This is a genomic window from Microbacterium sp. ET2 (genome assembly GCF_030347395.1).
In the GTDB taxonomy this organism is placed as follows: domain Bacteria; phylum Actinomycetota; class Actinomycetes; order Actinomycetales; family Microbacteriaceae; genus Microbacterium; species Microbacterium albipurpureum.
In genome coordinates, this window is record NZ_CP128170.1 from 3,229,365 (window position 1) to 3,285,243 (window position 55,879).

At 70.0% G+C, this 55,879-nt stretch carries 55 protein-coding genes, 1 tRNA gene and 3 pseudogenes (1 of these 59 running past the window's edge); 43 read left to right on the plus strand and 16 right to left on the minus strand.

Annotation, left to right across the window (positions count from 1 at the left end; all coding sequences use genetic code 11):
• The 3 genes from cmk to QSU92_RS15620 all read left to right on the plus strand — a co-directional run.
• On the plus strand, positions 1-126 hold the 3' portion of the coding sequence (gene cmk / locus QSU92_RS15610; protein WP_289263279.1) for a (d)CMP kinase. Its footprint begins 564 nt before the window's first position; 126 of the gene's 690 nt are visible here — the last part of the coding sequence; the start codon falls outside the window, past its left edge; it ends in the stop codon at positions 124-126.
• Positions 116-1,669, plus strand: a complete 1,554-nt coding sequence (gene der, locus QSU92_RS15615) for a ribosome biogenesis GTPase Der (RefSeq protein WP_289263280.1) — start codon at positions 116-118, stop codon at positions 1,667-1,669. Before cmk ends, der begins: the two co-directional genes overlap by 11 nt.
• Positions 1,670-1,734: 65 nt before the next feature.
• The gene (locus QSU92_RS15620) at positions 1,735-2,649 is read left to right on the plus strand and encodes an NUDIX domain-containing protein (RefSeq protein ID WP_289263281.1); all 915 of its coding nucleotides are present in this window, start codon (positions 1,735-1,737) and stop codon (positions 2,647-2,649) included.
• Here QSU92_RS15620 and QSU92_RS15625 read toward each other — a convergent pair whose 3' ends face one another.
• The 3 genes from QSU92_RS15625 to QSU92_RS15635 are packed head-to-tail and all read right to left on the minus strand — an operon-like array spanning position 2,650 to position 4,345.
• Positions 2,650-3,237, minus strand: a complete 588-nt coding sequence (locus tag QSU92_RS15625; RefSeq protein ID WP_289263283.1) for a GNAT family N-acetyltransferase — start codon at positions 3,235-3,237, stop codon at positions 2,650-2,652.
• A 41-nt stretch (positions 3,238-3,278) separates the two neighbouring features.
• Positions 3,279-3,647 (minus strand): RNA-binding S4 domain-containing protein, encoded by a 369-nt coding sequence (locus QSU92_RS15630; protein ID WP_289263286.1) that lies wholly within the window; start codon positions 3,645-3,647, stop codon positions 3,279-3,281.
• Positions 3,644-4,345: a lysoplasmalogenase family protein gene (locus tag QSU92_RS15635; RefSeq protein ID WP_289263288.1), complete on the minus strand. Its 702-nt coding sequence runs from the start codon at positions 4,343-4,345 to the stop codon at positions 3,644-3,646. The genes QSU92_RS15630 and QSU92_RS15635 overlap by 4 nt, the downstream gene beginning before the upstream one ends.
• 97 nt (positions 4,346-4,442) lie before the next feature.
• Between QSU92_RS15635 and QSU92_RS15640 the strand changes: the two genes are divergently transcribed.
• Positions 4,443-4,516: transfer RNA gene (locus QSU92_RS15640), tRNA-Pro, on the plus strand.
• A gap of 193 nt (positions 4,517-4,709) precedes the next feature.
• Here the strand turns inward: QSU92_RS15640 and QSU92_RS15645 are convergent.
• Positions 4,710-5,798 (minus strand): oxidoreductase, encoded by a 1,089-nt coding sequence (locus QSU92_RS15645; protein WP_289263290.1) that lies wholly within the window; start codon positions 5,796-5,798, stop codon positions 4,710-4,712.
• 151 nt (positions 5,799-5,949) lie between these two features.
• Between QSU92_RS15645 and QSU92_RS15650 the strand changes: the two genes are divergently transcribed.
• Positions 5,950-6,159 carry a multidrug transporter gene (locus QSU92_RS15650; RefSeq protein WP_289263292.1) on the plus strand — a complete coding sequence of 70 codons (210 nt, stop codon included), beginning with the start codon at positions 5,950-5,952 and terminating at the stop codon, positions 6,157-6,159.
• 13 nt (positions 6,160-6,172) lie between these two features.
• Here QSU92_RS15650 and QSU92_RS15655 read toward each other — a convergent pair whose 3' ends face one another.
• Entirely contained in the window at positions 6,173-7,000 is an 828-nt protein-coding gene (locus QSU92_RS15655; RefSeq protein WP_289263293.1) for a MerR family transcriptional regulator, read from the minus strand.
• 95 nt (positions 7,001-7,095) lie between these two features.
• Between QSU92_RS15655 and QSU92_RS15660 the strand changes: the two genes are divergently transcribed.
• From QSU92_RS15660 to QSU92_RS15670, 3 genes are read left to right on the plus strand one after another with little or no spacing between them, the layout of a single operon-like run.
• Positions 7,096-7,362: an ArsR/SmtB family transcription factor gene (locus QSU92_RS15660; RefSeq protein WP_289263295.1), complete on the plus strand. Its 267-nt coding sequence runs from the start codon at positions 7,096-7,098 to the stop codon at positions 7,360-7,362.
• A 12-nt stretch (positions 7,363-7,374) separates the two neighbouring features.
• Positions 7,375-7,770: a VOC family protein gene (locus tag QSU92_RS15665; RefSeq protein WP_289263297.1), complete on the plus strand. Its 396-nt coding sequence runs from the start codon at positions 7,375-7,377 to the stop codon at positions 7,768-7,770.
• The gene (locus tag QSU92_RS15670) at positions 7,767-8,180 is read left to right on the plus strand and encodes a toxin-antitoxin system YwqK family antitoxin (protein WP_289263298.1); all 414 of its coding nucleotides are present in this window, start codon (positions 7,767-7,769) and stop codon (positions 8,178-8,180) included. The genes QSU92_RS15665 and QSU92_RS15670 overlap by 4 nt, the downstream gene beginning before the upstream one ends.
• A gap of 1 nt (position 8,181) precedes the next feature.
• Here the strand turns inward: QSU92_RS15670 and QSU92_RS15675 are convergent, their stop codons facing one another.
• Positions 8,182-8,610 (minus strand): DUF2231 domain-containing protein, encoded by a 429-nt coding sequence (locus QSU92_RS15675; protein ID WP_289263300.1) that lies wholly within the window; start codon positions 8,608-8,610, stop codon positions 8,182-8,184.
• A 242-nt stretch (positions 8,611-8,852) separates the two neighbouring features.
• Between QSU92_RS15675 and QSU92_RS15680 the strand changes: the two genes are divergently transcribed.
• The 7 genes from QSU92_RS15680 (at position 8,853) to QSU92_RS15710 (ending at position 14,280) form a co-directional block, all read left to right on the plus strand.
• The gene (locus QSU92_RS15680; protein ID WP_289263301.1) at positions 8,853-9,173 is read left to right on the plus strand and encodes a YchJ family protein; all 321 of its coding nucleotides are present in this window, start codon (positions 8,853-8,855) and stop codon (positions 9,171-9,173) included.
• A 40-nt stretch (positions 9,174-9,213) separates the two neighbouring features.
• Entirely contained in the window at positions 9,214-9,783 is a 570-nt protein-coding gene (locus QSU92_RS15685) for a mismatch-specific DNA-glycosylase (protein ID WP_289263303.1), read from the plus strand.
• A gap of 41 nt (positions 9,784-9,824) precedes the next feature.
• Entirely contained in the window at positions 9,825-10,748 is a 924-nt protein-coding gene (locus tag QSU92_RS15690; RefSeq protein ID WP_289263304.1) for a L,D-transpeptidase, read from the plus strand.
• A 74-nt stretch (positions 10,749-10,822) separates the two neighbouring features.
• Positions 10,823-11,815, plus strand: coding sequence for an aldo/keto reductase (locus QSU92_RS15695; RefSeq protein ID WP_289263305.1), 993 nt, complete (start codon positions 10,823-10,825; stop codon positions 11,813-11,815).
• Between the two features lie 84 nt (positions 11,816-11,899).
• A complete protein-coding gene (locus QSU92_RS15700) occupies positions 11,900-12,397 on the plus strand; it encodes a prepilin peptidase (protein WP_289263307.1) in 498 nt (165 codons plus the stop codon).
• A gap of 109 nt (positions 12,398-12,506) precedes the next feature.
• Positions 12,507-13,586 (plus strand): YihY/virulence factor BrkB family protein, encoded by a 1,080-nt coding sequence (locus QSU92_RS15705; RefSeq protein ID WP_289263309.1) that lies wholly within the window; start codon positions 12,507-12,509, stop codon positions 13,584-13,586.
• Positions 13,576-14,280, plus strand: a complete 705-nt coding sequence (locus QSU92_RS15710; protein WP_289265933.1) for an NAD(P)H-hydrate epimerase — start codon at positions 13,576-13,578, stop codon at positions 14,278-14,280. Before QSU92_RS15705 ends, QSU92_RS15710 begins: the two co-directional genes overlap by 11 nt.
• Before the next feature lie 11 nt (positions 14,281-14,291).
• On the opposite strand, the gene QSU92_RS15715 is transcribed toward QSU92_RS15710, so the two are convergent.
• Positions 14,292-15,032, minus strand: a complete 741-nt coding sequence (locus QSU92_RS15715; protein ID WP_289263311.1) for a glutamine amidotransferase — start codon at positions 15,030-15,032, stop codon at positions 14,292-14,294.
• Entirely contained in the window at positions 15,029-17,590 is a 2,562-nt protein-coding gene (glgP, locus tag QSU92_RS15720) for an alpha-glucan family phosphorylase (protein WP_289263313.1), read from the minus strand. Before glgP ends, QSU92_RS15715 begins: the two co-directional genes overlap by 4 nt.
• Positions 17,591-17,663: 73 nt before the next feature.
• On the opposite strand from glgP, the gene QSU92_RS15725 reads away from it, so the two are divergent.
• A complete protein-coding gene (locus tag QSU92_RS15725) occupies positions 17,664-17,882 on the plus strand; it encodes a response regulator (protein WP_124292989.1) in 219 nt (72 codons plus the stop codon).
• Positions 17,854-18,492, plus strand: a complete 639-nt coding sequence (locus tag QSU92_RS15730) for a CYTH domain-containing protein (protein ID WP_289263316.1) — start codon at positions 17,854-17,856, stop codon at positions 18,490-18,492. The genes QSU92_RS15725 and QSU92_RS15730 overlap by 29 nt, the downstream gene beginning before the upstream one ends.
• A 13-nt stretch (positions 18,493-18,505) precedes the next feature.
• On the opposite strand, the gene lpdA is transcribed toward QSU92_RS15730, so the two are convergent.
• Both lpdA and QSU92_RS15740 read right to left on the minus strand, forming a co-directional pair.
• On the minus strand, positions 18,506-19,903 hold the full coding sequence (gene lpdA / locus QSU92_RS15735) for a dihydrolipoyl dehydrogenase (RefSeq protein WP_289263317.1): 1,398 nt from the start codon (positions 19,901-19,903) through the stop codon (positions 18,506-18,508).
• 9 nt (positions 19,904-19,912) lie between these two features.
• Positions 19,913-20,572 carry a copper resistance CopC family protein gene (locus QSU92_RS15740; RefSeq protein WP_289263319.1) on the minus strand — a complete coding sequence of 220 codons (660 nt, stop codon included), beginning with the start codon at positions 20,570-20,572 and terminating at the stop codon, positions 19,913-19,915.
• A 104-nt stretch (positions 20,573-20,676) separates the two neighbouring features.
• Between QSU92_RS15740 and QSU92_RS15745 the strand changes: the two genes are divergently transcribed.
• The gene (locus QSU92_RS15745) at positions 20,677-21,075 is read left to right on the plus strand and encodes a four-helix bundle copper-binding protein (RefSeq protein WP_289263321.1); all 399 of its coding nucleotides are present in this window, start codon (positions 20,677-20,679) and stop codon (positions 21,073-21,075) included.
• 11 nt (positions 21,076-21,086) lie between these two features.
• Here the strand turns inward: QSU92_RS15745 and QSU92_RS15750 are convergent, their stop codons facing one another.
• Positions 21,087-21,704 (minus strand): hypothetical protein, encoded by a 618-nt coding sequence (locus QSU92_RS15750; protein WP_289265978.1) that lies wholly within the window; start codon positions 21,702-21,704, stop codon positions 21,087-21,089.
• Between QSU92_RS15750 and QSU92_RS15755 the strand changes: the two genes are divergently transcribed.
• The 3 genes from QSU92_RS15755 to QSU92_RS15765 all read left to right on the plus strand — a co-directional run bounded on the left by QSU92_RS15755 (position 21,639) and on the right by QSU92_RS15765 (position 23,453).
• Entirely contained in the window at positions 21,639-22,097 is a 459-nt protein-coding gene (locus QSU92_RS15755; RefSeq protein ID WP_422880446.1) for an FHA domain-containing protein, read from the plus strand. The two genes, QSU92_RS15750 and QSU92_RS15755, sit on opposite strands and share 66 nt — an antisense overlap.
• Positions 22,097-22,792, plus strand: a complete 696-nt coding sequence (gene ftsR, locus QSU92_RS15760) for a transcriptional regulator FtsR (protein ID WP_289263325.1) — start codon at positions 22,097-22,099, stop codon at positions 22,790-22,792. Before QSU92_RS15755 ends, ftsR begins: the two co-directional genes overlap by 1 nt.
• Before the next feature lie 115 nt (positions 22,793-22,907).
• A complete protein-coding gene (locus tag QSU92_RS15765) occupies positions 22,908-23,453 on the plus strand; it encodes a MerR family transcriptional regulator (protein ID WP_289263327.1) in 546 nt (181 codons plus the stop codon).
• A 47-nt stretch (positions 23,454-23,500) separates the two neighbouring features.
• Here QSU92_RS15765 and QSU92_RS15770 read toward each other — a convergent pair whose 3' ends face one another.
• Entirely contained in the window at positions 23,501-24,310 is an 810-nt protein-coding gene (locus tag QSU92_RS15770; RefSeq protein ID WP_289263328.1) for a ParA family protein, read from the minus strand.
• Between the two features lie 74 nt (positions 24,311-24,384).
• Between QSU92_RS15770 and QSU92_RS15775 the strand changes: the two are divergent.
• From QSU92_RS15775 to QSU92_RS15785, 3 genes and pseudogenes are all read left to right on the plus strand, one after another.
• Positions 24,385-27,791, plus strand: a pseudogene (locus tag QSU92_RS15775) (pyruvate carboxylase).
• Between the two features lie 58 nt (positions 27,792-27,849).
• Positions 27,850-29,439: a MinD/ParA family ATP-binding protein gene (locus tag QSU92_RS15780; protein ID WP_289263330.1), complete on the plus strand. Its 1,590-nt coding sequence runs from the start codon at positions 27,850-27,852 to the stop codon at positions 29,437-29,439.
• 10 nt (positions 29,440-29,449) lie between these two features.
• A complete protein-coding gene (locus QSU92_RS15785; protein WP_289263332.1) occupies positions 29,450-29,941 on the plus strand; it encodes a peptide deformylase in 492 nt (163 codons plus the stop codon).
• Positions 29,942-30,004: 63 nt separating this feature from the next.
• Here the strand turns inward: QSU92_RS15785 and QSU92_RS15790 are convergent.
• A pseudogene (locus QSU92_RS15790) lies at positions 30,005-31,832 on the minus strand (AMP-dependent synthetase/ligase).
• A gap of 134 nt (positions 31,833-31,966) precedes the next feature.
• Here QSU92_RS15790 and QSU92_RS15795 point away from each other — a divergent pair.
• From QSU92_RS15795 to QSU92_RS15805, 3 genes are read left to right on the plus strand one after another with little or no spacing between them, the layout of a single operon-like run.
• Positions 31,967-32,902, plus strand: coding sequence for an ROK family glucokinase (locus QSU92_RS15795; RefSeq protein ID WP_289265934.1), 936 nt, complete (start codon positions 31,967-31,969; stop codon positions 32,900-32,902).
• 6 nt (positions 32,903-32,908) lie between these two features.
• Positions 32,909-33,604 carry a lysophospholipid acyltransferase family protein gene (locus QSU92_RS15800; RefSeq protein WP_289263334.1) on the plus strand — a complete coding sequence of 232 codons (696 nt, stop codon included), beginning with the start codon at positions 32,909-32,911 and terminating at the stop codon, positions 33,602-33,604.
• Between the two features lie 51 nt (positions 33,605-33,655).
• The gene (locus QSU92_RS15805; protein WP_289263336.1) at positions 33,656-34,993 is read left to right on the plus strand and encodes a class II 3-deoxy-7-phosphoheptulonate synthase; all 1,338 of its coding nucleotides are present in this window, start codon (positions 33,656-33,658) and stop codon (positions 34,991-34,993) included.
• 60 nt (positions 34,994-35,053) lie between these two features.
• Here the strand turns inward: QSU92_RS15805 and pknB are convergent, their stop codons facing one another.
• Both pknB and QSU92_RS15815 read right to left on the minus strand, forming a co-directional pair.
• Positions 35,054-36,994 (minus strand): Stk1 family PASTA domain-containing Ser/Thr kinase, encoded by a 1,941-nt coding sequence (gene pknB / locus QSU92_RS15810; protein WP_289263337.1) that lies wholly within the window; start codon positions 36,992-36,994, stop codon positions 35,054-35,056.
• Positions 36,995-37,058: 64 nt separating this feature from the next.
• On the minus strand, positions 37,059-38,093 hold the full coding sequence (locus QSU92_RS15815) for a lytic transglycosylase (protein WP_289263339.1): 1,035 nt from the start codon (positions 38,091-38,093) through the stop codon (positions 37,059-37,061).
• Positions 38,094-38,219: 126 nt separating this feature from the next.
• Here QSU92_RS15815 and QSU92_RS15820 point away from each other — a divergent pair, with 126 nt between their 5' ends.
• Positions 38,220-38,567, plus strand: a complete 348-nt coding sequence (locus QSU92_RS15820) for an Rv2175c family DNA-binding protein (RefSeq protein ID WP_289263341.1) — start codon at positions 38,220-38,222, stop codon at positions 38,565-38,567.
• Between the two features lie 12 nt (positions 38,568-38,579).
• On the opposite strand, the gene QSU92_RS15825 is transcribed toward QSU92_RS15820, so the two are convergent.
• Positions 38,580-39,683 carry a polyprenyl synthetase family protein gene (locus tag QSU92_RS15825; RefSeq protein WP_289263343.1) on the minus strand — a complete coding sequence of 368 codons (1,104 nt, stop codon included), beginning with the start codon at positions 39,681-39,683 and terminating at the stop codon, positions 38,580-38,582.
• A 62-nt stretch (positions 39,684-39,745) separates the two neighbouring features.
• Here QSU92_RS15825 and QSU92_RS15830 point away from each other — a divergent pair, with 62 nt between their 5' ends.
• The 15 genes and pseudogenes from QSU92_RS15830 (at position 39,746) to QSU92_RS15900 (ending at position 55,870) form a co-directional block, all read left to right on the plus strand.
• Positions 39,746-40,114 carry a DUF3040 domain-containing protein gene (locus QSU92_RS15830; protein WP_289263345.1) on the plus strand — a complete coding sequence of 123 codons (369 nt, stop codon included), beginning with the start codon at positions 39,746-39,748 and terminating at the stop codon, positions 40,112-40,114.
• A 355-nt stretch (positions 40,115-40,469) separates the two neighbouring features.
• Positions 40,470-40,901 carry a division/cell wall cluster transcriptional repressor MraZ gene (gene mraZ, locus QSU92_RS15835; protein ID WP_179559591.1) on the plus strand — a complete coding sequence of 144 codons (432 nt, stop codon included), beginning with the start codon at positions 40,470-40,472 and terminating at the stop codon, positions 40,899-40,901.
• A gap of 102 nt (positions 40,902-41,003) precedes the next feature.
• Positions 41,004-41,960 carry a 16S rRNA (cytosine(1402)-N(4))-methyltransferase RsmH gene (rsmH, locus tag QSU92_RS15840; RefSeq protein ID WP_289265935.1) on the plus strand — a complete coding sequence of 319 codons (957 nt, stop codon included), beginning with the start codon at positions 41,004-41,006 and terminating at the stop codon, positions 41,958-41,960.
• Positions 41,957-42,565 carry a cell division protein FtsL gene (gene ftsL, locus QSU92_RS15845; protein ID WP_289263346.1) on the plus strand — a complete coding sequence of 203 codons (609 nt, stop codon included), beginning with the start codon at positions 41,957-41,959 and terminating at the stop codon, positions 42,563-42,565. The genes rsmH and ftsL overlap by 4 nt, the downstream gene beginning before the upstream one ends.
• Before the next feature lie 5 nt (positions 42,566-42,570).
• Entirely contained in the window at positions 42,571-44,358 is a 1,788-nt protein-coding gene (locus QSU92_RS15850) for a peptidoglycan D,D-transpeptidase FtsI family protein (RefSeq protein ID WP_289263348.1), read from the plus strand.
• Between the two features lie 17 nt (positions 44,359-44,375).
• The gene (locus tag QSU92_RS15855; protein WP_289263350.1) at positions 44,376-45,788 is read left to right on the plus strand and encodes a UDP-N-acetylmuramoyl-tripeptide--D-alanyl-D-alanine ligase; all 1,413 of its coding nucleotides are present in this window, start codon (positions 44,376-44,378) and stop codon (positions 45,786-45,788) included.
• Positions 45,785-46,897, plus strand: coding sequence for a phospho-N-acetylmuramoyl-pentapeptide-transferase (gene mraY, locus QSU92_RS15860; RefSeq protein WP_289263354.1), 1,113 nt, complete (start codon positions 45,785-45,787; stop codon positions 46,895-46,897). The genes QSU92_RS15855 and mraY overlap by 4 nt, the downstream gene beginning before the upstream one ends.
• Positions 46,879-48,441, plus strand: a complete 1,563-nt coding sequence (gene murD, locus QSU92_RS15865) for a UDP-N-acetylmuramoyl-L-alanine--D-glutamate ligase (protein WP_289263356.1) — start codon at positions 46,879-46,881, stop codon at positions 48,439-48,441. The genes mraY and murD overlap by 19 nt, the downstream gene beginning before the upstream one ends.
• The gene (gene ftsW, locus QSU92_RS15870; RefSeq protein ID WP_422880388.1) at positions 48,386-49,615 is read left to right on the plus strand and encodes a putative lipid II flippase FtsW; all 1,230 of its coding nucleotides are present in this window, start codon (positions 48,386-48,388) and stop codon (positions 49,613-49,615) included. The genes murD and ftsW overlap by 56 nt, the downstream gene beginning before the upstream one ends.
• A complete protein-coding gene (locus tag QSU92_RS15875; protein ID WP_289263358.1) occupies positions 49,612-50,703 on the plus strand; it encodes a UDP-N-acetylglucosamine--N-acetylmuramyl-(pentapeptide) pyrophosphoryl-undecaprenol N-acetylglucosamine transferase in 1,092 nt (363 codons plus the stop codon). The genes ftsW and QSU92_RS15875 overlap by 4 nt, the downstream gene beginning before the upstream one ends.
• 53 nt (positions 50,704-50,756) lie before the next feature.
• Positions 50,757-52,187: pseudogene (gene murC / locus QSU92_RS15880) on the plus strand (UDP-N-acetylmuramate--L-alanine ligase); the annotation flags it as partial.
• Between the two features lie 157 nt (positions 52,188-52,344).
• Entirely contained in the window at positions 52,345-53,331 is a 987-nt protein-coding gene (locus QSU92_RS15885) for a cell division protein FtsQ/DivIB (RefSeq protein WP_289263359.1), read from the plus strand.
• 150 nt (positions 53,332-53,481) lie between these two features.
• Positions 53,482-54,642, plus strand: a complete 1,161-nt coding sequence (gene ftsZ, locus QSU92_RS15890) for a cell division protein FtsZ (protein ID WP_289263361.1) — start codon at positions 53,482-53,484, stop codon at positions 54,640-54,642.
• Positions 54,643-54,658: 16 nt separating this feature from the next.
• A complete protein-coding gene (locus QSU92_RS15895) occupies positions 54,659-55,381 on the plus strand; it encodes a YggS family pyridoxal phosphate-dependent enzyme (RefSeq protein WP_289263363.1) in 723 nt (240 codons plus the stop codon).
• 33 nt (positions 55,382-55,414) lie between these two features.
• Positions 55,415-55,870 carry a cell division protein SepF gene (locus QSU92_RS15900; protein WP_179559412.1) on the plus strand — a complete coding sequence of 152 codons (456 nt, stop codon included), beginning with the start codon at positions 55,415-55,417 and terminating at the stop codon, positions 55,868-55,870.
• Positions 55,871-55,879 lie beyond the last annotated feature (9 nt).

Below are 55,879 nucleotides of genomic sequence, written 5' to 3' on the forward strand. Positions count from 1 at the left end.
TTCCTGACCGCCGCTCCCGGAGTGACGGTGGTCGATTCGACCGACCTCGATTTCGCAGAGACCGTCGACGCCGTCCTCGGCGTCGTGCACTCGCTCGTGGAGACGGGAGTTTCCGATGTCCGATGACCCGCGTCCCTCCGACGCCCTTTCCGACGACGGGGAGTTCGCCGGGGGAGAAGACCACCTCGCCGAAACCCTCGCCGACATCGACGACGACCTCGCCGAGCAGCGCGCGGCGACGCTCCGAGCGAGCCTGTCGGACTACGACCTCGAGGAGGAGGATGCGGCGCTGCTGGCCGGTCTTCTCGACGAGGGCGATGGGGTGGAATTCCTCCCCGCCCTGCCTGTCGTGGCGATCGTCGGGCGACCGAACGTCGGCAAGTCGGCGCTCGTGAACCGGATCCTCGGACGCCGCGAGGCCGTCGTCGAGGACACGCCGGGGGTGACCCGCGACCGGGTGACCTACAAGGCGGAATGGATGGACCGACGGTTCTCGATCGTCGACACGGGCGGATGGGAGCCCGATGCCCGCGGCATCGATGCCTCTGTCGCCGCTCAGGCGGAGATCGCCATCGAGCTGTGCGACGTCGTGATGTTCGTCGTCGACGCGATGGTGGGGGCGACCTCGACGGACGAGCACGTCGTGAAGCTGCTGCGCAAGAGCGGGAAGCCCGTCTTCCTCGTGGCCAACAAGATCGACGATGCCCGGCAGGAGCCCGAGGCGGCAGCCCTGTGGAACCTCGGTCTCGGCGAGCCGCACCCCGTCTCGGCCATTCACGGCCGCGGCGTCGCCGACCTCCTCGACGAGATGATGAAGGTGCTGCCCGAGGTCTCGGCGGTCGCGAAGCAGGAGATCGGCGGCCCGCGCCGCGTGGCGATCCTCGGCCGGCCGAATGTCGGCAAGTCGTCGCTGCTGAACAAGGCCGCCGGCGAGGAGCGGGTCGTCGTCAACGAGCTCGCAGGCACGACCCGCGACCCCGTCGACGAGGTCGTCGAGCTCGGCGGCAAGCTCTGGCGGTTCGTCGACACGGCTGGCATCCGCCGCCGCGTCCACCTCCAGCAGGGGGCGGACTTCTACGCGTCGCTGCGGACGTCGGCGGCGCTGGAGAAGGCGGAGGTCGCCGTCGTGGTGCTCGACGTCTCGGAGTCCCTCAGCGAGCAGGACGTGCGCATCATCGACCTGGTGCTGGAGTCGGGACGGGCGCTCGTGCTCGCGTTCAACAAGTGGGACCGCCTGAACGACGCCGACCTCGACAACGCCGATCGCCGTCGTTATCTCGAGCGCGAGATCGAGCAGGACCTCGCCCACGTCGCCTGGGCACCGCGGGTGAACATCTCCGCGCGCACCGGACGGCACCTGGACAAGCTCGTCCCGGCGCTGGAGACGGCGCTGGCGTCGTGGGATCAGCGCATCTCCACCGGCAAGTTCAACGCCTTCCTCTCCGAGCTCGTCGCCGAGCACCCGCACCCGGTCCGCGGGGGCAAGCAGCCCCGCATCCTGTTCGGCACGCAGGCGTCGACGCGTCCGCCGACGTTCGTGCTCTTCACCACCGGTTTCCTCGACCCGGGGTACCGGCGGTTCATCCAGCGCCGACTCCGGGAGCTGTACGGCTTCGAGGGCACGCCGATCGTCCTGAACATGCGGGTGCGCGAGCGTCGCCAGCGCTGAGGCGCTGTGACATCCGATGACGCGGCCCGAGGCCCGGGGTCGCGACGCTGTGACAGGCTGAGTGGGTGACCATCGAACCCCCGGCTCCCGGCGAGCCCCGTCGTCCGAGCGGGCCGCGCGACCCGGGTGACGCGTGGGTCATCGCGCCGAGTGGCGAGCGGTACTGGGGCCGTTTCGGTGCGGCCGGGCTGCTCGCGGTCGACCCGAGGCGCGGCGTGCTCCTGCAGCATCGTGTCGGATGGAGTCACTTCGGCGGCACGTGGGGACTGCCGGGCGGAGCGCGTCACCAGGGTGAGGGAGCCACGGATGCGGCGCTGCGCGAAGCGCGAGAGGAGGCCGGCGTGCCGGCCGCGGCGGTCCGCCCCCGCTTCGTGAGCGTGCTCGACGTGGAGATCTGGACCTACACGACCGTCGTCGCCGAGGTGGTGGTGCCCTTCGAGCCGGTGATCGCCGACCCCGAGAGCCTGGAGCTGGCATGGGTCGGGATCGATGAGGTCGAAGACTACCCGCTGCATCCCGGCTTCGGTGCGGCCTGGCCGTTGCTGCGCGAGAGCCTTCGGACACGACCGACGTTGATCATCGACGTGGCCAATGTCGTGGGTGCCGTCCCCGACGGCTGGTGGCGTGATCGCGCCGGGGCAGCGGATCGGATGCTGCGCCGCCTGCGGCATCTCGTCGACGCGGGCGTCGACGGGGAGGCGCTCGGACTGCGGGGCGACCTGTGGTTTCCGCGCATCATCGGTGTCGTGGAGGGCGAGGCGCGGCGCGCGGAGGTGCCGGACGGACTCGAGGTCGTCCTCGCCTCCGAGGCGGGGGACGACGAGATCGTCGCGACGGCGGCGGCAGCAGCGGCCCGCGGCGAAGCCGTGACGGTGGTCACGAGCGATCGCGAGCTCGCGGCGCGCGTGGGCGCGGTGGGTGCGGCGACCCACGGGGCCCGGTGGCTGCTCGACCGCCTGCCGGAGGACGTGAGCGCGTAGTCAGCCGATCGTGTCGCGAACGGTGAGCGCGACGATCGCGCTGTCGGGTCGAGGGCGGGCGACCACCTCGAACCCAGCACCCTCGAAGACCGAGACGGTGCCGTGATACAGGTCATTGGCGCCGCGCTTCTTCACCTTCGGATCGAGCGGATAGCCCTCGATGACCCGCGCCCCCTGTGCCCGGGCGTGGGAGACGGCGGCGTCGAGGAGATCCCGCATGAGGCCCTCGCCGCGGTGCTCCCGTCGGATCGCGAAGCAGGTGATCGCCCAGACGGAGGAGTCATCGAGGGGCTCACGGGAGTGGGCGACGATCGCCCGGGTGCGCGCGATACGCGTCTGGGCGGGGCGGGGGCCGACCCTGACCCAGCCGGCCGCCTCGCCGTCGCGATAGGCGATGAGTCCCGGCGCCACCGTGGCCGACAGGTCGTCGCGCAGCATCCGCTCTTTGTCTTGCTGGGTCAACGCGGCGAAATCCGAGGGACGGACCATCCACCACTGACACAGGCAGCTCGGGCCGTCGCCGTGCGCGATGGCGTGCACGGCGTCGTCGTGGCGGTCGGATGTGGCGGGCAGGATCTCGACGCTCATGGGGTGACGGTAGCGGCAGCCGTCGACATCCGCATGAGTGGTCAGCGGCCGCGCAGTCGATCGAGGTCGCGTCGTTCGCGCTTCGTCGGCCGCCCGGCGCCGCGATCGCGCACCGGGACGGATCCGGCGAGTTCCCGCGGAGGCGGAGGCGGTGTGCGATCTTCGAAGGCGGATGCGGCGACCGCCGCGCCGACGCGCTTGGAGATCGTCTGGCGCACCACGAGGATCCGATCGAACCCCTGGATGCGCACACGCAGCTCGTCGCCGGGTTTGACCTGCACGGCGGCCTTGGCCCGTTCCCCGTTGACGCGGACATGGCCCGCACGGCACGCCGTCGTCGCAGCGGAACGCGTCTTGTAGACGCGGATCGCCCACAGCCAGGCATCGACGCGGGTGGTGCCCCCGATCATCGTCGGCCTTTCCCGGCGCCGGAGGAGAGGGCTCGCACCGCGCCGAGCGCGATGAGTCCCTGCCCGATGGTGTACGTGAGCATCACCAGGGGGCCGGTGACAGCCGTCGGCGCCTCGGGCCAGAACAGGTCGAAGGCGAGGATCGAGTCTGAGGTGAGGAAGAACGCCCCGCCCACGGCGATCATCACCCCAGCGCGGGAGGCGGCGATCGCCGTGCCGCCGAGAACCAGACCGTAGATGGCCACGGGGAGCAGAAGCGCTCCGAGGTGCGGCCACAGCACCGCGAGGAGCGCCCCCCACCAGACGGCGTACGCGACGGCCCACGGCGGCACCGGACCACGCGAGAGGAAGCCCCAGAACAGCGCGATGTACGCCAGGTGCGCCAGGCCGAAGCAGAGCAGCATCATCGGGACGGTGGGGGCGAAGGGGAAGAACGTGCCCGCGCTGTCTCCGAGCCACGACAGGCCGAGCGCGATGAGCAGCAGGATGCCGGGGGTGCGCGCGATCGCACCGCGGAGGGTCCAGGCGACGCCGACCGCCAGAAGCGGCATGAGGAGAAGCTTGGTCGGCGCCGCGACGGCGGACGCGCCCGCTGCCAGGGAGATGACGTGGACGGCGGCGACCAGTCCGTACGGAAGGAACGGGACAAGGAGGTGGCCGAGGGTCGTCGGGGGCGGGGGAGTCCGCGTCGAGGCCATGGAGGGAGAGTACCTGCCGCACGGTGCTCACGCGCGTTCGCGCGTGCTCCGACGAGCCGGTAGGATGGGGGAGTTGTCCGCGTTTCGGCGGGGACATCGGGATGTGGCGCAGCTTGGTAGCGCACTTGACTGGGGGTCAAGGGGTCGCAGGTTCAAATCCTGTCATCCCGACCGGAATGCGAAAGGGTCGGCCGAAGGGCCGGCCCTTTCGCATTCCTCGGCTCGGTGCCCGGCGGGGTGCCTTCCACCGGTCACGACCCGTCCATTTTTGAGGTCCGAATGCGTGGGGAGCCGCACTTTCCGACGGGTCGGCGCGCAAGGGAGGGGCTTCCACCCCTCCCGGCCCCCTCGCCTTCGAGGGCCGCTACGCGGCGCGACCGGCCGCCAGCGTCGGGTAGTCGGTGTAGCCGCGCTCGTCAGGGCCGTAGACGGTGGCCTGGTCGACGGGGTTCTCCTCGGCTCCCTGTTCCCATCGCTCCGCGAGGTCGGGGTTCGCAATCGCCGGACGGCCGACGGCGACGAGATCGGCGAGGTCCTCTCCGACGGTGCGGATGGCCTCGTCGCGGGTGGTGACGCGACCGAAACCGGTGTTGGCGATGAAGGTGCCGCCGAACACCCGACGAAGCTCCTGCGGGAGATCGTCGGCCGGGTTCTCGTGAAGAATGCTCAGGTAGGCGAGCCCCAGGGGCGCGAGGCCCTCGACCAGAGCGAGGTAGGTGGACCGGGTCTCCTCGGCGTCACGCTCCCAGACGTCCTGGATGTTGTGCGCGGGAGAGATGCGGATGCCGACGCGCTCGCGGCCCACTTCGGCCGCGACAGCCCGGGCCACCTCGACCACGAAGCGCGCGCGTGCCTCAGGTGGACCGCCGTATCCGTCCCGGCGCCGGTTCGACGCGGGAGAGAGGAATTCATGGAGCAGATACCCGTTGGCGGCGTGCAGTTCGACCCCGTCGATGCCGGCGTCGACGGCGCGGCGCGCCGCCGCGACGAACTCGTCTCGCACCGTCGCGAGCTCGCTGGACTCGAGGGCGTGCGGCACCGGGAAGTCCACCTTCGATCCGTCGGCCAGTCGGGTCTGACCCTCGATGGCGACTGCCGACGGCGCGACGACGCGTGCCGTGCCGGTGATCCGGGTGTGCGAGACACGCCCTCCGTGCATCACCTGCATGAAGACCGTGCCGCCCGCCGCATGCACCGCCGCGGCCACGTTTGCCCGCCCGCCGGCCTGGGCATCGGTGGCGATTCCCGGCTGCCCCGGGTAGGACTTGGACTCCGCACTCGGGAACACTCCCTCCGTGACCAGGAGACCGATGCCGGCGCGCTGGGCGTAGTACTCGGCGACCAGATCGCCGGGCACGCCGGCCTCGTCCGCGCGCAGTCGGGTCATCGGCGCCAGCGACAGTCGGTTCTGCACGGTGAAAGAGCCGACGGTGGTGGGGGAGAAGAGGGGCACGGGGGGATCGTCCTTTCGTCAACGGTGTTCCGGATGGACACCGTTCCGGCCGACGACAACTGCATTGGCCCGCACGCTATTCCTAAACGACGATCCTCAACCGGGATGTCAAGCCCGCGGCATCCGTCCTCCGGCCCCCTACGGTGGGGTCATGGCGACTCCGACCGAGGATGATGCGCAGCGCGCGAAGGACCGGCACGACCAGCTCACCCGAGCGCCCGAGGCGACGGAGGCGGATGCCGCTGCCCGCATCCGTGTCAGCGATCACGACGGCGTCCGCCGCGTCGACATCGACCCCGAGGCCCCCGTACGGCCGGGGATGGGCCCGACCGGCCGCGAAGACGACGTGGCCCCGGACTGATCCGGCGCGCCGCTCAGACCCGCCCCGTCACGCGGGTGACCGGCGCCTGCAGCTCGGTCACCCAGTCCGGGCCCGGCTCGTGACCGTCGGCCACCAGATACACCTCGCGCGTCGGCCCGTCGATCCGGTAGCCGTCGGCGAGGACCTGTTCCATCAGGCTCGCCCAGCTCTCCCCGATCGAGGTCGTATCGCCGAGATGGATGAGAGTCGCGGCTTCGGCCACGCCCGGGAGTTCGACGATCTCGTAGCCCTCGCCGACGGCAGGTTCGGGCTCGGCGATGTACGACGTGTACACGGTGAGGTGATCATCGCCGGGCTCGTACCAGAAGATCCCCGGTTCGATGAGGGGGCGTCCGGCGGCGAGGAGGGCATCATCGAGCCGGTCGATGAGCGGACCGATGACCGGCCCGACGTTCTCGGGCCCGCCGCCGGGAGCCCGGCCATGTACGGCGTAGACGGTGACGGGCTCGATGGACCGGTACGCGATACGGGGCATGATCTCTCCATTCAGTCGTCGCAGTCGTCGCTCTATCCGCTCGAGGCGTGCCCGGTCCTCGGCGACAGAGGCCTCCAACTCGGCACGACGCTCGCGGAGCACCTCCCGTAGCGCCTCGTCCGGCTCGTCGGCCCGGGCCAGATCCGCGATGCGCCCCAGTCCGACGCCCAGGTCTCGCAGTTCGACGATGCGCAGCAGCAGCGGGAGCTGCTCGATCGCATACCGGCGATATCCGCTGCGGGCGACGATGCTCGCGGGCACGAGGAGGCCGATGGCGTCGTAGTGACGCAGCATCCTCACGCTTACCCGTCCCAGGGCGGCGAATTCTCCGATCGAGTAGTTCATGACGAGCCCACACTCGACCATGACACAGTGCGAGGGTCAACCCGTGTCATCCGGGATCTTGACATGCAAGTATCTGCTTGCATATTGTGATCCGCGTGGCCGACGTGTACCGGGCGATCGCCGATCCGACCCGCCGTCAGATCCTCGACCTGCTCGCCGGGGGCGCGGAGATGACGCTCTTCGAGATCTGCACCCGGCTATTGGCTTCGGGCACGACGTCCTCGCGGCAGGCGGTCTCGCAGCATCTCGCGGTGCTGGAGGAGAGCGACCTGGTGCGGACGGCCCGCGTGGGCAGGACGAAGATCCACCGGATGCACCGCGAGCCGCTGCGCGAGATCGCCGCGCGGTGGCCCCTCGAATGACAGGAGACAGTGATGGTGAAGGCACGGCTGCACGTGATGAGCGTGTTCGTCGATGATCAGGAGAAGGCGCTGCGGTTCTACACCGACAGGCTCGGATTCCTCGTCAAGAACGACATCCCGCTCGGGGAGTACCGCTGGCTGACCGTCGTGGGCAGCGATGCGCCCGACGGGGTCGAGCTGCTCCTGGAGCCCGACGAGAATCCCGCGGCGCAGGAGTACACGCGCGCTCTGGCCGAACAGGGTATCCCGGCGGCGTCGTTCACCGTGGACGATGTCGATGCCGCGTACGACGAGCTCACGGCCGCCGGCGTGAGGTTCCTGCAGGCGCCGACGACGGGAGGACCCGTGCGGACGGCGGTGCTGGACGACACCTGCGGCAATCTCGTGCAGCTGGTGAGCCCGGTGTGACCGGCGGCGGTGGCGGCATCCCGTCGACTCCGAACGCCACCGATGACGCCGGACGCAAGACCGGCCCATGGACCGATCCAGACCCGCACGGCGGGGTGATGATCGGCAGCTACGTGGACGGCGCGCGGGACGGTGTGTGGCGACACCTCTCCAGTGACGGCCGACTGCGCGCTTCGGGGGGCTTCTCGGGGGGTGAGCTGGATGGCGAGTGGCGCTGGTACCGGTCCGACGGCGCGCCCATGCAACGGGGCGCGTTCCATCGCGGGAGGAAGACGGGGACCTGGGAGCGGTGGGACGCCGCGGGCCGCGCGATCGACCGCGGCGACTACCGCGATGACCGCAAGGTCGGCGAGTGGCTCCGCTTCGGCCCCGACGGCGAGGTATCCAAGACGACGCGTCACACGGCGTGACTCACGGCGACGGACGGAAGCCCTCCGTCTGCTTCTGCTCGTCGGCGACACGAACGCCGTACGTATAGGCGAGCTTTCCGCCGAGCCACCCCGACAGCGACAGCGCCAGGAGGGCGACGATCGTGAGGATCAGACCCGCCACGCTGACGTCGTCGTCATCGCCCGCGAACCGCACGATCAGGTTCACCGCGAACAGCGCCATGGCTGCGAGATTCAGGAGCATGTGCACGAGGCCGGTCCTCTGCGCCGGGGTACCGCGCTCGAGTTGGAGATAATCGAGGAATCCCCACACCGCGGCCAGGACCGCACCGACGAGTCCGACGACGATGAGGACGCGGGCGCCGACGACGTACGGCGTCGGATCATCGACGAAGATCCCGATCAGGTCGAACACGAGGCTCGCCGTCCACGCGCCGATGGGGATTGTCACGAGAATCGGATGGAACGGGTGCCCGTAGGGACCGGCGAGCGCGGTTCTGGGCTTCTTCGCGCGGTCCCGCGCGGACGACGTCATCATGGTCGGAAGGCCTTTCGTTCGAAGTGATCGCGGGGCGACCCGAGCGCCCTGTCTATCCGCCGCGCGCGCCGACGTCCGAGGGGCTTGACATCCGGCGTGGGCGAACGACGACTCCGGCGCCACGGCGACGGGCACCCCCATGCCACACTCGTTCGGTGCCGAACGAACCTCAGACCGCAGAGGAGCTCATGCGGTCGCGATTCCTGGCGTTCCGCGACCGTGACGCGGCGTGGCTGCTGCGCACCTGGCACCCCTTGACGCGGCCGGCGACGTTGGATCTCCGTGACAGCCCGCGCTGGCGTGGCCTGCAGATCGTCGACACCGTCGGGGGCCGCATCGATGACATCGACGGGATCGTCGAATTCCGCGCCACGTACCGCACCGACGACGGTGTGGCAGTCCTCCACGAGCGGTCGCGGTTCGTCCGCGAAGACGGCCGGTGGTTCTACGTCGACGGCGACATCCGCGACAGCTGACCGCGGCCCTCATTCCGGCGTGAGCGTCCACACTGGACCCATGGGATTCCGCGCCTCAGACCTCGAGCGGTTCCGCGATGAGACGGTGCCCGACCTCCTTCCCGCACGGCTGAGGCTTCTGTTCGTCGGGATCAATCCGGGGTTGTGGACGGCTGCGACGGGAGCGCACTTCGCCCGCCCCGGCAACAGGTTCTATCCCGCGCTCGTCGCGGCGGGCATCCTGCCGCGCGCGCCGAAGATCACCGTGGACGGGATGGCGGCTGCCGACCGCGATCTGCTCGTGGCGCGGGGCATCGGGATCACCAATCTGGTGCGGCGCGCCACCGCGCGTGCCGACGAGCTGTCTCGCGAGGAGCTCCGGGCCGGTGCGCGGGATCTGACAGCACTGGTCGCGGATCGATGCCCGCCGGTCGTCGCCGTCGTCGGGCTCACCGCCTATCGGCGGGGCTTCGACCGTCCACGGGCCGTCAGCGGAGAGCAGGCTGAAGCGCTCGCCGGCGCCCGGCTGTGGGTGGTGCCCAATCCGAGCGGACTGAACGCCCACGACACCGTCGATTCGCTCGCCGAGGCCTACGCCCAGCCGGCCCGCGCTGCCGGAGTGATCGCGTGAGCGCGGTTGCACCACCGCCGCCGCCGACGGAACATGGGGGGGTGCGCGCATCCCAGGAATCCGGAACCGCCCCCCGGCGCGCATGGATCGCGGTGACCGTCGGCATCGTGGTCCTCGCCGCGGGATTCACCGGAGCCTGGCTGCTGCGCCCTGACGCCGCACCCGAGCCCGCTGCCGTCCCCACCCCCACGGTGGTGACACCCTCGGTGACGCCGACGCCCGAAGCGACCCCGCCACCCGCGCCGGCGGGCTTCGCCGCCAATACCGCCGCTTACGAACTCGCCGCTCTCCCGCAGGTCGACGTGTTCGCCGTCCTCCCGCAGCTGCCCGTCGACACCGATCCGGCGACCGTGCTCACGGGGGAGGTCGTGACGGCAGCGGGGGCCGGTGCCCCGGTCTTCGCCGATCCCGCCGGCGACCCGGTCGCCGTCCTGCCGGCCGAATACGTCTACGGCGGCACCACCGTGCCCGTGGTCGAGCGTCAGGAGCACTGGGTCCGGGTGCTGCTCACCGGTCGCCAGGCGACGCCTTCCACGGGGAACCCGGGGCAGCTCTCCGGGTGGCTCCGCGCGCAGGACGTCACCTTCTCCACGGTGGATGCCCGCGTCGAGGTGTCGCTGTCCGCGCGCACCATCGACATCGTGCGCCCCGGCGGCAGCGAACGCATCGCCACCGACTTCGGATCGGGCGTGGAGGGGACTCCCACCCCGACCGGGCGCTCCTTCATCATGACGACCCGCGTCGAGCCCTCCTTCGGGTACACCCGCGGCTATCCGCTGGTCTACCTCTCGGTGCAGTCACCCACCCTCGACGGGTTCGGCGGGGCGGATGTCGCGATCACCGCGTTCCATTACCACGACAGCCGCTCGGGAGCCATCTCCAACGGGTGCATCAGACTCGACCCCGCGGCGATCGAGAAGCTCGCAGAGCTGCCGATGGGAACGCCCGTTCTCATCCTCCCCTGAACCCGGACCGTCCCACCCCGACCGCCTGCCGCTACGCTGGCCGTTGCCCCGCTCTCCCGAAAGGTCGTCCCCCCATGCAGCATCGTCCCCTCGGCCGCACCGGCCGTCACGTCTCGGCCATCGGTCTGGGCACCTGGCAGCTCGGCGCCGACTGGGGCGATGTCTCGGAGGACGACGCGCTCGCCGTCCTGGAAGCGTCCGTCGACCAGGGAGTGACCCTCTTCGACACCGCCGACGTCTACGGCGACGGGCGGAGCGAATCGCTCATCGGTCGTTTCCTCGCCGCTCGCCCCGGCCACGCGATCACCGTCGCGACGAAGATGGGGCGTCGTGCGGAGCAGAGGGCCGAGAACTACACGCCGGAGGCCTTCCGCGCCTGGAACGACCGCTCCCGCGCCAACCTGGGCGTCGAGACCCTCGACCTCGTGCAGCTGCACTGCCCGCCGACCGAGGTGATCGAGTCCGACGCGGTCTACGACGCCCTCGACGAGCTCGTCGCCGACGGCAGGATCGCCGCCTACGGAGTCTCCGTCGAGACCGCCGCGCAGGCGCTCGCCGCCATCGCACGGCCGCACGTCACCAACGTCCAGATCATCTTCAACCCGTTCCGGCTGAAGCCCCTCGACGAGGTGCTCCCGGCCGCGGCGGCCGCACAGGTCGCCGTGTTCGCGCGGGTGCCTCTCGCATCCGGCCTGCTGTCGGGCAAGTACACCTCCGAGACCGCTTTCGCCGAGAATGACCATCGCAGCTACAACCGTCACGGTGAGGCTTTCGACAGGGGTGAGACCTTCTCGGGCGTGGACTACGACACCGGGCTCGCTGCGGCATCCGAACTGGCGCGAGCCGTTCCCGACGGAGTGAGCCTTCCCGCCGCGACGCTCGCGTGGATCGCCTCGCAGCCCGGTGTCACGACCGTCATCCCGGGTGCGCGCAACGTCGCACAGGCGACGTCCAACGCCGAGGCCGGAGCACTGCTCGACGGCGGCGCCGACCTCAGCGGCTTCGACGCCGCCGTGCACGAGATCTACGACCGCCACCTGCGCGCGGCCATCCACCCGCTCTGGTGACACGCAGCGTGCGACCCGGCGAGTTCTCCACAGCCACCGACCCGTGGCCGGGACGGGCGCGACGGTTCTGTTAGCTTCGCTCGCGTGTCGACGATCCTCGAGATCACTGCGTTCGCCTACCTGGGCGTGATCAGCGTCGTGCTCGCCGTCATCGATGTGCGCCACCACCGCCTGCCGAACCGGATCGTGCTGCCCAGCTACGGCGTCGGTGGGGCGTTCCTCCTCGGTGCGGTGCTGTTCGGGGCACCGGTGATCGCGCTCGGGCGCGCCCTGATCGGCATGATCGTCCTGTTCTGCTTCTACCTGCTGCTTCGCGGACTCTCCCGCCGAGGCCTCGGCGGCGGCGACGTCAAGCTCGCCGGAGTCCTCGGTCTCTACCTCGGGTGGCTGGGCTGGGAGGCCCTCGCGATCGGCGCCCTCGCCGGTTTCGTCGTCGGCGGGGCGACAGGCGTCCTGCTGATCCTCGCCCGTCGCGCCGACCGCCGCACACCGATTGCCTTCGGGCCGGCGATGCTCATCGGCGCGTGGCTCGTGATCGGTGCGAGCGTCGTGGGCTCCGGAGCCGGGTCCATGCTCGCGTGAGCTCTACCCTGCGCCCGATCATTTCTCAACGGCCCCGACGTCCGAGGCCGCACCCCCTAGGTTGGCGGTGGGAGACCAGTCATCGACCGCCGACGGGGAGAGTTCGCCCATGCCGAATCTGATCGAGCGTGTCATCGCACGCGCCCTCACGCTGAAGCCCGTGCGCGCCCTCCTGCTCTACACCGAACGGCAGGGTCCGATGCTCGCCGACAGCGTGACCTACCGCACGCTGTTCAGCCTGTTCGCCGCGGTGCTGCTCGGCTTCTCCCTCGCCGCGCTGTGGCTTGCGGGAAATCCGGTGGCCTGGCAGGCCCTGATCGACGCCGTCGACTCGGCGATCCCCGGCCTCGTCGGAGAGGGCGGTCTGATCGACCTCGATGCCGTCCAGGCGCCCGCGGGGCTCACTGTGGCGGGGGTGATCGCCTCCCTGGGTCTCATCGGCGCCGCCATCGGCGCCATCGGGTCGCTGCGCACCGCCATCCGGCGGCTCGCGAACGAACTCACCGACGACTCCTTCTGGCTGTGGGTGCTGCTTCGCAACCTGCTCCTCGCGATCGGGATCGGCGCGGCGCTCGGCGCCTCGGCCGTGGCGACCGTCATCGGCAGCGCGGGGATCTCCCTCGTCGGCGGATGGCTCGGGCTTGCCGAAGACGACCTGCTCCTGCAGATCGCCACGCGCGCCACGACCATCGTCGTGGTCTTCCTCCTCGACGCCGCCGTCATCGCCGTGGCGTTCCGCATCCTGTCGGGAACCAAACCGTCGCCGCGCTCGCTCATCAGCGGCTCCCTCATCGGCGCCGCGGGGCTCACCGTTCTCCAGCAGCTGTCGAGCCTCTTCGTCGGCGGCGCCGGATCGAACCCGCTGCTGGCGACCTTCGCCTCGCTCATCGCTCTGCTTCTCTGGCTGAACCTCTCGGCGCAGGTGATCCTCATCGCCTCGGCCTACATCATCACCGGCATCGAAGAGGAGCGCGACCGGGTCCGTGCCCGCTTCGGCGCGACGACATTCCTCCAGCGCCGCGTGAAGCGTGCCGAGCTGTCGGTGCAGGCCGCGGCCGACGAGTTGAACGCGGCCCGGGCCGCCGAGGAGGAGGAACGGCGGACGAAGGCCGACGCGGCGGCGAAGGCTCAGAAGCAGACGCCGGCGACGCCCTCAGCGGATGCCGGGACGCGGCGTGATGATCTCTGACGCCGCGCCGGCTGCTCACCCGCGGGTTCCGACCTACCGGGCCGCGGATATCCGTGCTGCCGAGGCCCCGCTCCTCGCGGCCGGGGCCCCCCTCATGGCCCGTGCCGCGCACGCGCTGGCGAAGATCTGCGTGGCGCGGCTCGCGGCGGCATCCCTTCCTCGAGTGCTCGTCCTCGCCGGGCGGGGCGACAACGGTGGGGACGCCCTTTTCGCGGGTGCTGAGCTCGCCGCTGCCGGAGCACGTGTGGACGTGCTGCTCACCGGCGGCGAGGCCCACGGTGCGGGCCTCGCCGCCGCCGTTGCCGCCGGGGCCCGGATCGTCGACCTGTCAGCGCTCGACCCCCGTGACGAGGGGATCGTCCTCGATGGGATGATCGGGCTGGGCGGCCGTGGGTCGCTGCGCGGGGGCGCCCGCGACGCGGCGATCGCTCTGGTGTCGGAAGCTGCCCCGGGTCGCCGGGTCCTCGCCGTCGACCTGCCGAGCGGTCTGGATCCGGACACCGGGGAGGGCGACCAGCTCGTGCTCGCCGCTCACGAGACCATCACCTTCGGTGCCGCGAAAGCGGGTCTCGCACTCCGGCGCGGACCCGCGCTGTCGGGGCGCATCACGCTCGTGGACATCGGCCTGGGACCGGGGCTCGCCGACGCCGTACCGGTCGGCGAGACCGAGATCGCGGAGATGGTCCGGGGCTGAGCCGGGCAGGCTCAGCGGGCGTGCCGTTCCACGAACGTCCGCAGCAGGCGCGGCGGGTGGGTCACCGGCGTCCGTCGCACGGCGGCGAGCGTGAGGTCCAGCTCGTCGGCGCCGAAGTAGCCGTAGCCGGCGTAGGCGTGCACGCGGGTCTGCATGCCGTCGAGATCGAGCTCGGGGTGGAACTGCGTGGCGTAGACGTTGCGGCCGACCCGGAACATCTGTACCGGGCAGGTCGGCGACGACGCCAGCAGCACCGCCGAGGCGGGAAGGAGCGACACCGCCTCCTTGTGGCCGACGAACGCGTCGAAGGTGCGCGGGAAGCCGGCGAGCAGGGGTTCGTCGGCGCCGGCGTCGGTGAGGCTCACCGGGACCACGCTGATCGGCTCGGAGTACGTGCGGTCGATCACGGCGCGCTGGTGGCTGCCGAGCGTCCCGATTCCGTAGCAGGCGCCCAGGAACGGGAAGTCGCGCGCGACGACCTCGTCGAGCAGCCGGGTGAACTCCGCTTCGACCCGCCGCTGCACCGGCGACTTCTTCTCCACCGGGTCCGAGGCGTTGAACGGACCACCCCCGACGAAGATGCCCGACAGTGCGTCGAGGTCGAGGTCGGGAAGGGGGCCCGCTTCCATGCGAATGCGGATGAGGTCGCGCTCCTCGAGGCCGGTGAATCGCAGGAAGAGGGCGTACTCCTCGTCGGCGGGGACGTCCTCCGCTCGGGTGGCGAGGAGGACGAAGGGTTTGGGCCTTGTCATCCGGCGTACGTCACAAGGCCCAGCTCCACGGGAGACACCAGGAACGGATGCCGCGGCACGACCCGCACCGTGTAGCCGAAGGTCCCCGTGATCTGCAGCGGCAGCGAGCCTCCATAGGGGGTGACCCCGTCCGCGGGCGGTCCCTGCGCCGTCAGCGGCACGGCGGTGTGGTCGGCGCCGATGACGTCGTCCTCGTCGGTGCGCCCGTAGACCAGCTCCACCGCGACGTCGTCGGGGGAGAGGCCGTCCAGGCGTACCGAGGCCTCGATCTCCAGGGTTTCGCCGGTGGACGCGCGGGTGGTGGCATCCGATCCCTCGACATGCGCGATCGCGACCGAGTCCCAGGCTCTGCGCACCCGGCTGACGAACGCGGCGAGCGAGCGTGCCTGGGCGAAATCGTCGGCGCGAAGGGCACGCTCGTTCACTGTCGAGGGCACGTACAGCCGCGTGACGTAGTCACGCACCATCCGATCGCTGGTGACCTTCTTTCCGAGGTCGGTCATGGTGTGGCGCACCATGTCGAGCCACGCGGTCGGCACGCCGCCGGTGCGCTCGTAGAACCGCGGCACGAGCTGGTGCTCGATCAGGTCGTAGAGCGCGGCCGCCTCGGCGTCGTCCCGCTCCTGGTCGGTCGCCGCCGTGTCGGCGGTCGGGATGGCCCAGCCGTTCCGGCCGTCGTACCACTCGTCCCACCAGCCATCGAGGATCGAGAGGTTCAGGACCCCGTTCAACGCGGCCTTCATGCCCGACGTGCCGCACGCCTCGAGAGGCCGCAGCGGATTGTTCAGCCACACGTCGCAGCCGGGGTAGAGGGTCTTGGCCAGCGTGATGTCGTAGTCGGGGAGGAACACGATGCGGCCGCGCACCCGCGGATCGCGGCTGAACCGCACGAGCTGCTGGATGAGGATCTTCCCGGAATCGTCAGCCGGGTGGGATTTGCCGCCGATGACCAGCTGAACCGGTCGCTCGGGATCGGTGAGGATCCGGGTGAGGCGCTCGGGATCGCGGAGCATCAGCGTCAGACGCTTGTAGGTCGGTACGCGGCGGGCGAAGCCGATCGTCAGGACCCCCGGGTCGAGGATGTCGTCGATCCATGCCGGCACCGCGGCGTTCCCGGCCGACCGGGCGGCGGCGGTCAGACGTCGCCGGGCTTCGGCGACGAGCTCCTGCTTCATCTGGGTGCGCACCCCCCACAGCTCCTGATCGCTGACCACCTCGCGGGAGCGCCAGTCATGGCCATCGGTGTGCGCGTCGCCGAAGACGCGCTCGCTCAGGCCCGTGAGGGCGGGGTGGACCCAGGTCGGGGCGTGGACGCCGTTCGTGATGGAGGTGATCGGCACCTCGTCGGTGTCGACGCCCGGCCAGAGGGACCCGAACATCCGACGGCTCACCGAGCCGTGGAGGAGCGACACCCCGTTCGCGTGCTGCCCGAGGTGGAGGCCGAGAACGGCCATGTTGAACACGTGGGGATCGCCCCCGGGGTAGGACTCCAGGCCCAGGTCGAGCGCCTGCTCGGCGGGGAGCGAGGTGAACAGCGGACTCTGCAGGTACGACGTGACCAGGTCGCGGGGGAAGCGGTCGATGCCGGCGGGTACCGGCGTGTGAGTGGTGAAGACGGTCGACGCGCGCACCTGCGCCAGCGCCTGGTCGAAGCTCAGGCCCTCCTCGACGATGAGTTCCGACATCCGCTCCAAGCCCTGGAAGCCTGCGTGGCCCTCATTGGTGTGGTACACCTCGGGGCTGGGCGTGCCGGTCAGCGTGCACCACGCCCGCACCGCGCGGACGCCCCCCACGCCGAGGAGCAGCTCCTGCAGGAGTCGGTGCTCCCCGCCGCCGCCGTAGAGGCGGTCGGTCACCTGGCGGAGGTCATCGGGGTTGCTGGGGGTGTCGGCGTCGAGCAGCAGGAGGGGGACCCGGCCGATCTGGGCCACCCAGATGCGGGCGGCCAGGTGCCGGCCGGCCGGGAGGTCGAGTCCGACTTCGACCGGGGCTCCCTCGGCGTCGCGGAGCAGGGTCAGACCGAGACCGTAGGGGTCGAGCAGCGGGTAGCTCTCCCGCTGCCAGCCGTCGTCGCCGATCGACTGACGGAAGTAGCCCGCGCGGTAGAACAGCCCGACGCCGGTGAGGGGAACGCCGAGGTCCGACGCGCTCTTCAGGTGGTCGCCGGCGAGGATGCCGAGGCCGCCCGAGTACTGCGGCAGGGTGCCGTCGACGCCGAACTCGGGGGAGAAGTAGGCGATGTGGACCGGCTTGTCGCCTTCGAGCCCCTGGTACCACCGGTCATCGCGGAGGTAGGCGTCGAGGCGCTCCGCCTCCGCGCGGACGCGGGCCACGAACTGAGCGTCCTGCGACAGCGCGTCGAGCCGTTCCTGCCCGAGCGCGCCGAGGAGCTGCTCGGGGTTGCCGCCGACCTCTTCCCATCGGGCGGGATCCATGGAGGCGAACAGCGCCTTCGTCTCGTCCGACCAGGCCCAGCGCCAGTTGGTGGCGAGGCGGTCGAGCGGGGCGAGCTGCTCGGAGAGAACGGGACGAACGGCGAACGTGCGGATGGCCTTCACGCTGTGAAGTGTAGGCGAGCACGATGACGCGCAACCCCCTCATCGAGCAGATCGCCGTCGATACACTCGGAGGATGGCTATTGCACGACTGCACGGTGGTCCGCTCGATGGGCAGGTCCTGCCCCTGGAGGCGCCCGATCTCGACTCGCTCATCGTCCCGTACGGCGAAGGACAGGTCGTGTACCGGCGCAAGGGTGAAGCGCAGCACACCGGCGAGCACGACGGCCCGACCGAGGCGGAGTTCTGGTTCGTGGAGGCGACCGATGAGATCGGACCCTCGAACGACGACTGAACCGGGTGAGCCGATCCGTTCCCTCGAGATCGAGATCAAGCTCGACGTGGGCCCGGATACGGCCGCTCCGGATTGGCGCACCGTCCCCGAGGTGGCTGAGGTCGCCGGTCCCGAGCTGCGCGAGCTCGACGCCCGGTACTACGACACCGCCGATTTCGCCCTCGGGCGTGCGGGCTACGCGCTGCGCCGTCGTACCGGTGGCCCCGACGCCGGGTGGCACCTGAAGGGACCGCGGCGGGGCGCGGGCCGGGTGGAGCTCGGCTGGCCGCTCGAGGAGGGCGAGTCGCTCCCCGCGACGGTGCGGGCCGAGATCCGGCACCTCACGACACATCCGGTGCATCCGATCGCTCGGGTGCGCAACCGCAGGCTCGCCGTTCAGATGAAGGATGCCGCGGGCGACGTCGTCGCGGAATTCCTCGACGATCACGTCGAGACCCGTGACGAGGCGACCGGCACGGAACGCTCCTGGCGCGAGTGGGAGATCGAGCTCGGCCCCGCCGCGCCCGAGGACGCCGAGCGTTTCCTCGGGGATCTCGCCGATCTCGCCCGAAACGCCGGCGCCCGCCCGGCATCCTCGGAATCGAAGATCGGGCGGGCGCTCGGGCGGTAGGGCGGTAGGTCGCCTACAGGTTGATCATGTGGCCCACGAGTCCGTGGAACCCCTCCTGCAGAGCCTCCGACAGCGTGGGGTGGGTGTGGACGTTGCGCGCGGCCTCGAGCGCGGTGAGGTCCCACTTCTGCGCGAGCGTGAGCTCGGGGAGAAGCTCAGAGACATCGGGTCCGATGAGATGGCCGCCGAGCAGTTCGAGGTGCTCGCCGTCGGCGATGAGCTTGACGAAGCCGACCGGCTCGCCCAGGCCGTTCGCCTTTCCGTTGGCGCTGAAAGGGAACTTCGCCACCTTCACGTCGTAGCCGGCGTCGCGGGCCTGCTGCTCGGTCAGTCCGAACGAGGCGACCTGCGGGGTGCAGAAAGTCGCGCGGGGCATCATGCGGTAGTCGCCGAGCGGCATGGTCTCGGCCTTGCCGATCGTCTCGGCGGCCACCACGCCCTGCGCCTCGGCGACGTGCGCCAGCTGCAGCTTCGCGGTGACGTCGCCGATGGCGTAGATGTGCGGCACATTGGTGCGCATGTAGTCGTCGATGCCGATCGCGCCGCGCTCGGTGAGCTCGACACCGGTCTTGTCCAGCCCGTAGCCCTCGACGTTCGGGATCCAGCCGATCGAGACCATCACCTTGTCGGCGTCGATCGACCCGCTGTCGCCGTCCTTGCCGGTGTAGGCGACCGTGACCCTGTCACCGTGGTCGGTGACGGTGTCGACCTTGGTGGAGGTGAGGATGTCGATGCCGTACTTCTTGTACTGGCGCGCGATCTCCTTCGACACGTCGGCGTCCTCATTCGGTAGCGCCCGGTCGAGGAACTCGACGATGGTGACCTTCACGCCGTAGTTGGACATCACGAAGGCGAACTCCATGCCGATGGCGCCGGCGCCGACGATGACGATCGAGGAGGGGAGATCGCGAGAGAGGATCTGCTCCTCGTAAGTGACGATGTTGCCCCCGATCTCGACGCCGGGCAGCTGGCGGACCTTGGCGCCGGTGGCGATGATCGCGTTGTCGAACGTCACCGTCTCGGTGGCGCCGTCCGACTTCTGCACCTGGATGGTGTTCGCGTCGGTGAAGGTTCCACGGCCGTCGTACTCGGTGACCTTGTTCTTCTTCATCAGGAAGTGGATGCCCTTGACGTGGGTGTCTGCCACCTTGCGGCTGCGGTCCCATGCCACTCCGAAGTCGAAGTGCACGTCACCCGAGATGCCGAAGAGGTCTGCCTTGTGGAGAACCTGGTGGGCGAGGTCGGCGTTCTTCAGAAGAGCCTTGGAGGGGATGCACCCGACGTTCAGGCAGACGCCCCCCCAGTACTTCTCTTCGATGATGGCGACGGAAAGACCGAGCTGGGCGCTCCGGACGGCCGCGACGTACCCGCCGGGGCCGGCGCCGAGGATGACGACGTCGTAGTGAGGCATGCTTCCAGCCTATCGGTCGGCACCGCCGCCGGTGCCCGGGGTCCGGCCCTTCGCGCGGGCGAGCAGGAGGTAGACGATCGCCCCGCCGGCGGCGACGGCGACGATCCCGACGATGATCCACGGCACGACCGCAGCCGTGGCCGACGCGGGGTCACCTGCGTCGGCCGGCGACGGCGACGCCGAGGAGGTCTCAGCCGTCGAGGCGGAAGGGGAGGGGGATGCGGAGGCGTCGGGCGCCGGGGCCGCCGTGGCATCGGCGGTCGGCGACGGCGCAGCCCCTTCCGCAACGGTGAACGACAGCTCCCCGGAGATGGGGTGGCCGTCGCTGGAGACCACCTTCCAGAGCACCGTGACGGCGCCCGGCTGGGCCGCGGTCAGCGGCTGCGACACGACGTTGTCGGTGGTGGTCGGTGATCCGTCGACGAGCGCCGTGCCCGCGGCATCCGTCACCTCGATCACCGTGGCACCCGGTTCCTGCGAGATGAGACCGCTGAAGGTGAGGGTGATCGCCGCCGGGGCCTGGTCGAGCGTGCTGCCGGGCGTGGGGTCGGAGCCGAGCAGCTCGTCGTGCGCCGATGCGGCGACAGGGAGGGCGAAGACCGCCGTCAGCAGCACGATGACGCCGATGATCGCGCGGACAGGGGAGAAGCGAAGACCGGAACGACTCACGATCCCTACGCTACGGGGGTCTTCATCAATGATGCCTGGACGCCTACCCTGGGCTCAGGCGGGTGCACCTGCCCCGTCGCGCGAGATCGAGAGCGAGGTACGGGATGGACCGCATGATGATGGATGCCATGGGCTCGACGTCGATGATGGGCGGCGACACCCGCATGGACATGGACCTCATGCAGGCGTGCATGGACGCCTGCGCGGCATGCGAACAGGCCTGCACGGTATGCGCGACCCAGATGATGGACTGCGCCCCGGCGTGCATGAACTGCGCCGACATGTGCAACACGATGCTGCGGGCGATGCTGCGCATGTCGGGCATGACCCCCGCGGTCATGGTGTCGATGCTCGACGCGTGCATCGCGATGTGTCAGCTCTGCATGGACGAGTGCATGCGGCACGCCGATATGAGTGAGGTCTGCCGCATGTGCGCGCAGTCCTGCCAGGCGTGCATGGACGCGTGCATGGCGCTACGGGAGTCGATGCTGGCGCAGGCCTGACCACCGGTCGGTCAGAGGACGGCGACGTTGATGCGGGCCCGGCCGACGGCGAGGGCGTGGTGACGCGCGTGCAGGGCGACGGGCGCGCCGGGTTCGACGCCCTCGACCGGGACCGCCGACCACACCTCGACCCGCGTGCCGTCGAGGGTGTGGAGCACAATGACCCCGTCGAAGACCGACGCGACGATCGCATCGCTCCACTCGCGCGGGGTGGCGGCGATGAGGCGCGCCTGGATGAGGTGCATCGCGTGCCCGGGAGCGACCGACGTGCAGGAGCCTCCCTGTGCGCACATGCAGGCCGCGCGACCCTTCACCTCGACGGGTGTGGGGAAGCGATGCGGACTCGACACGTCGAACTCCTGTGGGTAGTTTCGGATGTCGGCCAGATTAGGTCGCGGTGCGGCCGCGGTCATCCTCGCCGACACAGGCCGAAACAATCGCCCTGCGGCATCGTCGTCGTCAGGTGCGCCGAGCCGGTCGTCAGGGCGTGAACACGTCGGATAGGCTGGCTCACCGAAGGAGGGCACGACGTGGACGACAATCGGCGACCAGATTCTGGTGACATCCGACGCCTGCCGGGCGATGACGGCGCCGATCGCGGTTCGGACTTGACGCAGACGTTCGGCCATGACGCCGACCTGTCGTTCGTCCCCTTCGGCAGCGCGCTGAACACCGCGGAACTCGAGGCCATCGACGCGCTGCCCTCGGGCGCGGCGCTCCTGCTGGTGCGTTCGGGCCCGACGGCCGGCGCGCGCTACCTCCTCGACACCGACGTCACCACGGTCGGTCGTCACCCCGAAGCCGACATCTTCTTCGACGACGTCACCGTCTCGCGTCGCCACGCGGAGATCACCCGACAGGGGACGGCGTTCGAGCTCGTGGATCAGCGCTCGCTGAACGGGACCTACGTCAACGGCGAGCGGGTCGACCGTGCCGTGCTCACCAACGGCTCGGAGCTTCGCATCGGCAAGTTCCGCCTCAACTTCTTCGTCTCGCCCGCAGATCTGCCGCAGGCGGGCTGATGGCTCCGGCCTCCTCCGCCCGCCAGCGATCATCGTCAGCGGGTCTTCTCAGCATCGGTCAGGTGCTCGCGAGGCTGTCTCCGGAGTTCCCGAGTCTGACCTCGAGCAAGCTGCGCTTCCTCGAGGTGCAGGGGATCGTGACGCCGGTGCGGACCGACTCGGGGTATCGCAAGTTCTCGCCGGCCGACCTCGACCGCCTACGGCTGGCCCTCACCCTGCAGCGCGATCATTACCTTCCCCTCAGCGTCATCCGCGACTATCTCGCCGATGTCGACGCCGGCCGCGACCCCGCACCGCCGACCTCCGCGCCGCCGCCCTCGATCGTCCCGGCGCCCCGCCGGTACCGCCGCGAGGAGCTGCTGGCGGCCGCCGGTGCGGCGCCGCAGCTGCTCAACGACGCCATCAGCACGGGGATCATCACCGCCGCCGAGAGCTACACCGACCAGTCGGTGACTCTTCTGCGTGCCCTCGTCGCGCTGGATCGCCACGGCATCGAGCCGCGCCACGTCCGCAGTGTCAAGCAGAGCGCGGAGCGCGACGCCTCCCTCATCGAGTCGTCTCTCGCGCCCCTGCTGCGTCGCACGGACGCGGCGTCCCGGGGACGGGCGGGGGAGGTGGCGCCAGAACTCGCGCGCAAACTCGAAGAGGTGCGTGCGATCCTGCTGCGCACCGCCCTCGATCGCCTTCTCGGATGACCCGCGGCAGACTCGCTCGGCCGCGACACGCCGACGCGTTGAGACGGATGTCGTTGCCCGGGGGGCGGGGCTCATCTAGCGTGGAGTGCGCACCCCGTTCCGTGAGGAGGATCGCATGACCGCTCGTGAAGCGGCCGACGAACCCGGCTTCGTCGCCGACCTCCTGTTCACCGACGGGCTTCCGCAGATGGACGATGAAGTGGGCTACCGCGGCGCCGTCGCAGCCCGCGCCGCCGGCATCACCTACCGCCAGCTCGACTACTGGGCCCGTACGCAGCTTGTCGAACCGACCGTGCGCGGCGCGAGCGGCTCGGGGTCGCAGCGCCTGTACGGCTTCCGCGACATCCTGGTCCTCAAACTCGTCAAGGGGCTGCTCGACACCGGCATCTCGCTGCAGCAGATCCGCACCGCCGTGGAGCAGCTGCGGGCGGCCGGCATCCGCGACCTCGCCGGCACCACGCTCATGAGCGACGGCGCCTCGGTCTACCTGTGCACCTCGAACGACGAGGTCATCGACCTGATCAGCCGTGGGCAGGGTGTGTTCGGCATCGCTGTGGGCAAGGTCCTGCGCGAGGTCGAGTCGACCCTCGTGGAGTTCGACCCGCAGGCTCCCGATCCCGTCGACGAGCTCGCCGCACGTCGCACCGCGCGCTCCGCCTGACCCGAACCGATCGCCCTCACCGTCGCGGTCGCGGTCGTCTCGGCGGATCAGACGCGGGTCTCGCCCGGCGTGGGGATGCGTCCGGTGCGCATGACGCGGTCCAGGAGCGCGTCGAAGTCGGCGGCGAGCTCCTGCGCGGAGTCTCCCGGCCAGATGTGGAGCGGCTTCGCGGCGCCCTGAGCCTGCTGGAGGGACGTCCGCTCGGGAAGCTGCGGGCTCAGCACGAGCGGACCGAACATGTCGCGCAGCTCCTTGATGCGGAACTGGTGCTCGATCGACTGGGGACGCACGCGGTTCACCACGAGTCCGAGCGGCTGCAGCCGGGGGGAGAGGCCGCGCCGGATCTCCTCGATCGCGCGGAGTGCGCGGTCGGCGGCGGCGACGGAGAACAGCCCGGGCTCGGTGACGACGATGACGCGGTCGCTCGCAGCCCACGCGGTGCGCGTGAGGGCGTTGAGGGAGGGCGCGCAGTCGATGAGGACGAGATCGTAATCGGCCTCGATCGTGGCGAGGGCCTCCTCGAGCTTCCACACGTCGCGAACGCTCGGGTGCGGTCCGTCGAAGTTGATCGCGGAGGGGCTCCCGATCATCACGTCGATGGTCCCGGGGTGCACCTTCGCCCAGCCGGAGGATGTGATCGCCTGACGGACGACCTTCTCCTTCGGGTTGGCCAGGACGTCGGCGATGTTGAGGCGGCCGGCGACCTGGATGTCCATGCCCGTCGACACGTCGGACTGCGGGTCCAGGTCGACGACCAACGTCCGGACGCCGCGCGCGAAAGCGGCGGAAGCGAGTCCGAGCGTCACGGTCGTCTTGCCGACCCCGCCCTTGAGCGAGCTGACGGAGAGTACGTGCACGAGGCACTACGTTACCGTCCCCTAGGCTGAGAGCACACTCAGCCCAGACCACACGGCCCAACCGCGAGGTGTGCATGTTCGAGAAGATCCTGGTCGCCAATCGCGGAGAAATCGCGATCCGCGCCTTCCGCGCCGCCTACGAATTGGGAGCCCGCACCGTCGCGGTCTTCCCCTTCGAAGATCGTGGGTCGCTGCATCGGCAGAAGGCCGACGAGTCGTATGTGATCGGTGAACCGGGTCACCCCGTCCGCGCCTATCTCGACGTCGACGAGATCATCCGGGTCGCCCTCGAATCCGGTGCCGACGCCATCTACCCGGGCTACGGATTCCTGTCGGAGAATCCCGAACTCGCCTCCCGGGCCGCGGAGAACGGCATCACCTTCATCGGGCCCCCCGCTCGCGCGCTGGCGATGGCGGGGAACAAGGTGACCGCGAAGGATCATGCCATCGCCGCCGGTGTTCCCGTGCTGCGCTCGACGGAGGCATCGGACGACGTCGAGACACTCGTCGCGGCGGCCCCCGAGATCGGCTTCCCCATCTTCGTCAAGGCCGTCGCCGGCGGCGGGGTCGCGGCATGCGCCGGGTGGAGACCCCGGGCGAGCTGCCGCCCGCGATCGCCGAGGCGATGCGCGAGGCCGGCGCGGCATTCGGCGACCCCCGCGTCTTCCTCGAACAGGCGGTCGTCCGGCCCCGGCACATCGAGGTGCAGATCCTGGCGGATGCCACCGGCCACACGGTCCACCTCTTCGAGCGCGACTGCTCGGTGCAGCGCCGTCACCAGAAGGTCATCGAGATCGCACCCGCCCCGAACCTCGACGACGAGCTGCGTCAGCGCATCCACCGTGATGCGGTCGCTTTCGCCGAGTCGATCGGGTACGTCAATGCCGGCACCGTCGAGTTCCTCGTCGACACGGCGGGGGAGCGCGCGGGCCAGCACGTCTTCATCGAGATGAACCCCCGCATCCAGGTCGAGCACACGGTGACCGAAGAGGTCACCGACGTCGACCTCGTCCAGTCGCAGATGCGCATCGCAGCGGGGGAGAGCCTCGACGACCTCGGCTTGTCGCAGGACCGGATCGTCCTCCGCGGCGCCGCGCTGCAGTGCCGCATCACCACCGAGGACCCCTCTCAGGGCTTCCGGCCCGACACCGGCCGCATCACCACTTATCGTTCGCCCGGCGGCGCCGGCATCCGCCTCGACGGCGGGACGACGGCCGCGGGCTCTCAGATCAGCCCGCACTTCGATTCGATGCTCGCCAAGCTCACCTGTCGGGGGCGCGACTACCCGGCCGCCGTCGCGCGGGCCAAGCGCGCGCTGGCGGAGTTCCGCATCCGCGGCGTCGCCACCAACATCCCGTTCCTGCGGGCGGTCCTGGACGATCCGTCCTTCGTCGAGGGAGACCTCAGCACGGCGTTCATCGAGGAGCGCCCGCGCCTGCTCACCAGCCACCCGTCGCGAGACCGGGCGACGAAGCTCTTGAACTGGCTGGCCGATGTCACCGTGAACCGGCCCTACGGCGAGAAGCCGGTCTCGGTGTCGCCGGGAAGCAAGCTTCCGGACATCGATCTGCTCGCTCCGGCCCCGGCGGGTAACCTCCAGCGCCTGCGGGAGCTGGGTCCCGCCGGTTTCGCCCGGGCGCTGCGGGAGCAGACGCCGCTGGCGGTGACCGAGACCACCTACCGCGACGCCCACCAGTCGCTTCTCGCCACCCGTGTGCGCACCCGCGACCTGGTCCGCTGCGCGCCGCACGTGGCGCGGATGACTCCTGAGCTGCTGTCGATCGAGGCCTGGGGCGGTGCGACCTATGACGTGGCGCTGCGGTTCCTCGCCGAGGATCCGTGGGAACGTCTTGCGGCGATCCGCGACGCCGTTCCCAACATCCCCATCCAGATGCTGCTGCGCGGCCGGAACACCGTCGGCTACACCCCGCGACCGGTCGAGGTCACCGACGCCTTCGTCCGTGAAGCCGCGGCGACGGGCGTGGACATCTTCCGCATCTTCGATGCCCTCAACGACGTCGACCAGATGGTCCCCGCCATCCGGTCGGTCCTCGACACCGGCACCGCCGTCGCCGAGGTCGCCGTCTGCTACACCGGTGATCTCCTCGACCCTGCCGAGCAGCTGTACACCCTGGACTACTACCTGCGTCTGGCGGAGAAGATCGTCGCGTCGGGGGCGCACGTGCTCGCGATCAAGGACATGGCAGGACTGCTGCGTCCCGCTGCGGCCGCACGCCTGGTCGCGGCTCTTCGCGAACGCTTCGACCTCCCGGTGCACCTGCACACGCACGACACCGCAGGCGGTCAGCTCGCGACGCTTCTGGCCGCGAGCGCGGCCGGGGTCGACGCCGTCGACGCGGCCGCGGCGCCCCTGGCGGGCACGACCAGCCAGCCGTCGCTGTCGGCCCTGGTCGCAGCCCTGGCACACACCGACCGTGACACCGGGATCGACCTGCAGGCCGTGAGCGACCTCGAACCCTACTGGGAGGGCGTGCGGCATCTCTACCGCCCGTTCGAGTCGGGACTGGATGGTCCCACCGGCCGGGTGTACCACCACGAGATCCCCGGCGGTCAGCTCTCGAACCTGCGCCAGCAGGCGATCGCACTGGGCCTGGCCGATGACTTCGAGCTCATCGAGGACATGTACGCCGCCGCCGACCGCATCCTCGGACGGATCCCGAAGGTGACGCCGTCGTCGAAGGTGGTCGGCGATCTCGCTCTCGCGCTGGTGGCGGCTAAGGCCGACCCGGCCGACTTCGCCGAGAACCCCCAGAACTACGACATCCCCGACTCCGTCGTCGGGTTCATGGCCGGTGAGCTGGGCGACCTTCCCGGCGGCTGGCCCGAGCCCTTCCGCACGAAGGTGCTGGCCGGACGCACCGTGTCCATCGAGATCCCCCCGCTCACGCCGGAGGAGAAGGAGGGGCTGGACGGCGACGCCGCATCGCGGCGCCGGACCCTCAACCGCCTGCTCTTCCCCGGTCCCGCGCGCGATTTCGAGAAGGCGCGGGCGGCGTACGGCGACCTCTCGACCCTCGGCACCCCCGACTACCTGTACGGGCTCACGCCCGGCGAAGAGCACGTCGCCGAGATCGACCCGGGCGTGCAGCTGTACGTCGGCCTCGAGGCCATCGGCGAAGCGGACGCGAAGGGCATGCGCACGGTCATGACCACGCTGAACGGTCAGCTCCGCCCCGTCTACGTGCGGGACCGCAGCATCAGCGTCGAGACACGTCAGGCCGAGCGCGCCGACACGTCTCGACCCGGGCAGGTCGCCGCGCCGTTCGCAGGCGTCGTCACCGTGAAGACCGAGGTTGGCGCCACGGTGACCGTGGGCGCGCCGATCGCCTCGATCGAGGCGATGAAGATGGAGGCGGCCATCACCGCGCCCGTCGACGGCGTCGTCGAGCGCATCGCGATCGCCGCGACCGCGCAGGTCGAGGCGGGTGACCTTTTGGTCGTCGTCCGCCCCGCGCACTAGCCTGGAACGGCGCCTCACCGTGAGTGCGCAGTGATGTGCCTGTTCCAGGAGACCCGCAGTGACGCCCGACGCCTTCGATGAAACGCCCGAGGACGACGATGAGAACGGCGTCCTCCCCGACACCGTGAGCATCGATACGACCGCTCTCGGAGTACTGAGCGGGCAGACCGCTCACGTCAGCGTCATCCTCCCTCCCTCGACCGACGACGACTCCCTTGACGAGGAGGACGTCGTCGACGATGAGATCCCCCAGGCGCTCGAGGGCGCAGATGTGCCCGGAGGCGGAGCGGTGGATGCCGCGGACACGGCCTCACCGATGAGCGGGCCGGCTGCCGTCGAGCCCCCGGCCGAGACCGCCGAGGCCGAGATCGTCGAAGACGACGCCCCCACGCACATCGTCGATGACATGCACGCCACCCACCCCGATCACGTCGATGCCGAGATCGTCGAGGACGCCCCGGAGCCCTCCACGGCGGTCGCCGCCGCTGCGCCCAGCACCACGCCGGAGAAGGTCGCACCCGATCCGGCCCCCGCAGCCACCGCGCCGACCACCCGCACGGGCTCCGTCCCCGCGACACGGAGGGAGCTGCAGCACCCCGATCAGCCGGAGCGCCCGCAGCGCGCCCGCTCCGCCGAGCGGGTGACGACGCGCAACGAGGTCGCCCTGTCGTCCAAGCGCCTCGGCGAATTCGAGGGAGGCCGGGAGACTCCCGACCTCCTCACCCCCGACCGGCTGCTCGATCAGCGCCACCTCGTCCGGGCCGAGCCCGAAGGCGTGTGGCGTCATCTGGTCTACTCACTCACCGGCCGACGGGTGAACCTCGGAGACAGCAAGCGCGCACGTGCGCGCAAGGAGCTCGATCGTCGGATCGGCGCACCCCTCACCGGCGGAGCACGCTTCGTCCCCGTCCTCTCGCGGAAGGGTGGGGTCGGCAAGACCACGGTCACCACGCTTCTCGGGATGGCGCTGGCAGACGCCCGCGACGATCGTGTCATCGCGGTCGACGCCAACCCCGACCGGGGGACGCTGGCCGAGCGCATCGCCCGGGCCAGCGGCAAGACGGTCCGCGACCTCGCCCGTGCCCGCGCGGAGGTCAACGGATACAACGACATCTCGCAGATCGTCGCGCGGGACACGACCCGCCTGGACGTCCTGGCCTCCGATGCCGACCCCCGCGTCTCGGAAGCCTTCAGCGACCGCGACTATCACGACGTGGCCACCCTCGCGGCGCACTACTACTCCATCGTGCTCACCGACACCGGCACGGGGATCGTCCACTCCGTCATGGGTGCCACGCTCGAGCTCGCCGACCAGCTCGTCGTCGTGGCAGGGCTCAGCGTCGACGAGGCGCGCCTGGCCTCGGAGACCCTGACGTGGCTGGAGACCAACGGGTATGCCGAGCACGTGAAGAACGCCGTCGTCGTGCTGAACAACTCCCGCCCCGGTCCGCCGGTCGTGCGACCCGACGAGCTGGAGACGCACTTCCGAAGCCGCGTCCGCGCCGTGGTCAGGATGCCGTTCGACCCGCAGATCGCCGCGGGCAGCGCCATCACGTTCGGCGATCTGCAGCCGGCCACGCGCCTCGCGGCGCGCGAACTGGCGGCGACCGTCGTCGAGGGCCTGCGGACCCTCGCTCCGGCCGCGTGAGCGCGATCCGATGACGGTTCGACCCATCCGCCTGTTCGGCGACCCGGTGCTGCGCGCCCCGAGCGCGCCGATCACCACCATCGACGACGGCGTGCGCGCCCTCGTGCAGGACCTGCTCGACACCGTCGAGCTCCCCGGTCGGGCGGGTGTCGCCGCACCGCAGATCGGTGTGCCGCTGCGGGCATTCAGCTACAACATCGACGGCGACATCGGGTACATCCTCAACCCCGTCCTCGAAGAGGTCTCGGGCGAGCCGGTGCCCACGGGGGAGGGGTGCCTGTCCGTCCCGGGTCTCTGGCACGATGCGCTGCGTCACCCCTACGCGCGGGTGCGCGGCATCGACCTCGACGGAGCGGAGCGCATCATCGAGGGCGAAGGCCTTCTCGCTCAGGCCCTCCAGCACGAGACCGATCACCTCGACGGGATGCTCTACCTCTCACGGCTGCGCCCCGACGATCGCAGGATCGCGATGCGCGAGGTGCGCGAGTCGGACTGGTTCTGACACGAGCCGGTCACTGCCGCGAAGCGGCGTCGACGCGGCTCGTGTCGCACCGGTGTCCGAACGTCAGGGGATCGAGACGTTCGTGGTGTTGACCGGAGCGGAGTAGATCTCGTCGATCTCCGCAGCGAAGTCCTTCACGATCGTGTGCCGCTTGATGCTCATCTTCGGCGTGAGGTGACCGCTGGCCTCGGTCCACTCCGACGGCAGGATCGTGAATTTCCGAATGGATTCCGCTCGCGAGACGGTCGTGTTGGCGTTGTCCACGGCCCGCTGCACTTCGGCGCGGACCTTCTCGTTCTGCGCGGCGTCGGCCAGGGACAGGTCGCCCGGCAGCCCGTTGTTGGCGAGCCACGTCGGAAGCATCTCGGGGTCCAGCGTGATCAGCGCGGAGATGAAGGGCTTCTGATCGCCCACGACCACCACCTGCCCGACGATCGGGTTGGCGCGGATGGGATCCTCCAGCGCCGCGGGGGCGACGTTCTTGCCGCCCGCGGTGACGATGATCTCCTTCTTGCGCCCGGTGATCTTGAGGAACCCCTCGGCGTCGAACGAGCCGATGTCACCGGTCTTGAACCAGTCGCCGTCGAACGCGGCAGCCGTGGCCTCGGGGTTGCGCCAGTACTCCTTGAAGACGTTGATGCCGCGCACCTCGATCTCGCCGTCGTCGGCGAGTCGCACGCTCACTCCGGGCAGAGCGGGACCGACCGTGCCGATCTTCGATTTGGTGGCGAGGTTCACCGTGGCCGGAGCCGTGGTCTCGGTGAGGCCGTAGCCCTCGAGGATCACGACGCCCAGGCTGTGGAAGAAGTGTCCCAGTCGCTCGCCGAGGGGCGCAGAACCCGACACCGCGTAGGTGACCCGTCCGCCCATCGCCGTCCGGAGCTTGCTGTAGACCAGGCGGTCGAACAGGCGGAACTTCAGACGCAGGCCCAGCGGGATCTTCTTGCCGTCCTGGAGAAGCGCGGAGTGCTCGATCGCCGCGTGGGCGGCGGCGCGGAAGATCTTGCCCTTGCCGCCGGCCTCGGCCTTCTGCTCGGCGGAGTTGTAGACCTTCTCGAACACCCGCGGCACCGCCAGCAGGAACGTCGGCTGGAACGACCCGAGCGCGGGCAGGAGCTGCTTGGTGTCGGGCTGGTGCCCGGTCTTCACGCCCGCGTGGACGTTGAGGATCGAGATGAAGCGGGCGAAGACGTGCGCCGTGGTGATGAACAGCAGAGTGGATGCTCCGGGGGTCTGCACCACTTCGCTCAGCGCGACCGCGGAGTTACGCGCCAGCTCGACGAAGTTGCTGTGGGTCAGCACGCACCCCTTGGGGCGGCCCGTGGACCCGGAGGTGTAGATGAGTGTGGCGATGTCCGCACCCACCGCGAGGTTGCGACGACGCTCGACCTCCTCGTCGGTGACGCCCTTGCCCTGGGCGACGAGGGTGTCCAGATCGCCTGAGTGCATCTGCCATACCGAGCGGACGAGGGGGAGCTCGGCCCGGACCTCGGCGACGCGGCCCGCGTGATCGGCGGATTCGACGATCACGGCGACGGCGCCGGAGTCGGCGAGGATCCAGGAGATCTGCGCGGCGGAGGCTCGTCTCGTAGATCGGCACCATGACGGCCCCGGCGAAGAAGATCGCGAAGTCGACCAGGGTCCAGTCGTAGGTCGTGCGGGCGATGAAGGCGACCTTGTCACCCGGCTCCACGCCGGCGGCGATGAGGCCTTTGGCCAGGGCGACGACCTGCGCCTGGAACTCCGCGCCCGTGATGTCTTGCCAGGCATCCTTTTCGGGGACGGCGAACAGCGGGCGCTCGGGGGTCGCCTTCACGCGCTCCACGAGGAGGTCGCTGATGTTGGCTTGGGGGTCGGCGGGGACCACGGCCGGAACATCGAATTGGATCACGGCAACTCCTTCGGTACCGATTCGGTCGGATGACCTCAGATTCTAGTCGAGGCATATCCGGCCACGCAGTCCGCGGGGCCGCGACTAGACTCGATCCGCCTCCTCGGGCGGGGCCCAGGACGGAAGGGATGCGCGTGCTCACAGTCGGGATCGACATCGGTGGGACGAAGATCGCCGGCGGTGTCGTCGATCAGGAGGGGCGCATCCTCGACAAGGGGCGCGTCGACACGCCCACCGACACCGGCGAGCTCGCTGCGGCCGTCGTCGAGATGGCCCGCTCCTACATCGATCGCTACGACGCGGTCGCCGTAGGCGTGGCTGCGGCCGGGTTCATCGACAAGGCGCAGGCCACCGTCATCCACGCTCCCAACATCGCGTGGCGCAACGAACCTCTCAAAGCCGTTCTCGAGGCCGGGATCGGGCGCCCCGTCACCATCGAGAACGACGCCAACGCCGCCGGATGGGCGGAGTTCCGGTTCGGTGCGGGCGCCGCGGTCGACGACATGGTGATGCTCACCATGGGGACGGGCGTCGGGGGAGCCGTCATCATCGGCGGCAGGATGTTCCACGGCGGCCACGGGATCGCCGGAGAGCTCGGCCATATGCGCTTCACCCGCAACGGTCTGCCGTGCGGATGCGGGCAGAACGGATGTCTCGAACAGTACGCGTCGGGTCGTGCACTGCAGCGGGAGGCGGGAGCCATCGCCGATTCCGGTGGCATCGGGGAGGCCCTTGCCGAGGCACGGGCCACACACGGCACCCTCACCGGTCATGCCATCTCCGACCTGATCCTCGCCGGCGACCCCGGCGCGCTCGAGGCGCTGCGGCGTGTCGCCACGGCGCTCGGCGAGGCCTGCGGTGGTTTCCAGGCCGTCCTCGATCCCGAGCTCTTCGTCATCGGCGGGGGCGTGGCTCAGCTCGGCGACATCCTGCTCGAGCCGGTGCGCCTGGCCTACGAGACCTCGCTGCCGGGGTATGGCGAGCGACCGGTCGCGGATTTCGCCATCGCCCGACTCGGCAACGATGCCGGCCTCATCGGTGTGGCCGACCTCGCCGGCCAGGAGGCGTGAGGCTCGATGTTCTACTGGCTGATGAAGTACGTGGTCATCGGGCCCATCCTCAAAGCCATCTTCCGGCCGTGGGTCGTCGGTCGGCGGAACGTCCCCGCGGAAGGTGCGGCGATCCTCGCGAGCAACCACCTGTCGTTCGCGGACTCGATCTTCCTGCCGCTCATGATCGACCGGCCCGTGGCGTTCCTGGCCAAGAGCGACTACTTCACGGGCAGGGGGCTGAAGGGCTGGGCGACCCGCGTGTTCTTCAAGGCCACCGGACAGATCCCGATCGACAGATCCGGCGGCAAGGCCTCGGAGGCCTCGCTGAACACCGGCCTGCAGGTCCTCGGCCGAGGTGACCTGCTCGGGATCTATCCCGAGGGCACGCGCAGCCCCGACGGAAAGCTCTACCGCGGCCGCACGGGTATCGCCCGCATGGCGCTGGAGGCGCGCGTCCCCGTCGTCCCCGTCGTGATGGTCGACACCGACACGATGATGCCGATCGGCACGCGCGTCCCCCGGGTCGCGCGGGTCGGCGTCGTCATCGGCGAGCCGCTGGACTTCTCGCGCTTCGCGGGAATGGAGGGCGACAGGTACATCCTGCGTTCGATCACCGACGAGATCATGGTGGCCCTCCAGCGACTCGGCGAGCAGGAGTACGAGGACGTCTACGCCTCGACGGTCAAGGACCGTCTGAAGCCCCGGAGGAAGGCGGCGTGACACCGCCCGCGCGCGGCATCGGGCGGGCACCGGCGTCGCTAGACTGAGCGGATGCTCGCTCCCTCGGACGGTCTCGACCACTGGCGTTCCCTGCCCATCAAACAGCAGCCGCAGTGGTATGACCTCGACGCCGCCGCGGCGGCGTCCGCGGAGCTCGCGACCCTTCCGCCGCTGGTCTTCGCCGGTGAGGTGGACATGCTGCGCGACCGCCTCGGTCGCGCCGCCGCCGGCCAGGCCTTCCTCCTGCAGGGGGGAGACTGCGCCGAGACCTTCGCGGGTGCGACGGCGGAGCAGATCCGCAACCGCATCAAGACGGTGCTGCAGATGGCTGTCGTGCTCACGTACGGCGCATCGATGCCGGTCGTGAAGATGGGGCGCATGGCGGGGCAGTTCGCCAAGCCCCGCTCGAGCAACACCGAGACCCGCGGCGAGGTGACGCTTCCGGCCTACCGGGGCGACATCGTCAACGGATACGACTTCACCGAGGAGTCGCGCAAAGCCGATCCGGCGCGGCTGCTGAAGGGCTATCACACGGCCGCGTCGACGATCAACCTGATCCGGGCCTTCACCCAGGGCGGCTTCGCGGATCTCCGCGAGGTGCACAGCTGGAACCAGGGATTCGCCAAGAACCCCGCCAACCAGCAGTACGAGCGGCTCGCGACGGAGATCGACCGTGCCATCAAGTTCATGGAGGCGGCAGGCGCCGACTTCGACGAGCTCAAGCGCGTGGAGTTCTACACCGGGCATGAGGGCCTGCTCATGGACTACGAGCGCCCGATGACCCGCATCGATTCGCGCACCGGCACTCCGTACAACACCTCGGCCCACTTCGTCTGGATCGGGGAGCGCACGCGCGACCTCGACGGCGCACACATCGACTACTTCTCGCGCATCCGCAACCCCATCGGTGTGAAGCTCGGCCCGGCCACCACGCCCGACACGGCACTCGCCCTCATCGACAAGCTCGATCCGGAGCGCGAACCCGGCCGGCTGACCTTCATCACGCGCATGGGCGCCGGGAAGATCCGCGACGCGCTGCCGCCCCTTCTGGAGGCCGTCCGCGACTCCGGGGCGATGCCTCTGTGGGTCACCGATCCGATGCACGGCAACGGCATCACGACCCCCACCGGCTACAAGACACGTCGGTTCGACGACGTCGTGGATGAGGTGCGCGGGTTCTTCGAGGCGCACCGCGCGGTCGGCACGTTCCCTGGCGGCATCCACGTGGAGCTCACCGGCGACGACGTGACCGAATGCCTCGGCGGGTCAGAGATGATCGACGAGGCCACCCTCGCGACGCGCTATGAATCGCTGTGCGACCCGCGTCTGAACCACATGCAGAGCCTGGAACTGGCGTTCCTGGTCGCCGAGGAGCTCGAGAAGCGCTGACCCGGCCGGGTGCCACCCGGTCGCCCTGTCAGCCGGTGACAGTGTCAGCCGGTGACAGTGTCAGCCGGTGACAGTGAGCTGGATGTAGATGCGCGTTCCGCGGACGACGAATTCCCCGGCACCCGGATCCATGCTGACGACCTCGGTCAGGGAATCGGGGATCGCTGCGAAGAAGACCGCGTAGTCCACCTGGAATCCCGCATCCTCCAGTGCGGCGATGGCCCCGTCGCGGGTCTGCCCGACCACGTTCGGGATCTCGAACAGGGGAGGCCCTGTGGAGACGATGAGGGTGACCGTGTCCCCGGGCTGCCACCAGCCCCCGCCGTCGCGGTCGGCGATGCCGATGACCTCCCCGGAGGCGTAGGCGTCACTGCTCTGCTCGATGACCTGGTCGGCGACGGCGAGCTGCACCCCGCCGAGTGCCGACCGCGCGGCGTCGACGGAGTCGCCCGCCACGTTCGGCACCGGGCCGCGCGAGATCAGCAGCGTCGCCTCGTCCGCCTGACGCGCGGTGCAGCCCTCGCCGCAGTCGATGTCGTCGCCGCCGGCGCGGGGGTGGATCCGCATGCCGACCACCGTGCCTGCCGGTGCATCGGTGAAGAACTCCGCGTCCTCACGCGTGGTGATGACGTTCTGCGCCAGGAGATCGCGCACCTGATCGACGGGGAGGTCGATCACTCGGCCGAGGGCGACCTCCGCCGGCCCGAGCGAGACGACGACGGTGACGAGCGCATCCTTGTCCACCCGCGCTCCCGGCGGAGGATCGGTCTCGATCACAAGACCCGTCTCCACATCGACGCTGTACTCGCCCCGCTCCTCTGCGCGCAGCGATTGCTCTGCGAGGCTGGTCTGCGCTTCGGCGAACGTCGCGCCGCGGACATCCGGAACCGCGACGAGCGACCCGGGACCCGACCCGAACCACCAGCCCGTCCCGGCGGCCAGGGCGGCGAGGAGGACCACGAGCGCGATCAGCCATGCGCCCCTCACCGTGCGGCGGCGGGTCACCTGGCGCAGACGCGCGGCGTTGTCGGTGTCGCTGACGATGGCCGCCGGCCCGGTCACCGAGCCGGGCAGCACCTGGGTGAGCTCGCCAGAGGGGAGGCCGTCGTCATCGGGGATGCCGCGGCCGGAGGTCCTCGTGACCTGCGGCGCGACGCCGAGCTGCCGTTCGATCTCGCGCAGTCTGTCGAGCATCTCCCGGGCGTCGACCGGGCGCTCGTCGGGGTTCTTCTCGGTCGACCACAGGACGAGCTCGTCCAGCTGCTCGGGGACACCGGGGTTTTTCGCACTCGGGCGCGGCACGGAGTCGGTGGCGTGCTGGAAGGCGATCTGCATCGGCTGCTCTCCCTTGTAGGGCTGCTCGCCCACGAGCATCTCGTAGAGCATGATGCCGAGGGCGTAGATGTCCGAGCGCGCGTCGGCGACCCCCCGCGTGACCAGCTCCGGGGCGAGGTAGGCGATCGTGCCGAGGAGCTGAGCCCCGCTGGCGGTGTTCGCCGTCGCCGCACGCGCGAGTCCGAAATCGCCGATCTTGATGCGACCGTCCTCGGCGAGGAGCACGTTCTCGGGCTTGACGTCGCGGTGGATGATGCCGGCGCGGTGCGCGGCGGCCAGACCCGAGAGCACGGCGTCCATGATCGTGATGGTCTGGGGGATCGTGAGGCGGCGCTGCTCGCGCATCAGCTCGCGCAGAGTGATCCCCGGCAGGTACTCCATGACGAGGTAGGCCATGTCGCCGTCCTGGCCCTGGTCGAAGACATTGACCACGTGCGGGTCGGCGAGCCGCGCGGCGGCGCGGGCCTCTTGGATGAAGCGGCTCTGGAAGACGGAATCGTCGCTGAGATGACCGTGCATCACCTTCAGGGCGATGCGGCGCTCGAGCCTCAGGTCGGTGGCCACGTACACGGTCGCCATGCCACCGCGCGCGATGCGCGCGCGGACCCGGTATCGGCCGTCGACGAGACGTCCGATCAGCGGGTCGGCCTGCTGACTCGTGCTCACGGTCAGAGTCTACGGACGGCGGGGTCAGAGCCCGGGCAGCGGCTCACCCCGGCGTCCACACGGATCACCCGTAGGTCGCGAGCCACGCGTAGGCGGGCGCCTCCCACTTCGCATAACGATCCGGGAACGCCGAGATCTGCACGGCCTGCGCGGCGCCGGCGAAGGACATGGACTCCCAGCCGGGGATGTCGAGTAGGCCACGGGTACGCGATCCGTTGGGATCCGCCGGGCCCCCGAAGAACGCCGCGGTCGCCCGGACCGGGTCGCGGACCTCGTCGGCGCTTCCCCACCCGGTGCTGGGTCGCTGCTGGAACAGGCCCAGAGAATCGCGGTCGCCCCAGTCGAGGTTGCGCAGCCACGATTCGACCATGGCGGTTCCGAGCGCGATCGCGATGCCCCGCTCGGAGACGCCCCGCTCGCGGCCCACCGCGATGATGGTCCGCACGTTGCCGATCTGCTCGTCGTCCAGCGTCACCGTCTCGGCCGCCAGGACGGGCGCGGGCGCGGGGGAGGGAGCGGCGGCGGGCGCAGGCGCGGTCGCCGACGGGATCGCGATCGCCTGGCCGGGGTAGATGATGGACGATGATTGGAGGCTGTTCGCATCGAGCACCGCCTGGGTCGACACCCCGTGGCGGCGCGCGATCGCGCTGATCGTGTCTCCGGCCACGACGGTGTACGCCGTCGTGGCCGCGGGTGCCGACGGCGCCGCGGGCGCGGGCGGCGCTGCGGGTGGGGCGGAGCCGCCGCTCAGACGGATGACCTGACCGGGATGGATGACGCTGCTCCAGCCCAGCCCGTTCAGAGCCAGGACGTCGGTGGTCCGAAGGCCGTGGCGGGCAGCGATCGCGCTGATCGTGTCTCCGGCCTGGACCACGACGCTCTCCGGTCCGGCGCTGTGGGCGGGGAGGATCACGGGTGCGCGATCCACCGACGAAGCGGTGCCGAGCGATGATCGCCCGGCGCCTTCCCGGGCGAGGGGAGCGGCCTCGTTCGCCGTGGCGGGCGGTGCCGGCAGCATCGCGACCGCGAGCGCACCCAGTGCGGTCGCGGGAAGGGCGAGGCGGGCCGTGGTGAGCCGGACGGTTCGTGAGCGAGACATGGCGGTCCTCCCTGCGGGGATTCTCCCCGCGAGCTACGGTGTCACGCGTGTAAACCACTGTCAACGGAAGTGACGGATGTGAAACATGAGGATGTCTTCATGTGGCCGAGGTGAGATAGTTGCTCCGTGGCGGAGAAAGACGCATCTGTACCCACCGAGTGGCTCACCCTTCCCGAACTGGTCGAGGCTCTCGACCTTCCCCTCGGGCGCGTTCGGCGGCTGCTCGACGACCGCGCCCTCGTCGGCTCGCGGCGGCACGGCGCACTCTCGGTGCCGGCCGTGTTCATCGTCGACGGCAAGCCGTTGGGCTCCCTGCGGGGAACCGTCATCGTGCTCGGCGATGCCGGCTTCAGCGATGACGAGGCCATCGACTGGCTGCTGAACCCTGAGGAGTCGATCGGCGTCGCACCGATCGAGGCGCTGCTCGCGGGTCGAAAGAGCGAGGTGCGGCGGGTCGCTCAGACCCTCGCCTGAACGCGCGAGCGATCAGGCCACGCGAACGGTCGCCGCGCGGGCGAGCTCCCGCAGGTCGTTGACGGCCGCGTGGCCGAGGTCCGCGCCCGACAGCGCCCGGCCGGCCTCCGAGGAGTACTCCTCGATGAGGGTCTCCACGCGCTCCAGCGCGCCGCTGTCGATGATGGTCCGCTGCAGGGATCCGATCTGCTCGTCGTCCAGAGCGGGATCGCCGACGAGTTCGTCGACGATCTGGCGTGCCGAGGTGCCGATGGCCTCGCGGGCATAGGCGACGAGCACCGTTCGCTTGCCCTCGCGCAGGTCGTCACCGGCGGGCTTGCCGGTCTCGGCCGAGTCGCCGAAGACGCCGAGCACATCGTCGCGCAGCTGGAAGGCCATTCCGAGCGGGTGACCGAAGGCGGCGAGAGCTCCGCGCTGGGCGTCGGAACCACCCGCGAGGGCGGCGCCGATGACGAGCGGCTGCTGGATGCTGTAACGCGCCGACTTGAACGACGCTACGCGCAGGGCCCGCCCGGCGTGCTCCTCGTCGGGCGCGACACGGAAGGCGGACTCCTCGGCGATGTCGAGGAACTGTCCGACCGTGACCTCACGACGCATGCGGGCGTATTCCTCCCGCGCGGTCGCGGCCGCGGCATCCCGTGAGCGATCCATCTCGGCGAGGGATTCCTCGAAGAGGTCGTCGCTCCACGCGACCAGGAGGTCGCCGAGCAGGATGGCGCCGGAACGGCCGAACGCGGCGGCGTCGCCACGCCAGCCCGAGGCGCGGTGCCTCGCTTCCAGCGCGCGATGTGCGGAGGGGCGGCCGCGGCGGGTGTCGGAGTTGTCGATGACGTCGTCGTGCACGAGGGCGGCGGCGTGGAAGATCTCCAGCGCCGCGGCGGCGCCGATCACGGGCGCAGGCGGGTCTTCGGCCCGCGATCGCGCCTCGTGGACCGCCCGCCACCCGGCGATGAGGAAACGTCCCCGCAAGCGCTTGCCGCCGGTCAGGGCGTCGGCGGCGGCGTCGATGATCATCGCCGCCTCGTCGCCGAGCTCCTGCGCCTCGGCACGCTGACGTGCGAGGAAGTTGTTCAGTCGCTGAGAAACAGCCTCTACGGCGCCCGCGGAAGATGACACGGCCCTAGCCTAGTAATCAGCGGGACGCGTAGAATCGTCCAACCGGATCCAGAGGGGGACCCATGCCACTCTCCGAACAGGAGCAGCGTCTGCTGGATGAGATGGAACGTCATCTCATGCGCAACGACGCCGACGTGGTCAGCGCGCGTGAAGGGCGCGCCCTCAGCTATCGCAACATCGTGTACGGCACGATCCTCGTGCTGCTGGGCCTGGGTGGCCTGATCGCCGGTGTGGCGCTGAAGCTCATCGTCGTCGGAGTGATCGCATTCGTCGTGATGCTTGGCGGCGTCATCCTCGCGGTGACTCCCGCACGGGGGGCACCGAGGTCCGAGCCTCGACCGGTGAAGACGAATCCCGGGCGCGCCGCCGCCGGGGGGTCCTTCATGGATCGCATGAACGACCGCTGGGACCGCCGGCAGGGCGAACGATGATCGCCGGCTGATCGCCCGCATCCACTTCCAGAGCACCGACCTTCGGGTCGGTGCTCTTTCATGCCCGCGCCGCTGGCTCACCTCCGCGTCTCCATTTCCCTCCCCGTGCGCGCACGCGGGAGGAGATCGCCGCGTCGGAGGACGGGATGCCGCGACTTCACCGCCCCGGGGCCGGACTCCTCCCGTGTGCGGCCGGCGGTGAGCGTGCATCCGGCAGCCGGCGGGCCCGGCACGAGGCCGCCGTCTGCCCCAGAAAATCGCGGGTGAACAAGGCTTCGGGGTATCGAAGTGGAGGAAAGTGGAGTAAAGTGGCGAACATCTTCGAAGGCCGGACGAAGAAGGGGGTGGTGTGCCGATGCTGCTGGGTACGCACACTCCCAAGCTCGACGACAAAGGCCGGGTCATCCTTCCGGCCAAGTTCCGCGACGACCTCGGCGGCGGCATCGTCATCACCCGTGGTCAGGAGCGCTGCCTCTACGTCTTCAGCGAGAGCGAGTTCGAGCGTGTCCACGACCGCATCCGCGAGGCGCCGCTGAGCAACAAGCAGGCGCGCGACTTCCTCCGCATGTTCCTCTCGGGGGCGAGCGCCGAGAAGCCGGACGGGCAGAACCGCATCACCATCCCGCCGCCCCTGCGCTCCTACGCGGGGCTGGAGAAGGACCTCGTCGTCACCGGTGTCGGCGCGCACGCTGAGATCTGGGACGCGGAGGCCTGGAACGCCTACGCCCTCGCCAACGAGGACAGCTACTCAGAGATGGAGCAGGAGGTGATCCCCGGCCTCTTCTGACGCCCCCGGCTGTGACTCCCAGCCGCTGCCGCCCTGTCGCACTTCCCCGGCGCCAGGTCGAAGCGGATGGGGATCAGAGCCGGGGGACCCGGCCCCACGATCATGAACCCCCGCGACATCCACACCCCCGTCCTGCTCGAGCGCTGTCTCGAGATGCTCGGACCCGCCCTCCAAGCGCCAGGAGCGGTCTTCGTCGACGCGACGCTCGGGATGGGTGGGCACAGCGAAGCGTTCCTCGAACGCTTCCCCGACCTCCACCTGATCGGACTGGATCGCGACCGCGACGCCCTGCGGATCGCCGGCGAGCGTCTGGCCTCCTTCGGCGATCGGGTCGACCTCGTCCACACCGTCTACGACGGCCTCGGCGCCGCCCTCGACAGCGTCGGGGTCGACGCCGTTCACGGCATCCTGTTCGACCTCGGCGTGTCCTCGCTCCAACTGGACGAGGTCGATCGCGGTTTCGCCTACTCGCGGGACGCTCCTCTCGACATGCGGATGGACCAGTCCACCGGGGTCACCGCCGCCGATGTGCTCGCCACCTTCAGTGAAGGTCAACTGCGGCGGATCTTCGAACGATACGGCGAGGAGAAGCTCGCCGGCCGCTACGCCCGGGCCATCGTGGCCGCACGGGCTGAGGCGCCGATCGAACGCTCCGGTCAGCTCGTCGACGTCCTCACGCGCGCCACTCCGTATGCCGCGCAGCGCACCGGCCATCCCGCCAAGCGGGTGTTCCAGGCGCTGCGGATCGAGGTCAACGCCGAACTGGCCGCCCTCGAGGCGGCGATTCCCGCAGCCCTCGAGCAGCTGGTCGTCGGCGGGCGCATGGTGGTGCTGTCCTACCAGTCGCTGGAGGACCGGCTGGTCAAGCGCGTCTTCGCCGACGCTGTGGCCTCCACCTCCCCGCGCGGACTTCCGGTCGAGCTTCCCGAGCACGCTCCCCGCTTCCGGCTGCTGGTCCGCGGAGCCGAGCAGGCGGATGCCGACGAGAAGGCGCACAACCCCCGCGCCACCCCAGTGCGGCTGCGAGCCGTCGAACGAGTGAGAGAGACCGCGGCATGAGCGCACCCCTGATCGCCGCACGACCGAGCTCTCCCACGGGGGCGCGCTCGACCCACCCCAGCGCGCCCGGCCGGGCGGGCGAGCGCCGGCTGCGGCCGGTCGAGCAGACCGCACCGCGTCCGCGGCGACGGCCACGGCTCGCCTACGGGATCGTCGCCGTCGTCGCCGCCCTGGCCATCGCCGGGGTGCAGATGATGCTCTCGATCCTCACCACCCAGAGCTCCTACGAGATCTCCTCCCTGACCCAGCAGCAGAGTGAGCTGCAGTGGCAGCGGCAGATGCTCTCGGATGATGTCGCCGGGCTCAGTTCGCCCCAGTACCTCGCGGCCAACGCGGCGGCGCTCGGCATGGTCATCGAGGAGTCGCCCAATTACCTGCGTCTGAGCGACGGCGCCGTCCTCGGTGCCGGTATCGCGGCGGAGGGCGGCGCGTCGATCGACGCGCTCGGACGCGGTTCGGTCGCCAACGACCTCATCGCCGACCGGCCGCTGGTGACCGAACCGGACGCCACCATCCAGGGGGCCCCGGTGGCCACCACCGGGGCCGGGCTCACCGACACGCCGCCGCCGGTGGCCGACACTCTGCCGACTCCCGCCACAAACTGAGACCGATGACCACCCGAGCAAGCCGCAGTCCTCGCCGCCGCACGGTGGTCGCGCTGGCCGTCGTGCTGGCGGTCCTCGTCGGCTTCATCGTGCGCCTCGTGGATATCCAGGTGGTCAACGCCGACGAGCACATCGAAGACTCGTTGGAGTGGGCGTTCAGCGGATCCCGGGATCTCCACGGCTCGCGAGGGGCGATCATCGACACCGCCGGCAACACCCTGGCCGGCAGCATTCTGCGCTATGACGTGGTGATCGATCCCAAGAACACCGGCGACATCACCCGGGCGGACGACGACGAGATCGAATCCACCCTGACGTGGCCCGAGGCGTCGGGCCTCATCGGCTCCGTCACCGGGCAGGAAGCCGACGACATCCAGCGGATCGTCGCATCGGCTCTGGCCGCCGATCCTGCAGACCAGTACGAGTTCATCCAGCGCGGGATCTCCACCGAGCAGTACCGCGCGCTGGCCGACCTGAAGCTGCCGTACCTGACCTTCGAGCAGCATCCTGCCCGGACCTACCCCGATGGTGCGGTCGCGGGAAACCTCATCGGGTTCATGGGCACGGACGAGGTGCCTCTCGCCGGGCTGGAGCTGAGCCAGGACGGCTGTCTCACCGCCACCGACGGGCAGCTCCGTTTCCAGCGCGGCAAGGACGGCGTCATCATCCCCGGTACCGAGGTCGAGGACCCCGCAGTGGACGGCGGCACCCTCGAGCTGACGATCGACCGGGATCTGCAGTGGTATCTCATGCAGCTCATCGCCGAGCAGGTGCAGGACATGGGTGCGATGAGCGGGTCGATCATGGTCACCGAGGTTGACACCGGCAAGATCCGGGCGGCGGCGGAGTTCCCCTCCGTCGACCCCAACAACGTCGCGGCCTCACCGGACGACGACCGCAAGAGCCGGATCTTCACCGACTGGTTCGAACCCGGATCGACGTTCAAGGCGCTCACGGCCGCCACCGTGATCGATGCCGGGGGACAGAACACGCAGTCGACGGTGGTCGCCGCCAGCACCGAGACCTTCGCCAACGGCGCACGTGTGCGGGACTCCTTCGTCCACCCCGCGTACAACTACACCCTCACCGGTGTGCTCATCGACTCCTCCAACGCCGCCATCTCCCGGATCAGTGAGACGGTCGATCCGCAGACGCGCTACGAGTACCTCCAGCGCTTCGGCGTCGGAGAGGGGAGCGCGGTGGAGTTTCCCGGCGAGCAGACGGGCCTTCTCCGACCAGCCGCCGAGTGGGACAACCAGACCGTGTACAACACCACGTACGGGCAAGGTCTCACCACGACCCTTCCCGAGCTCGTCGGTGCCTACGGTGCCATCGCCAACGACGGCGAGCGTGTTCCGCTGACGCTCGTGGAGAGCTGCACCTCGGCCGACGGCACCGTCACCACCCCCGACACCCCCGAGCCGACTCGCGTGGTGAGCGAAGACACCGCGACTCAGGTGCAGCAGATCCTGGAGAACGTCGCATTGCAGGCGAACTACGCCGAAGAGATCGCCGTGCCGGGCTATCGCATCGCCGTCAAGACCGGCACCGGTGAGAAGTCCGACCCCGTGACGGGCGGCTACAAGAGCGGTGCGTACTTCACCACGATGATCGGTTTCGCACCTGCGGACGACCCGCAGTACGTCGTCGCCGTGACGCTGGACGAGCCCACCAAGGTAAAGTCATCTGTGGCCAACGCCGCGGCATTCCAGCAGGCGATGACGCAGGTGCTCAAGACCTACCGGGTCATGCCGTCCACGACGCAACCGCCTGTCCTGCCGAAGTTCGGCTGACGACCTCCCTTTGACACATGATCTCCCTCTCCCTGCACCACATCGCCCTGACGCTCGGCGGAAACCTCCTCCTCGTCGGCGACGACACCGTCGACACCGAGGTCTCGGGGGCTGTCGATACCGACTCCCGCGCCATCGGCCCGGGCGACATCTTCGTCGCCAAACCCGGTGAGACCACCGACGGCCACCTGTTCGTCTCGGCGGCGCACCGGGCCGGTGCGGTGCTCGCGATCGTCGAGCGGCCGCTCGACGAGCCCATCACCCAGATCGTCGTGCCCGACGTGGTGCAGGCCCTGGCCGATCTCGCCCGCGACGTCGTCGCCCGGGTGCGGTCCCGGGGGACGCTGAAGGTCATCGGGATCACCGGCTCGAACGGCAAGACCACCACGAAGAACCTCCTGGCGCGCATCCTCCAGGACGAGGGAGAGACCGTCGCCCCCCGCGCCTCCTACAACAACGAGGTCGGGGCACCGCTGACGATGCTCCGCGTGACCGAGGACACCCGCTACCTCGTGAGCGAGTTCGGTGCGAGCGGCCCGGGGGCCATCGCCGCACTCGCCGGTCTCGTCCACCCCGACATCTCGGTCGTCCTCATGGTCGGCATGGCCCACGCCGGCGGATTCGGCGGGATCGAGGGAACCTTCCGCGCCAAGTCCGAACTCGTCCAGGCACTGCGTCCCGGGGGTGTGGCGGTGCTGAACGCCGATGACCCGCGCGTGATCCAGATGGCCCCGATCGCGGCGGAGCGGCCCGCCGCCGTGCGCTGGTTCGGCCGAGGGGACACCGCCGAGGTGCGGGCCGAGGACGTCGAGGTGACCGCCGACGGCACGTCGTGCACGGTCTTCGTCGATGACTCGTCGGCACCCCTGCGCCTGCGTGTGCTCGGCGAGCACCACGTGATGAACGCCCTGGCCGCGATCGCCGCAGCCACCGCGCTCGGCGTGTCGCTCGACGACGCGGTCGCTCGCCTGGAGACGGTCGAACTCGCCGAGCGGTGGCGCATGCAGCCCCTGGGGTCGCCGCGCGTGCGGATCATCAACGACGCCTACAACGCCAGCCCCGACTCGATGTCCGCGGCCCTGCGCACGCTTGCCCAGATCACCGGGCCGGGGGAGCGCACGGTCGCCGTCCTCGGTGCGATGAGCGAGTTGGGGGAGTACGCCGGCGAGGAGCACGACCGCATCGGGCTCCAGGCCGTGCGACTCGGCATCCAGCGCATCGTCGTCATCGGCCCCGAGGCCCGCCGCCTCTTCCTCGCTGCCGTCGGGGAAGGTTCGTGGGACGGCGAGGCGGTCTTCTTCGCCACCGCCGATGAGGCCTACGACTACCTCACCGGCGAGCTTCGCGACGGCGACCGGGTGCTGGTGAAGTCGTCCAACTCCGCGGGCCTGAGGTTCCTCGGCGACCGACTGGGAGGATTCTTCTCGTGAGATCCCTCCTGACCGCCGCGGCGATCTCGCTGGCCTTCACCCTCTTCCTCACCCCGGTCTTCCTTCGGCTGTTCCGTCGGTGGGGGTGGGGTCAGGTGATCCGCACCCCCGACGATATCCGCAACCCGAGCCACGGCGAGAAGCGCGGAACGCCCACGATGGGCGGGACGATCTTCATCGCCGGCACCATCATCGGCTACCTCGTCGGCGGCGTGGCGGGGAACAACCCACCCACCGTGTCGGGTCTGCTCGTGCTGTGGATGATGGTCGGGTTCGGCACCGTCGGCTTCATCGACGACTTCATGAAGGTCCGCAGCCAGCGCAGCCTCGGCCTGAGCGGGTGGCGCAAGATCGTGGGTCAGGTCATCGTCGCGGTGCCGTTCGGCATCGTCGCGCTGAACTTCCCCAACATCTACAACGAGACGCCCGCTTCGCCCTACATCTCGGTGTTCCGCGACGTGCAGGTGCTGTGGTTCTTCGCCCTCGGGCCCATCCTCGGATGGCTGCTGTACCTGGCCTGGATCTCCTTCATCGGCGTCGCCGCCTCCAATTCCGTGAATGTCAGCGACGGGCTGGACGGTCTCGCCGCGGGAGCCGGCATCTTCGTCGTCGGCGCCTACAGCCTCATCGCCTTCTGGCAGTTCAATCAGGCGTGCTTCGGCGGCGGGGAATTGAGTCCGGGCGGACTCTCGGCGTGCTACGCCACGCGAGACCCGTTCGACCTCGCGATCGTCTCCGCCGCGTTCGTCGGGGCGCTGGTCGGATTCCTCTGGTGGAATGCGCCGAAGGCGCAGGTCTTCATGGGCGATGTCGGATCGATGGCGATCGGCGGCGTCCTCGCGGCGATGGCGATCCTGACCCGGACCGAGCTGCTCATGGTGCTCGTCGCGGGCGTCTACGTGATCGCCTCCGGCTCTGTCATCCTCCAGCGCGTCTACTTCAAGCTGACGCGCGGCAAGCGACTCTTCCTCATGAGTCCCCTGCACCACCATCTGGAGATGCGGGGGTGGTCGGAGATCACCATCGTGGTGCGGATGTGGATCATCGCCGGCCTCCTCGCGGTCTCGGGCGTCGGGTTCTTCTACGTCGAATGGCTCTCGCAGACATGACCCGTCTGGACGGCCTCACGAGCTGGTACGCGGACTGGTCGGGACTGCGCGTCGCGGTCCTCGGCCTGTCGGTGACGGGGTTCGCCGCGGCCGACACCCTCGCCGAGCTCGGCGCGCAGGTGCGGGTGTTCTCCGAGGCGGCCGAGCCCGAATACGAGAAGCTCCTCCCCGTGATCGGCGTCGACGCCGTCATCGGCCCCCTCGGCTCGGTTCCCGAGGCGCTGCGCTCCTTCGCGCCCGAGGTCGTCATCGCCTCGCCGGGCTTCTCTCCTCATCACCCCGTCATCGCGTGGTGCGTGGACGAGGACATCGCCCTGTGGGGCGACATCGAGCTGGCGTGGCGCGTGCGGGACAAGGTGGTCCGCCAGGACGGCCGGCCCGCCGGCTGGGTGCTGGTGACCGGGACCAACGGCAAGACGACCACGACGCGCCTCGTCGCCGAGATGCTCGTCGCCGGCGGGTTGCGCGCCGCCCCGGTCGGCAACATCGGCACCCCCGTGCTCGACGCCGTCCGCGATCCCGGCGGCTTCGACGTGCTCGTCGTCGAGCTGTCCAGCCACCAGCTCTGGTATCTGGGACGCCAGACCGGCCCGGCGCCGGTCTCACCGCACGGCAGCGTGTGCCTCAACCTCGCCGAGGACCACCTGGAATGGCACGGGTCGTTCGCGGCGTACCGCGACGCCAAGGCGCACGTGTACGACAACACGCGGGTCGCGTGCGTCTACAACAAGTCGGATGTCGCGACCCGCACCATGGTGGAGGAGGCCGAGGTCGTCGAGGGCGCCCGCGCCATCGGATTCGACCTGGGGGTTCCGGGGCCGAGCGACCTCGGCGTCGTCGACGGGATCCTCGTCGACCGGGCCTTCCTCGACGATCGCCGCACCAGCGCCCTGGAGCTGACCACGGTGGCCGAACTGGCCGAGCGGGGCCTCGCCGCACCGCACATGGTGGCGAACATCCTCGCCGCTGCGGCGCTGGCCCGGGCCCTCGATGTCCCTCCGACGGCCATCCGCGATGCGCTGCGCCGGTTCCGGCTCGACCCTCACCGCATCGAGATCGTCGCGTCGCACCGGGGGATCGTCTGGGTGGATGACTCGAAGGCGACCAATCCGCACGCCGCGGCGTCGTCGCTCTCAGCGTTCCCGGGGGCGATCTGGATCGTCGGGGGACTGCTGAAGGGCGTGGAGATCGCCCCGCTCGTCACCCAGGTCGCGGCGAAGGTGCGCGCGGCTGTCGTCATCGGCGAGGACCGAGCCGCGGTGGTCTCGGCGTTCTCGCGACACGCGCCGGACGTCCCCGTCTACGAGGTGACCCGCGACGAGACTGAGGACGTCATGGCGCAGGCGGTCGAACTGGCCGCGCAGGTCGCCCGTGACGGGGATGTGGTCCTCCTCGCCCCCGCCGCGGCGTCGTTCGATCAGTTCTCCTCCTACGCCGACCGCGGAAGGCAGTTCGCTGCCGCCGTGCAGCGATGGATCGAGATGGGGGATGACGGTGACGACGACGCAGACCCGCAGCCCCCGCACCCCACCGAGCCCGCCTGACGGCGACGGGCGGCGCGGACTCGCGGCCCGGGTATCACTCGGACGGGTCTTCGCCCCGGTGCCGAGCGAGTTCCTCCTCATCGCCTCCACGGCGCTGCTGCTGACGATCTTCGGTCTGGTGATGGTGCTCTCCGCGACCTCCGCCACATCCACAGCCGCAGGCCAGGCCCCCTGGGACGCCGCGATGAAGCAGGCGGTGTTCGCGATGATCGGCGTACCGCTGATGTTCATCGCCAGTCGGCTGCCGATCACGTTCTGGAAGAAGATCGCGTGGCCCGCGCTCATCGGGGCCGTGGCCTTTCAGCTGCTGGTGTTCACCCCCCTCGGGCACGGCGCCGACGGCAACCGCAACTGGATCACCATCGCCGGATTCCAGGCGCAGCCCTCGGAGTTCCTGAAGCTCGCCCTGGCACTGTGGGTGGGGTACGTGCTCTACCGCAAGCGCACGCTGCTGGCGATGTGGCGACACGTCTATATTCCGCTCGTGCCCGTCGCGGGCCTCGCCATCGCGACGGTGCTGGCCGGTCGGGACCTCGGTACAGCGATGATCCTGGTGCTCCTCGTGCTGGGCGCGCTGTTCTTCTCCGGCGTTCGCCTCCGCATCTTCATCCTCCCCGCCATCGCCGCCGCGGCGGCCGTCGCCGTGCTCGCCGTCACGAGCCCCGACCGCATGCGCCGCTTCCTCAGCTTCCTCAATCCCAACTGCCTCGACGATTACTTCAACGACTGCTATCAGCCCCTTCACGGCATGTGGGGTCTGGCCGGCGGCGGCGTCTTCGGCCTCGGGCTCGGCAACTCCAAGGAGAAGTACGACTGGCTCCCGGCCGCGGCCAACGACTACATCTTCGCGATCGTCGGCGAGGAGCTCGGTCTGATCGGCTGCGCGGTCGTGCTCGGTCTCATCGCGCTCTACGCGGTGGGGGCCTTCCACGTCATCCGGCGTACCGATGACCCGTTCGTCCGCATCGTCGCCGGTGGCATCACCGTCTGGGTGGTCGGGCAGGCCCTGATCAACATCGGCGTGGTGCTCCGGGTGTTCCCCGTGCTCGGTGTGCCGCTGCCGTTCATGTCGCAGGGAGGAACGTCCCTCGTCTCCGTGCTCGTGGCATCGGGCGTGCTGCTGTCCTTCGCGCGTTCGCTCCCTCCCAGACGGGCGGTTAGTGTCGTCGGGTGACGACCTACCTGTTCGCCGGCGGTGGCACCGCCGGGCACGTCAATCCGCTGCTGGCGGTCGCCGACGCCCTGCGCGCGCGCGAGCCCGACGCCGAGGTGCTCGTCCTCGGCACGAGGGAGGGTCTGGAGGCCCGGCTCGTCCCCGAACGCGGCTACGAGCTGCTGTTCGTCGACAAGGTGCCCTTCCCCCGCCGGCCCGACCGAGCCGCCGCGATGTTCCCGCAGCGATTCGGGCGGGCGGTCGCCCAGGTACGGCGTCATCTGCGCGAACGGAGGGCCGAGGTGGTCGTCGGGTTCGGCGGATACGCCGCAGCGCCGGCCTACGTCGCCGCGCGGCGCGAGCGCATCCCGACCGTCGTCCACGAGGCCAACGCCCGTCCGGGGCTCGCCAACGTGCTGGGGGCACGGCGGGCCGCGGCGGTGGGTGTCGCCTTCACGGGGACGCGATTGCGCGGTGCCCGGGTCGTCGGGATGCCGCTTCGCCGGGAGATCGTCGACCTCGATCCCGCCGCCCGACGCGAAGAGGCCGCGGAGGCCTTCGGTCTCGACCCGGCTCGGCCCGTGCTGCTGGTGTTCGGCGGATCGCTCGGCGCGCAGCGCCTGAACGAATCCTTCGGAGACGACGGCGGTGCGGCCTGGCGCGACGTGGTCGACGCCGGCTGGCAGCTGCTGCACGTCACAGGGGAGCGGAGCGCCACCCCCGACCCGGACGTCGCCGGGTACGCCGTGCGCCGCTATGTCGATCGGATGGATCTCGCATTCGCGCTGGCCGACGCCGTGGTCTCCCGCGCTGGAGCGGCGACGGTGAGCGAGATCAGCGCGCTCGGCATCCCCGCGGTCTACGTCCCCTACGCGGTCGGCAACGGCGAGCAGGCTCTCAACGCCGCATCTGCCGTGGCCGCCGGAGCGGCAGCGCTGATCCTGGACGCGGACTTCACGGCCGAGCGGGTGCGCCGTGAAGTCATCCCGCTCCTCACGGATCAGCCGCGTCTGGAGGCGATGCGTCGCGCCGCCGCATCCGTCGGCACCCGTTCGGGAAGCGAGGCGGTCATCGCTCTCATCGACGAGGCGCTCGGTCGCGGTCGGTGACCTCAGCGCGCCGGGAGGGGGCGCGCAGGAGGCCGATCTAGGATTGACGGGCCATGATCAGACCTGACCTGTCTCTGCCGATTCCGGATGACATCCGCGCCGCCCATTTCATCGGCATCGGGGGATCGGGCATGTCGGGGCTGGCCCGGATGTTCCTCGCCCGTGGAATCCGCGTTTCCGGGTCGGATCGGGCCGACAGTCCGTCCCTCCGGGCGCTGGCCGCGCTCGGCGCGACGGTGCACGCCGGCCACGACGCCGCGCACCTCGGCGATGCCGACACGGTCGTGCACACGGGGGCCATCTGGCCGGAGAATCCCGAGTACGTCACCGCGAAAGAGCGGGGCCTCGCCGTCATCCACCGTTCGCAGGCGCTGTACTGGCTCATCGGCGGGCGACGCCTGGTCTCCGTCGCGGGTGCGCACGGGAAGACCACGTCGACGGGCATGATCGTCACCTCGCTGCAGGCTCTCGGCGCGGATCCCACCTTCGTCAACGGCGGTGTCATCGCGCAGCTCGGCGTCTCCAGCGGCACAGGAGCGGACGACCTGTTCGTGATCGAAGCCGACGAATCCGATGGCACGTTCCTCCTTTACGACACCTCGGTCGCCCTCATCACCAACGTCGACCCCGACCACCTCGACCACTACGGGTCCGCTGAGGCCTTCGTCGAGGCCTTCGCCCGCTTCGGCCGCGACGCGCGCGAGGCGGTGGTGATCTCCGCGGACGACCCCGGTGCGAAAGACGTGGCGGCGCTGCTCGATCACCCTCGCGTGATCACCTTCGGGCTCGACGCCGGGGCCGATGTGCGCCTGAGCGACGTCGAGGCTCATGGGCCGGTCGGCTTCCGCCTGACGTACCAGGGCGAGACGGTGCCGGTGCGCCTGAAGATCCCCGGAGTGCACAACGCCGTCAACGCCGCGGGTGCGGTGGCCGTGCTCATCGGTCTCGGATTTCCGCTCGGCGCAGCGGCGGATGCGGTCACCGGCTTCGCCGGCACCGACCGACGGTTCGAACTGCACGGGGTCGAGCGCGGGGTGAGCGTCTACGACGACTACGCCCACCACCCGACCGAGGTCGCCGCCGCCCTCGCCGGCGCTCGCAGCGTCATCGGCGACGGTCGCATCATCGCCGTCCACCAGCCTCACACCTACTCGCGCACCCAGCACATGTACCGGGAGTTCGCCGAGGTGCTCGAGCGCCACGCCGACCACACCGTCGTGCTCGACGTCTACGGCGCGCGGGAGGACCCCGTCCCCGGCGTCACGGGCGATCTCGTCGCCCACGCCTTCTCCGACCCGGATCGGGTCCGCTTCGTCGCCGACTGGCAGCGCGCCGCCGACCATGCCGCCGCGGTCGCGCGACCCGGCGACTACGTCATCACCCTCGGGTGCGGGAACGTGAACCTCCTCGTCCCGCAGCTCCTCGAGGCGCTGAGCCGCATCCGCCCGGACGCTCCGGTCACCCCTGTCTCCCGAACCACCCCTGTCTCCCGAACCACCCCTGTCTCCCGAACCACCCCTGTCTCCCACCCCACACCTGTCTCCCGCGACACCGATACCGCCGCCGTCGAGGGCTGACCCGGTGGTCCGTCGGCCGTCCCCCCTCCCGCCGCCGGCCGCGCCGGCGCGGCGCGAGTCCGGCGTGACGACGGATGACGCGGTCGACGTCGAAGACCGTCCGGGCGTCATCCTGCCGCTCCCGACCGACGTCGGTGCCGCGACGGGATCGCGCGGTCGGTCGCGGAGAGGCCCCGGCGGGCGGAGAGCGGGCGAGGAGCCCGGATCCGAACCGGGCGGGTCGGCGTCGGGGGCGTCAAGCGCTGCGTCGGACGACGGTCCGGTCGAGGGCGCGGAGCCGGCGGAGCAGCCGGTCGGCCTGCTGGCGGTGTGGCGCGCGTCGCGCGCCCGGAGGAGAGCGCTGCGTGCAGAGGTCCGGCGTTTCACCGTCCGCCAGCGCCGCCGGCGCGCGCTGTGGGTGTCGGTGATCGGTGCCATCCTCGTCGTGGCAGGGGTGACCGCCGCCGTGGCCTACAGCCCGCTCTTCGCCGTCGAACGTGTTCGGGTCGTCGGAGCGGTTCAGCTCGACGCCGGTGGCGTCGAGGCGGCGCTGGCGTCGCAGCTGGGCACTCCTCTCCCGCTCGTGGACGAAGCGGCCATCCAGGACACGCTCTCCGATTTCCCGTTCGTTCAGAGCTACACCCTCGAGGCGCGGCCGCCGCACGAGCTCGTCGTCCGGATCGTCGAACGCACGCCCATCGGCGCGATCGCGTCGGCATCGGGGTACTCCGTCGTCGATGCCGCAGGGGTCGTCCTCTCGGCCAGTACCGAGCCGCCGCCGGGCGAGCCGGTGCTGGACGTGCGCGGCGGAGTCGACGGCGATGCTTTCGCGGCCGTCGGCAGGGTGATGCGGGCGCTTCCCGCCTCGATCGGCGACCAGGTGACGGCGGTGAGTGCGACCTCGGCCTTCGATGTGACGATGACGTTGACCTCATCCTCCCGCGTGGTCTGGGGGAGTGCGGAGGAATCCGCGCTGAAGGCCCGGGTCCTCGAGACCGTCATGGTCGCACGGCCGGCCGATACCGTCACCGAGTACGACGTCTCCTCGCCCGACGCGGTCGTGATCCGCTGACACGCCACCGAGAAATCAGGATGTCGCGACACGCCGTGTCCCTCCGTGCCGAGCCGCGTCGTCCGCTTACCTTCAAGAACAGGAATTGCATACCGAGCAATTCTTTATACCTCTAGTAGAGGTTGAAGGTTCGGGAAGACGGAGGCCGGCATGAGCCAGAACCAGAACTACCTCGCCGTGATCAAGGTGGTCGGTGTGGGCGGCGGCGGCGTGAACGCCGTCAACCGCATGATCGAACTCGGGCTGCGTGGCGTGGAGTTCATCGCGATCAACACCGACGCCCAGGCGCTGCTCATGAGCGACGCCGACGTCAAGCTCGACGTCGGACGTGAGCCCACGCGCGGGCTCGGCGCCGGTGCCGACCCCGAGGTGGGTCGTCGGGCGGCCGAGGACCATGCGGAGGAGATCGAGGAGGCCCTGCGCGGTGCCGACATGGTCTTCGTCACCGCGGGCGAAGGCGGTGGGACCGGCACCGGTGGCGCACCCGTGGTCGCCAAGATCGCGAAGTCCATCGGAGCCCTCACCATCGGTGTGGTCACCAAGCCCTTCTCCTTCGAGGGTCGTCGTCGGCAGAGCCAGGCCGAGGCCGGCGTCGGACGGCTGAAGGAGGAGGTCGACACCCTCATCGTCGTGCCGAATGATCGTCTGCTCGAGATCAGCGACCGCGGCATCTCCATGGTGGAGGCCTTCGCCACTGCCGATCAGGTGCTCCTGGCCGGTGTGCAGGGCATCACCGACCTGATCACGACCCCGGGTCTGATCAACCTCGACTTCGCCGACGTGAAGTCGGTCATGCAGGGCGCCGGGTCGGCCCTGATGGGCATCGGCTCCGCCCGCGGCGCCGACCGTGCCATCAAGGCCGCGGAGCTCGCCGTCGAGTCGCCCCTCCTCGAGGCATCGATCGAGGGCGCGCACGGTGTGCTGCTGTCGATCCAGGGCGGGTCCAACCTCGGCATCTTCGAGATCAACGACGCCGCGCAGCTGGTGAAGGAGGCCGCCCACCCCGAGGCCAACATCATCTTCGGAACGGTCATCGACGACACCCTCGGTGACGAGGTGCGCGTCACCGTCATCGCGGCCGGATTCGACGGCGGCGAGCCGTCGCTGCGGATCGACCCGGTCGCCGCCGCTCGCCCGGCCAGTGTGCCCGTCGTGCCCGCGATGCCCGCCGTCGACGCCGCGCGGGAGGTCGAGCCGGAGCGGGTCGAGCCGAAGAAGGAGTCGATCTCGGTCGGGGCCACCCTGCCCGACACCGGCTACGACTCGGCGTTCGGGGATGACGATCTCGACATCCCCGACTTCCTGAAGTGACCTGCACCGCCTCGCGATGATCGCACCCACGACGCGCGACGAGCCGCCGGACGAGGACGACCTCGCCCGGCGGCTCGCCGATGTGGATGCGCGCATCGTCGAGGCGGCGCGCACCGCCGGTCGTCGCCCGGAGGAGATCACGCGGATCGTGGTGACCAAATTCCATCCCGCCCGTCTCGTCGAGAGGCTCTACGGTCTCGGCGTCCGGGATGTGGGCGAGAACCGCCAGCAGGAGCTCTCGGCCAAGCACGAGGCCGTGGGACCATTGGCGGGCCTGCGCTGGCACTTCATCGGTCAGGCGCAGACCAACAAGGCTCGAGCGATCCGTTCCGCCGCCGCGGTGGTGCACTCGGTCGACCGACCGAAGATCGCCGACGCCCTCGACCGCGCCGCCGACGAGTCCGAACCCCTGCTGGATGTCTTCCTGCAGGTCAACCTCACCGATGACCCCGGGCGAGGCGGCGTCGCGCCCGGGGAACTGAACGCTCTGGCCGACCACACCGCCCGCTGCGACACGCTGCGCGTCCGCGGCGTGATGGCCGTCGCCCCCCTCGATGAAGCGCCTGCCGCGGCCTTCGAGCGCCTCGCGCGGTACGCCGAGGCGGTGCGCGCCGTCGTTCCAGACGCGAACTGGCTGTCGGCGGGGATGACCGGAGACTTCGCCGAGGCGATCGCCATCGGCGCGACACACCTACGCATCGGTACGGCAATCACCGGCCCGCGGCCCGAGCGCGGTTAACCTCGGAAACGACACGAGCAAACGGAGGATCCGATGTCGAACCCGCTCAAGAAGACCATGGTGTACCTGGGCCTCGCCGATGAGGAAGAGGTCTACGAAGAGCCCGCGTCGCAGCCGGCCGCTCGGCAGAAGCCGCAGGCGGTCGAGAAGGCCGCTCCCATCACACCGATCCACCGTCCGGCCGTCGTCCGCCAGCCCGCGCCGACCGCGGTGAGCGAGATCCTGACCGTCCACCCCAAGCAGTACCGCGACGCGCAGGTGATCGCAGAGAACTTCCGCGACGGGATCCCGGTGATCATCAACCTCTCGCAGATGTCGGATGCCGATGCGCGCCGTCTCATCGACTTCGCCAGCGGCCTGTCGCTCGGTCTGTACGGGCGCATCGAGCGTGTCACGAGCAAGGTCTTCCTTCTCTCGCCCGAGAACGTCGCCGTATCCGGAGACGGTGCCATCGCGCACGCGGACCCGGAAGCCGTGCCCTTCTCGTAGCCTTAGTAC

Excerpts from the sequence above, each read along its gene's own strand:
- QSU92_RS15785 (WP_289263332.1), top strand. The coding sequence starts at position 29,450 with ATGACGGTTCGACCCATCCGCCTGTTCGGCGACCCGGTGCTGCGCGCC.
- QSU92_RS15665 (WP_289263297.1), top strand. The coding sequence starts at position 7,375 with ATGGTGAAGGCACGGCTGCACGTGATGAGCGTGTTCGTCGATGATCAG.
- QSU92_RS15655 (WP_289263293.1), bottom strand. The coding sequence starts at position 7,000 with ATGAACTACTCGATCGGAGAATTCGCCGCCCTGGGACGGGTAAGCGTG.
- QSU92_RS15750 (WP_289265978.1), bottom strand. The coding sequence starts at position 21,704 with ATGGCCGAACGTCTGCGTCAAGTCCGAACCGCGATCGGCGCCGTCATC.
- murD (WP_289263356.1), top strand. The coding sequence starts at position 46,879 with ATGGCTCTCGCAGACATGACCCGTCTGGACGGCCTCACGAGCTGGTAC.
- lpdA (WP_289263317.1), bottom strand. The coding sequence starts at position 19,903 with ATGCCTCACTACGACGTCGTCATCCTCGGCGCCGGCCCCGGCGGGTAC.
- QSU92_RS15855 (WP_289263350.1), top strand. The coding sequence starts at position 44,376 with ATGATCTCCCTCTCCCTGCACCACATCGCCCTGACGCTCGGCGGAAAC.
- QSU92_RS15715 (WP_289263311.1), bottom strand. The coding sequence starts at position 15,032 with ATGACAAGGCCCAAACCCTTCGTCCTCCTCGCCACCCGAGCGGAGGAC.
- QSU92_RS15730 (WP_289263316.1), top strand. The coding sequence starts at position 17,854 with ATGAGATCGGACCCTCGAACGACGACTGAACCGGGTGAGCCGATCCGT.
- ftsW (WP_422880388.1), top strand. The coding sequence starts at position 48,386 with ATGACGGTGACGACGACGCAGACCCGCAGCCCCCGCACCCCACCGAGC.
- QSU92_RS15625 (WP_289263283.1), bottom strand. The coding sequence starts at position 3,237 with ATGAGCGTCGAGATCCTGCCCGCCACATCCGACCGCCACGACGACGCC.
- der (WP_289263280.1), top strand. The coding sequence starts at position 116 with ATGTCCGATGACCCGCGTCCCTCCGACGCCCTTTCCGACGACGGGGAG.
- QSU92_RS15745 (WP_289263321.1), top strand. The coding sequence starts at position 20,677 with ATGGACCGCATGATGATGGATGCCATGGGCTCGACGTCGATGATGGGC.
- QSU92_RS15630 (WP_289263286.1), bottom strand. The coding sequence starts at position 3,647 with ATGATCGGGGGCACCACCCGCGTCGATGCCTGGCTGTGGGCGATCCGC.
- mraZ (WP_179559591.1), top strand. The coding sequence starts at position 40,470 with ATGCTGCTGGGTACGCACACTCCCAAGCTCGACGACAAAGGCCGGGTC.
- QSU92_RS15850 (WP_289263348.1), top strand. The coding sequence starts at position 42,571 with ATGACCACCCGAGCAAGCCGCAGTCCTCGCCGCCGCACGGTGGTCGCG.
- QSU92_RS15830 (WP_289263345.1), top strand. The coding sequence starts at position 39,746 with ATGCCACTCTCCGAACAGGAGCAGCGTCTGCTGGATGAGATGGAACGT.
- rsmH (WP_289265935.1), top strand. The coding sequence starts at position 41,004 with ATGAACCCCCGCGACATCCACACCCCCGTCCTGCTCGAGCGCTGTCTC.
- ftsR (WP_289263325.1), top strand. The coding sequence starts at position 22,097 with ATGGCTCCGGCCTCCTCCGCCCGCCAGCGATCATCGTCAGCGGGTCTT.
- QSU92_RS15900 (WP_179559412.1), top strand. The coding sequence starts at position 55,415 with ATGTCGAACCCGCTCAAGAAGACCATGGTGTACCTGGGCCTCGCCGAT.
- ftsL (WP_289263346.1), top strand. The coding sequence starts at position 41,957 with ATGAGCGCACCCCTGATCGCCGCACGACCGAGCTCTCCCACGGGGGCG.
- QSU92_RS15800 (WP_289263334.1), top strand. The coding sequence starts at position 32,909 with ATGTTCTACTGGCTGATGAAGTACGTGGTCATCGGGCCCATCCTCAAA.
- QSU92_RS15695 (WP_289263305.1), top strand. The coding sequence starts at position 10,823 with ATGCAGCATCGTCCCCTCGGCCGCACCGGCCGTCACGTCTCGGCCATC.
- QSU92_RS15725 (WP_124292989.1), top strand. The coding sequence starts at position 17,664 with ATGGCTATTGCACGACTGCACGGTGGTCCGCTCGATGGGCAGGTCCTG.
- QSU92_RS15805 (WP_289263336.1), top strand. The coding sequence starts at position 33,656 with ATGCTCGCTCCCTCGGACGGTCTCGACCACTGGCGTTCCCTGCCCATC.
- QSU92_RS15685 (WP_289263303.1), top strand. The coding sequence starts at position 9,214 with ATGGGATTCCGCGCCTCAGACCTCGAGCGGTTCCGCGATGAGACGGTG.
- QSU92_RS15815 (WP_289263339.1), bottom strand. The coding sequence starts at position 38,093 with ATGTCTCGCTCACGAACCGTCCGGCTCACCACGGCCCGCCTCGCCCTT.
- QSU92_RS15650 (WP_289263292.1), top strand. The coding sequence starts at position 5,950 with ATGGCGACTCCGACCGAGGATGATGCGCAGCGCGCGAAGGACCGGCAC.
- QSU92_RS15765 (WP_289263327.1), top strand. The coding sequence starts at position 22,908 with ATGACCGCTCGTGAAGCGGCCGACGAACCCGGCTTCGTCGCCGACCTC.
- QSU92_RS15895 (WP_289263363.1), top strand. The coding sequence starts at position 54,659 with ATGATCGCACCCACGACGCGCGACGAGCCGCCGGACGAGGACGACCTC.
- QSU92_RS15635 (WP_289263288.1), bottom strand. The coding sequence starts at position 4,345 with ATGGCCTCGACGCGGACTCCCCCGCCCCCGACGACCCTCGGCCACCTC.
- QSU92_RS15705 (WP_289263309.1), top strand. The coding sequence starts at position 12,507 with ATGCCGAATCTGATCGAGCGTGTCATCGCACGCGCCCTCACGCTGAAG.
- ftsZ (WP_289263361.1), top strand. The coding sequence starts at position 53,482 with ATGAGCCAGAACCAGAACTACCTCGCCGTGATCAAGGTGGTCGGTGTG.
- QSU92_RS15710 (WP_289265933.1), top strand. The coding sequence starts at position 13,576 with ATGATCTCTGACGCCGCGCCGGCTGCTCACCCGCGGGTTCCGACCTAC.